The sequence below is a fragment of the Variovorax sp. Soil_C_12 genome (assembly GCF_057657375.1).
In genome coordinates this window covers 55,290-106,545 of the sequence record NZ_JBDGIO010000021.1, presented here as the reverse complement: position 1 = coordinate 106,545, position 51,256 = coordinate 55,290, and the positions used below count along the sequence as shown (strand labels likewise).

At 67.7% G+C, this 51,256-nt stretch carries 54 protein-coding genes (1 of these 54 running past the window's edge); 32 read left to right on the top strand and 22 right to left on the bottom strand.

The features are described 5' to 3' along the window. From bamA to AC3A6X_RS33560, 13 genes are all read left to right on the top strand, one after another. On the top strand, positions 1-1,217 hold a 1,217-nt coding region (bamA, locus tag AC3A6X_RS33620), incomplete at its 5' end, for an outer membrane protein assembly factor BamA (protein WP_487846235.1). Further along, entirely contained in the window at positions 1,217-1,744 is a 528-nt protein-coding gene (locus tag AC3A6X_RS33615) for an OmpH/Skp family outer membrane protein (RefSeq protein ID WP_487846234.1), read from the top strand. The genes bamA and AC3A6X_RS33615, both read left to right, overlap by 1 nt. Before the next feature lie 15 nt (positions 1,745-1,759). Beyond that, entirely contained in the window at positions 1,760-2,746 is a 987-nt protein-coding gene (gene lpxD, locus AC3A6X_RS33610) for a UDP-3-O-(3-hydroxymyristoyl)glucosamine N-acyltransferase (protein ID WP_487846233.1), read from the top strand. Continuing rightward, positions 2,743-3,186, top strand: coding sequence for a 3-hydroxyacyl-ACP dehydratase FabZ (gene fabZ / locus AC3A6X_RS33605; protein WP_487846232.1), 444 nt, complete (start codon positions 2,743-2,745; stop codon positions 3,184-3,186). Before lpxD ends, fabZ begins: the two co-directional genes overlap by 4 nt. A gap of 16 nt (positions 3,187-3,202) precedes the next feature. Next, entirely contained in the window at positions 3,203-3,991 is a 789-nt protein-coding gene (gene lpxA / locus AC3A6X_RS33600; protein ID WP_487846231.1) for an acyl-ACP--UDP-N-acetylglucosamine O-acyltransferase, read from the top strand. An 8-nt stretch (positions 3,992-3,999) separates the two neighbouring features. After that, the gene (lpxB, locus tag AC3A6X_RS33595; RefSeq protein ID WP_487846230.1) at positions 4,000-5,148 is read left to right on the top strand and encodes a lipid-A-disaccharide synthase; all 1,149 of its coding nucleotides are present in this window, start codon (positions 4,000-4,002) and stop codon (positions 5,146-5,148) included. Further along, complete coding sequence (rnhB, locus tag AC3A6X_RS33590; protein WP_487846229.1) at positions 5,120-5,839, top strand: ribonuclease HII; 720 nt, start codon at positions 5,120-5,122, stop codon at positions 5,837-5,839. The genes lpxB and rnhB overlap by 29 nt, the downstream gene beginning before the upstream one ends. Continuing rightward, complete coding sequence (locus AC3A6X_RS33585) at positions 5,836-6,615, top strand: TrmH family RNA methyltransferase (protein ID WP_487846228.1); 780 nt, start codon at positions 5,836-5,838, stop codon at positions 6,613-6,615. The genes rnhB and AC3A6X_RS33585 overlap by 4 nt, the downstream gene beginning before the upstream one ends. 136 nt (positions 6,616-6,751) lie before the next feature. Continuing rightward, a complete protein-coding gene (gene carA / locus AC3A6X_RS33580; RefSeq protein WP_487846227.1) occupies positions 6,752-7,951 on the top strand; it encodes a glutamine-hydrolyzing carbamoyl-phosphate synthase small subunit in 1,200 nt (399 codons plus the stop codon). Further along, entirely contained in the window at positions 7,944-11,171 is a 3,228-nt protein-coding gene (carB, locus tag AC3A6X_RS33575; RefSeq protein ID WP_487846226.1) for a carbamoyl-phosphate synthase large subunit, read from the top strand. Before carA ends, carB begins: the two co-directional genes overlap by 8 nt. A gap of 4 nt (positions 11,172-11,175) precedes the next feature. Next, on the top strand, positions 11,176-12,045 hold the full coding sequence (gene kdoO, locus AC3A6X_RS33570; RefSeq protein WP_487846225.1) for a Kdo hydroxylase KdoO: 870 nt from the start codon (positions 11,176-11,178) through the stop codon (positions 12,043-12,045). A gap of 66 nt (positions 12,046-12,111) precedes the next feature. Then, complete coding sequence (gene greA, locus AC3A6X_RS33565; RefSeq protein ID WP_309961685.1) at positions 12,112-12,594, top strand: transcription elongation factor GreA; 483 nt, start codon at positions 12,112-12,114, stop codon at positions 12,592-12,594. 13 nt (positions 12,595-12,607) lie between these two features. Next, positions 12,608-13,021 carry a DUF4149 domain-containing protein gene (locus tag AC3A6X_RS33560; protein ID WP_487846240.1) on the top strand — a complete coding sequence of 138 codons (414 nt, stop codon included), beginning with the start codon at positions 12,608-12,610 and terminating at the stop codon, positions 13,019-13,021. On the opposite strand, the gene AC3A6X_RS33555 is transcribed toward AC3A6X_RS33560, so the two are convergent. Next, positions 13,022-13,792, bottom strand: a complete 771-nt coding sequence (locus AC3A6X_RS33555) for a glycosyltransferase (RefSeq protein ID WP_487846224.1) — start codon at positions 13,790-13,792, stop codon at positions 13,022-13,024. Between the two features lie 3 nt (positions 13,793-13,795). Then, positions 13,796-14,275, bottom strand: coding sequence for a YhbY family RNA-binding protein (locus AC3A6X_RS33550; RefSeq protein ID WP_487846223.1), 480 nt, complete (start codon positions 14,273-14,275; stop codon positions 13,796-13,798). A gap of 20 nt (positions 14,276-14,295) precedes the next feature. On the opposite strand from AC3A6X_RS33550, the gene AC3A6X_RS33545 reads away from it, so the two are divergent. From AC3A6X_RS33545 to AC3A6X_RS33525, 5 genes are all read left to right on the top strand, one after another. Continuing rightward, positions 14,296-14,964 carry an RlmE family RNA methyltransferase gene (locus AC3A6X_RS33545; RefSeq protein ID WP_487846222.1) on the top strand — a complete coding sequence of 223 codons (669 nt, stop codon included), beginning with the start codon at positions 14,296-14,298 and terminating at the stop codon, positions 14,962-14,964. 164 nt (positions 14,965-15,128) lie between these two features. After that, entirely contained in the window at positions 15,129-17,045 is a 1,917-nt protein-coding gene (gene ftsH / locus AC3A6X_RS33540; RefSeq protein ID WP_309961694.1) for an ATP-dependent zinc metalloprotease FtsH, read from the top strand. Between the two features lie 330 nt (positions 17,046-17,375). Next, positions 17,376-18,236 carry a dihydropteroate synthase gene (gene folP, locus AC3A6X_RS33535; protein ID WP_487846221.1) on the top strand — a complete coding sequence of 287 codons (861 nt, stop codon included), beginning with the start codon at positions 17,376-17,378 and terminating at the stop codon, positions 18,234-18,236. After that, a complete protein-coding gene (gene glmM / locus AC3A6X_RS33530; RefSeq protein ID WP_487846220.1) occupies positions 18,233-19,576 on the top strand; it encodes a phosphoglucosamine mutase in 1,344 nt (447 codons plus the stop codon). Before folP ends, glmM begins: the two co-directional genes overlap by 4 nt. After that, positions 19,573-20,052, top strand: coding sequence for a GNAT family N-acetyltransferase (locus AC3A6X_RS33525; protein WP_487846219.1), 480 nt, complete (start codon positions 19,573-19,575; stop codon positions 20,050-20,052). The genes glmM and AC3A6X_RS33525 overlap by 4 nt, the downstream gene beginning before the upstream one ends. A 58-nt stretch (positions 20,053-20,110) precedes the next feature. On the opposite strand, the gene AC3A6X_RS33520 is transcribed toward AC3A6X_RS33525, so the two are convergent. Genes AC3A6X_RS33520 through AC3A6X_RS33500 form a run of 5 tightly spaced genes read right to left on the bottom strand, consistent with a single transcriptional unit; the run spans position 20,111 to position 25,609 of the window. Then, positions 20,111-21,382 (bottom strand): acyl-CoA dehydrogenase family protein, encoded by a 1,272-nt coding sequence (locus tag AC3A6X_RS33520; protein ID WP_487846218.1) that lies wholly within the window; start codon positions 21,380-21,382, stop codon positions 20,111-20,113. Positions 21,383-21,409: 27 nt separating this feature from the next. Next, complete coding sequence (locus tag AC3A6X_RS33515) at positions 21,410-22,498, bottom strand: phosphotransferase (protein WP_309961701.1); 1,089 nt, start codon at positions 22,496-22,498, stop codon at positions 21,410-21,412. Between the two features lie 17 nt (positions 22,499-22,515). Continuing rightward, complete coding sequence (locus AC3A6X_RS33510) at positions 22,516-23,238, bottom strand: Crp/Fnr family transcriptional regulator (protein WP_487846217.1); 723 nt, start codon at positions 23,236-23,238, stop codon at positions 22,516-22,518. 55 nt (positions 23,239-23,293) lie between these two features. Then, complete coding sequence (locus tag AC3A6X_RS33505) at positions 23,294-24,073, bottom strand: oxepin-CoA hydrolase, alternative type (protein WP_487846216.1); 780 nt, start codon at positions 24,071-24,073, stop codon at positions 23,294-23,296. A 15-nt stretch (positions 24,074-24,088) separates the two neighbouring features. Then, positions 24,089-25,609 (bottom strand): 3-hydroxyacyl-CoA dehydrogenase, encoded by a 1,521-nt coding sequence (locus tag AC3A6X_RS33500; protein WP_487846215.1) that lies wholly within the window; start codon positions 25,607-25,609, stop codon positions 24,089-24,091. Positions 25,610-25,811: 202 nt separating this feature from the next. Here AC3A6X_RS33500 and AC3A6X_RS33495 point away from each other — a divergent pair, with 202 nt between their 5' ends. Beyond that, positions 25,812-27,893, top strand: coding sequence for a hypothetical protein (locus AC3A6X_RS33495; RefSeq protein ID WP_487846214.1), 2,082 nt, complete (start codon positions 25,812-25,814; stop codon positions 27,891-27,893). Here the strand turns inward: AC3A6X_RS33495 and AC3A6X_RS33490 are convergent. The 4 genes from AC3A6X_RS33490 to lexA form a co-directional block, all read right to left on the bottom strand. Beyond that, positions 27,883-29,055: an MFS transporter gene (locus AC3A6X_RS33490; RefSeq protein ID WP_487846213.1), complete on the bottom strand. Its 1,173-nt coding sequence runs from the start codon at positions 29,053-29,055 to the stop codon at positions 27,883-27,885. The genes AC3A6X_RS33495 and AC3A6X_RS33490 overlap by 11 nt on opposite strands. Next, positions 29,052-30,059, bottom strand: a complete 1,008-nt coding sequence (locus AC3A6X_RS33485; RefSeq protein ID WP_106559527.1) for a D-2-hydroxyacid dehydrogenase family protein — start codon at positions 30,057-30,059, stop codon at positions 29,052-29,054. The genes AC3A6X_RS33490 and AC3A6X_RS33485 overlap by 4 nt, the downstream gene beginning before the upstream one ends. Before the next feature lie 154 nt (positions 30,060-30,213). Further along, positions 30,214-30,546: a hypothetical protein gene (locus AC3A6X_RS33480; protein WP_487846212.1), complete on the bottom strand. Its 333-nt coding sequence runs from the start codon at positions 30,544-30,546 to the stop codon at positions 30,214-30,216. Positions 30,547-30,694: 148 nt separating this feature from the next. Continuing rightward, on the bottom strand, positions 30,695-31,369 hold the full coding sequence (gene lexA, locus AC3A6X_RS33475; RefSeq protein ID WP_068679551.1) for a transcriptional repressor LexA: 675 nt from the start codon (positions 31,367-31,369) through the stop codon (positions 30,695-30,697). Positions 31,370-31,443: 74 nt separating this feature from the next. On the opposite strand from lexA, the gene AC3A6X_RS33470 reads away from it, so the two are divergent. Genes AC3A6X_RS33470 through AC3A6X_RS33460 form a run of 3 tightly spaced genes read left to right on the top strand, consistent with a single transcriptional unit; the run spans position 31,444 to position 33,347 of the window. Next, positions 31,444-32,436 (top strand): asparaginase, encoded by a 993-nt coding sequence (locus AC3A6X_RS33470; protein WP_487846211.1) that lies wholly within the window; start codon positions 31,444-31,446, stop codon positions 32,434-32,436. A 4-nt stretch (positions 32,437-32,440) separates the two neighbouring features. Further along, positions 32,441-32,857, top strand: a complete 417-nt coding sequence (locus AC3A6X_RS33465; RefSeq protein WP_487846210.1) for a hypothetical protein — start codon at positions 32,441-32,443, stop codon at positions 32,855-32,857. 16 nt (positions 32,858-32,873) lie between these two features. After that, positions 32,874-33,347, top strand: a complete 474-nt coding sequence (locus tag AC3A6X_RS33460; protein WP_487846209.1) for a DUF6152 family protein — start codon at positions 32,874-32,876, stop codon at positions 33,345-33,347. Between the two features lie 7 nt (positions 33,348-33,354). On the opposite strand, the gene adk is transcribed toward AC3A6X_RS33460, so the two are convergent. From adk to AC3A6X_RS33430, 6 genes are all read right to left on the bottom strand, one after another. Beyond that, entirely contained in the window at positions 33,355-34,011 is a 657-nt protein-coding gene (gene adk / locus AC3A6X_RS33455; protein WP_487846208.1) for an adenylate kinase, read from the bottom strand. A gap of 122 nt (positions 34,012-34,133) precedes the next feature. Next, positions 34,134-34,898 (bottom strand): 3-deoxy-manno-octulosonate cytidylyltransferase, encoded by a 765-nt coding sequence (gene kdsB, locus AC3A6X_RS33450; RefSeq protein WP_487846207.1) that lies wholly within the window; start codon positions 34,896-34,898, stop codon positions 34,134-34,136. Between the two features lie 2 nt (positions 34,899-34,900). Continuing rightward, the gene (locus tag AC3A6X_RS33445) at positions 34,901-35,083 is read right to left on the bottom strand and encodes a Trm112 family protein (protein WP_106559534.1); all 183 of its coding nucleotides are present in this window, start codon (positions 35,081-35,083) and stop codon (positions 34,901-34,903) included. Beyond that, positions 35,064-36,044 (bottom strand): tetraacyldisaccharide 4'-kinase, encoded by a 981-nt coding sequence (gene lpxK / locus AC3A6X_RS33440; RefSeq protein ID WP_487846206.1) that lies wholly within the window; start codon positions 36,042-36,044, stop codon positions 35,064-35,066. Before lpxK ends, AC3A6X_RS33445 begins: the two co-directional genes overlap by 20 nt. A gap of 2 nt (positions 36,045-36,046) precedes the next feature. Continuing rightward, entirely contained in the window at positions 36,047-36,472 is a 426-nt protein-coding gene (locus tag AC3A6X_RS33435) for an ExbD/TolR family protein (protein ID WP_487846239.1), read from the bottom strand. 94 nt (positions 36,473-36,566) lie between these two features. After that, on the bottom strand, positions 36,567-37,199 hold the full coding sequence (locus AC3A6X_RS33430; RefSeq protein WP_106559537.1) for a MotA/TolQ/ExbB proton channel family protein: 633 nt from the start codon (positions 37,197-37,199) through the stop codon (positions 36,567-36,569). A gap of 314 nt (positions 37,200-37,513) precedes the next feature. On the opposite strand from AC3A6X_RS33430, the gene xseA reads away from it, so the two are divergent. After that, positions 37,514-38,827, top strand: a complete 1,314-nt coding sequence (gene xseA / locus AC3A6X_RS33425; RefSeq protein ID WP_487846205.1) for an exodeoxyribonuclease VII large subunit — start codon at positions 37,514-37,516, stop codon at positions 38,825-38,827. A gap of 47 nt (positions 38,828-38,874) precedes the next feature. Continuing rightward, complete coding sequence (locus AC3A6X_RS33420; RefSeq protein ID WP_487846204.1) at positions 38,875-39,456, top strand: superoxide dismutase; 582 nt, start codon at positions 38,875-38,877, stop codon at positions 39,454-39,456. A 71-nt stretch (positions 39,457-39,527) separates the two neighbouring features. Here AC3A6X_RS33420 and AC3A6X_RS33415 read toward each other — a convergent pair whose 3' ends face one another. The 3 genes from AC3A6X_RS33415 to AC3A6X_RS33405 all read right to left on the bottom strand — a co-directional run bounded on the left by AC3A6X_RS33415 (position 39,528) and on the right by AC3A6X_RS33405 (position 40,712). Next, entirely contained in the window at positions 39,528-39,980 is a 453-nt protein-coding gene (locus tag AC3A6X_RS33415) for a DUF192 domain-containing protein (RefSeq protein WP_487846203.1), read from the bottom strand. Positions 39,981-40,055: 75 nt separating this feature from the next. Next, positions 40,056-40,241 (bottom strand): hypothetical protein, encoded by a 186-nt coding sequence (locus AC3A6X_RS33410; RefSeq protein WP_106559541.1) that lies wholly within the window; start codon positions 40,239-40,241, stop codon positions 40,056-40,058. 153 nt (positions 40,242-40,394) lie between these two features. After that, the gene (locus AC3A6X_RS33405) at positions 40,395-40,712 is read right to left on the bottom strand and encodes a cell envelope biogenesis protein TolA (protein WP_487846202.1); all 318 of its coding nucleotides are present in this window, start codon (positions 40,710-40,712) and stop codon (positions 40,395-40,397) included. 195 nt (positions 40,713-40,907) lie between these two features. On the opposite strand from AC3A6X_RS33405, the gene icd reads away from it, so the two are divergent. From icd to AC3A6X_RS33365, 8 genes are all read left to right on the top strand, one after another. After that, entirely contained in the window at positions 40,908-42,167 is a 1,260-nt protein-coding gene (gene icd / locus AC3A6X_RS33400; protein WP_106559543.1) for an NADP-dependent isocitrate dehydrogenase, read from the top strand. A gap of 235 nt (positions 42,168-42,402) precedes the next feature. Next, positions 42,403-42,762 carry an ATP-dependent Clp protease adapter ClpS gene (gene clpS / locus AC3A6X_RS33395; protein ID WP_106559544.1) on the top strand — a complete coding sequence of 120 codons (360 nt, stop codon included), beginning with the start codon at positions 42,403-42,405 and terminating at the stop codon, positions 42,760-42,762. A 54-nt stretch (positions 42,763-42,816) separates the two neighbouring features. After that, a complete protein-coding gene (gene clpA / locus AC3A6X_RS33390; RefSeq protein WP_106559545.1) occupies positions 42,817-45,135 on the top strand; it encodes an ATP-dependent Clp protease ATP-binding subunit ClpA in 2,319 nt (772 codons plus the stop codon). 85 nt (positions 45,136-45,220) lie between these two features. Beyond that, on the top strand, positions 45,221-46,678 hold the full coding sequence (gene cls / locus AC3A6X_RS33385; protein ID WP_487846201.1) for a cardiolipin synthase: 1,458 nt from the start codon (positions 45,221-45,223) through the stop codon (positions 46,676-46,678). 80 nt (positions 46,679-46,758) lie between these two features. Further along, positions 46,759-48,201, top strand: coding sequence for an exodeoxyribonuclease I (sbcB, locus tag AC3A6X_RS33380; protein ID WP_487846200.1), 1,443 nt, complete (start codon positions 46,759-46,761; stop codon positions 48,199-48,201). Between the two features lie 14 nt (positions 48,202-48,215). Further along, a complete protein-coding gene (locus AC3A6X_RS33375) occupies positions 48,216-48,512 on the top strand; it encodes a putative quinol monooxygenase (protein WP_309961752.1) in 297 nt (98 codons plus the stop codon). A gap of 14 nt (positions 48,513-48,526) precedes the next feature. Further along, the gene (locus AC3A6X_RS33370) at positions 48,527-49,045 is read left to right on the top strand and encodes an N-acetyltransferase family protein (protein WP_487846199.1); all 519 of its coding nucleotides are present in this window, start codon (positions 48,527-48,529) and stop codon (positions 49,043-49,045) included. Positions 49,046-49,330: 285 nt separating this feature from the next. Further along, the gene (locus tag AC3A6X_RS33365) at positions 49,331-49,633 is read left to right on the top strand and encodes an ATP-binding protein (protein ID WP_487846238.1); all 303 of its coding nucleotides are present in this window, start codon (positions 49,331-49,333) and stop codon (positions 49,631-49,633) included. Here AC3A6X_RS33365 and AC3A6X_RS33360 read toward each other — a convergent pair. Together AC3A6X_RS33360 and AC3A6X_RS33355 are read right to left on the bottom strand one after the other, a co-directional pair. After that, positions 49,524-50,804 (bottom strand): amidohydrolase family protein, encoded by a 1,281-nt coding sequence (locus AC3A6X_RS33360; RefSeq protein WP_487846198.1) that lies wholly within the window; start codon positions 50,802-50,804, stop codon positions 49,524-49,526. The two genes, AC3A6X_RS33365 and AC3A6X_RS33360, sit on opposite strands and share 110 nt — an antisense overlap. Positions 50,805-50,808: 4 nt before the next feature. After that, a protein-coding gene (locus AC3A6X_RS33355) for an ABC transporter permease (protein WP_487846197.1) crosses the window boundary here: on the bottom strand, positions 50,809-51,256 show its 3' portion. It continues 473 nt past the right edge of the window; only the last 448 of its 921 coding nucleotides appear in the window; its start codon lies beyond the right edge, outside the window; the stop codon is at positions 50,809-50,811.

Below are 51,256 nucleotides of genomic sequence, written 5' to 3'. Positions count from 1 at the left end.
GCTTCTTCACCGAAGTGAATGTGGAGACGCAGGAAGTGCCGGGCTCGCCGGACCAGGTGGACCTCGCGATCAACGTGGCAGAAAAGCCCACCGGTACGCTGCAGCTGGGTGCCGGCTTCTCGAGCGCCGAGAAGGTGTCCCTCACCTTCGGCATTGCGCAGGAGAACGTGTTCGGCTCGGGCAACTACCTGGGCCTGCAGGTCAACACCAGCAAGTACGCCCGCACGCTCTCGCTCACGACCACCGACCCGTACTTCACCAAGGACGGCATCTCCCGAACCTTCGCCGTGTTCCACACCACGACGCGCCCCTACTACAGCGTCGACGGCGACTACAAATTGGTCAACGAGGGTGGCTCGGTCCGCTTCGGCGTGCCCTTCAGCGAGGTCGACACCGTCTTCTTCGGCATCGGCCTGGAACGCTACCGCTTCGATCCGGGCGGCAACGTCGCGTACCTGACCCCGCAGTCGTATCGCACCTATTTCGGCTGTGCCACCAACGCGCAGGGCTTCGTCACCGAATGCACCAACGACAGCGTCTGGGGCGTGCCGCTGTCCGTGGGCTGGTCGCGCGACGATCGCGACAGCGCGCTCGTGCCGACCCGCGGCAAGCTGCAGCGCGCCAACCTCGAGGTCGGCGCCGGCGGCGACATGAAGTACTGGAAGTCCAGCTACTCGTACCAGCAGTTCTTCCCGATCAGCAAGCAGTACACCTTCGCGATCAACGGCGAAGTCGGTTACGCCAGGGCCTATGGCGGCAAGCCCTACCCGATCTTCAAGAACTTCTACGCCGGCGGCCTGGGTTCGGTGCGCGGCTTCGAGCAGAACTCGCTCGGCCCGCGCGACGTGCCGCTGTTCGGGCAGACCGAGGGCGCTGCGCTCGGGGGCACCAAGAAGGCGATCTTCAACATGGAGCTCAGCACGCCCTTCCCGGGCGCCGGCAACGACCGCACGCTGCGCCTCTATGGCTTCTTCGACGTCGGCAACGTGTTCGCCCAGTCCCGCGCCCCGACCCTGACGGACGCGCAGTGGAAGGCGCAGAAGAAGCTGCGCGCCTCGGTCGGCCTGGGTATCAGCTGGATCTCGCCGCTGGGCCCCCTGCGCCTGGCGTACGCCATTCCGGTGAAGCAGCAGAAGGAAGACCTGAGCGACCCCTTGAATCCGATCCCGAAGGATAGAATTCAACGCCTGCAATTCCAGATCGGAACCTCCTTCTAATGACTCCTTTGCTTCGTGCCGCCGGTGCGCTGCTCATCCCTGCTTTCGCGCTTGTGGGCACGCCCGCACAGGCGCAGGAAACCTTCCGCATCGGTTTCGTCAATCCCGATCGCGTGCTGCGCGAGGCGCAACCTGCCAAGGCCGCACAGGCAAAACTCGAGTCGGAATTCCTGAAGCGCGAGAAAGACCTGCAGGGACAGGGTGAAGCGCTCAAGGCCGCCTCCGAGAAGTTCGAGCGCGAGGCGCCGACCCTGTCCGAGAGCCAGCGCACCACGCGCCAGCGCTCCCTGGTCGACCAGGACCGCGACTTCCAGCGCCGCCGCCGCGAGTTCCAGGAAGACCTCAACGCCCGCAAGAACGAAGAACTGCAGCAGGTCTACGAGCGCGCCAACCGCGTGGTCAAGCAGGTGGCCGAGGCCGAGAAGTACGACGCGATCCTGCAGGAGGCGATCTACATCAATCCCAAGCACGACATCACCGAGAAGGTGATCAAGGCACTGAACGCGTCCGTTGCCGGCGGCAAGTGAGGCCAGTGAACTCGTGTGGCACTACGGCTAGGCGCGATCGTTGAAGCACTCGGGGGCGACCTGCAGGGCGATCCTGCGCTGTCGATAGAGCGCCTCGCGCCGCTCGCGACCGCGCAGGCCGATGCGCTCAGCTTCCTGAGCCACCCCAAGTACCAGAAAGAGCTCGCGGCCTCGAAGGCCGGCTGCGTCATCGTCTCGCCGGCAATGCGCGCTGCAGCGGCGGGGCGCGGCGCGTTCATCGTGACGCCCGATCCCTACCTGTACTTTGCCCGGCTGACCCAGCTCTGGAAGCAATCCCATGCGAAGCCGGAGGGCGCGCGCATCCATCCGAGCGCGGTGATCGACCCCGACGCGCAGATCGACCCGACGGCCCGCATCGGTGCGCTGTGCGTGATCGAGCGCGGCGCGCGCATCGGCGCGCAGACCGTGCTCAAGTCCAGGGTGACCGTGAGCGAGGATTGCATCATCGGCGCGCGCTGCCTGCTGCATCCCGGCGTGGTGATCGGGGCCGACGGCTTCGGACTCGCACCGCACCAGGGCGCCTGGGTCAAGATCGAGCAGCTCGGCGCGGTGCGCATCGGGGACGACGTGGAGATTGGCGCCAACACTTGCATCGATCGCGGCGCGCTCGAAGACACGGTGATCGAGGACGGTGTCAAGCTCGACAACCTGATCCAGATCGGACACAACGTGCGCGTGGGCAAGAACACCGCCATGGCCGGGTGCGTCGGCGTGGCGGGCAGCGCCGACATCGGCGCCAACTGCACCCTTGGCGGCGGCGCGATCGTGCTGGGCCACCTGAAGATGGCGGACGGGGTGCACATCTCGGCCGCGACGGTGGTCACGCGCTCCATTCTCAAGCCGGGCCAGTACACCGGCATGTTTCCCATCGACGACAATGCCGCCTGGGAGAGAAACGCCGCGACCCTCAAACAACTGCACGCCCTGCGGGAGCGCCTCAAGGCACTGGAAAAACCGGCGATGCAGGACAAGCCATCATGAAGCTCGACATCCATCAGATCCTCAAACTACTGCCCCACCGCTACCCCTTCCTTCTGGTGGACCGCGTGCTCGAGATGGAAAAGGGCAAGCGCATCAAGGCGCTCAAGAACGTGACCATGAACGAGCCGTTCTTCAACGGCCACTTCCCGCACCGCCCGGTGATGCCGGGCGTGCTGATGCTGGAGGCGATGGCGCAGGCCGCGGCGTTGCTGTCGTTCCATTCGCTGGACATCGTTCCGGACGACAACACCGTGTACTACTTCGCGGCCATCGACGGCGCGCGCTTCAAGCGGCCTGTGGAGCCGGGCGACCAGCTCACGCTGGAGGTCGAGATCGAGCGCATGAAAGCCGGCATCTCCAAGTTCAAGGGGCGGGCGCTGGTCGGCAGCGAGCTGGCCTGCGAGGCCAGCCTGATGTGCGCCATGCGCCAGATCAGCTGACGCTGCTCGAAAAGGCATGACCCAGGTTCATTCGACGGCCATCGTCGACCCCCAGGCCCAGCTCGACCCGACGGTCAGCGTCGGCCCGTATTCCGTGATCGGCCCGCATGTGCGGGTCGGCGCCGGCACCACCATCGGTTCGCATTGCGTGATCGAGGGGCGCACCACCATCGGCCGCGACAACCGGATCTTCCAGTTCGCCTCGCTGGGGGCGATCCCGCAGGACAAGAAGTACGCGGGCGAGCCCACCGAGCTGGTCATCGGCGACCGCAACACCGTCCGCGAGTTCTGCACCTTCAACATCGGCGTGCCGGGCGCAGGCGGCGTCACGCGCGTGGGCAGCGACAACTGGATCATGGCCTACACGCACATCGCGCACGATTGCCGGGTCGACAACCACACCACGCTGGCCAACAACACGACGCTGGCCGGCCACGTGCACCTGGCCGACTGGGTGACGGTGGGCGGCCTGACCGGCATCCACCAGTTCGTCTCGGTCGGCGCCCACGCCATGATCGGTTTCGCCAGCGCGGTGGCGCAGGACGTGCCGCCCTTCATGCTGGTCGACGGCAATCCGCTCGCGGTGCGCGGCTTCAACGTCGTCGGCCTGCGCAGGCGCGATTTCTCGGCGGCGCGCATCGCGGCCGTCAAGCAGATGCACCGGCTGCTCTACCGCCAGGGCAAGACCCTGGAGGAAGCCCGCGCCGCCATCGAGGCCCTGGCCGCGGAGGTGCCCGAAGCGGCGGCCGACGTTGACCTGATGAAAGCCTTCCTGGCCAGCGCCACGCGCGGCATCGCGCGCTGAGGAGCCGCATGGCACAGGAGACACAGCGGCGCTTTGCGCTGGTCGCAGGCGAGGCCTCGGGCGATCTGCTCGCCGGTCTGCTGCTGGACGGCCTGAAGACCCGCTGGCCGCAGATGCAGTCCGTCGGCATCGGCGGCCCGCAGATGCTGAGGCGTGGCTTCGAGACCTGGTGGCCGCAGGAGAAGCTGGCCGTGCGCGGCTATGTCGAGGTGCTGCGCCACTACGCCGAGATCGCCGGCATCCGGCGCCAGCTCAAAGCGCGGCTGCTGCGCGAAGGGGCCGGTCTCTTCATCGGCGTCGATGCGCCGGACTTCAACCTCGATCTCGAAGCAGGCTTGCGCGAACGCGGCATGAAGACGGCCCACTTCGTCTGCCCCTCGATCTGGGCCTGGCGGCCGGAGCGCGTGCAAAAGCTGCGTGCAGCCGTCGACCACGTGCTGTGCATCTTCCCCTTCGAGCCCGCTCTGCTGGCGAAGCAGGGCATCGCCGCCAGCTATGTCGGCCATCCGCTCGCCAATGTGATCCCGATGGCGCCGGACCGGGCCGCTGCGCGCGCCGCGCTCGGCCTGGATGCCGAGGCGCCGGTGGTGGCCCTGCTGCCGGGCAGCCGGCGATCCGAGCTGCGCTACCTGGCCGATCGCTTCTTCGCGGCGGCGGCGCTGATGCAGCAGGCCCGGCCCGAGCTGCGCTTCGTCCTGCCCGCGCTGCCGAGCCTGCGCGGCGAGGTCGAGCAGTTGCTCGCGGCGAGCGCGATGAAGGGCCGGGTGCAGCTGATCGACGGCCGCTCGCACGCCGCGCTCGCCGCCTGCGACGTCACGCTCATCGCCAGCGGCACCGCCACCCTCGAGGCTGCGCTCTTCAAGCGGCCGATGGTGATCGCCTACAACATGAACGCGATGTCCTGGGCCCTGATGCGGCGCAAGCAGTTGCAGCCCTGGGTCGGCCTGCCCAACATCCTGTGCGGCGAATTCGTCGTGCCGGAGCTGATCCAGGAGGCGGCCACGCCCCAGGGCCTGGCCGAAGCGACGCTGGCCTGGTTCGCCTCGCCGGACAAGGTTCACGCCTTGCAACAACGTTTTTGCGCGCTGCACGCCGAATTGCAGCGAGATACGCCGACACTGTGCGCCGATGCGATCCAGAAAGTTCTTGAAGGCTGAACAGGCCAAGCTCGCATGGGATGCGCCGGGCCTGGTGGCCGGCGTCGACGAGGCCGGGCGCGGCCCGCTGGCCGGGCCGGTGGTGGCCGCGGCCGTGATCCTGGACGACCAGCGACCGATCCGCGGCCTGGCCGATTCGAAAGTGCTCACGCCCCTGCAACGCGAGCGGCTCAACGACCAGATCCTGGCCAAGGCCCTGTGCTGCTCGGTGGCCCAGGCCAGCGTCGAGGAGATCGACGAGCACAACATCCTCGGCGCCACCATGCTGGCGATGAAGCGGGCGGTCGAGGGCCTGCGGCTGAAGCCGGCCAAGGTGCTGGTCGACGGCAACCGGCTGCCCCGGCTGGAGGTGCTGGCCGAGGCCGTTGTCGGCGGCGATGCCATCGTCAAATCGATCTCCGCCGCCTCGATCCTGGCGAAGGTGCATCGCGACCGGCTGTGCGAGCAGTTGCACGCCGAGTTCCCGCACTACGGCTTCGCCGCGCACAAGGGCTACAGCACGCCCGAGCATCTGGAGGCGCTGCTGCGCCATGGCGCCTGCGTGCACCACCGCCGCTCCTTCAGCCCGGTGGCCGCGGCGCTGGCGCGCGCGGCCGGCGAGGAGATCCCGCTCGCCGCCGTAGCGGGCGAGCTGATCGTCGAGACGATGCGGATCGAGACGGTGCAGGTCGAGCTGCGGCCCGCGCCATGACCGCGGCCGAGCCCAGCCACATCAGCTCGCGGGACAACCCGCTCCTCAAGGAACTGCGCAAGCTGGCGCACGACCCCGGCGCCTACCGCAAGGCGGGCCGCGTCTGGCTGGAAGGCGACCACCTGTGCCGGGCGGCGCGCGAGCGCGGCGTGCGCGCGGCCATCGCCGTCTTCACCGAATCCGCCTGGCCGATGGCACGCCACGAGTGGGCCGGCGCGTCGGACAAGACCGTGGTGGTTGCCGACGCACTGCTGGCGGGCGTGAGTGGCCTGGAGTCGCCCGCGGCGATGGGCTTCGTGCTCGACCTTCCCGCGCCGTCGCCGATCGCCGCCGATGCGGCCACGGTGGTGCTCGACCGGTTGCAGGACGCCGGCAACGTCGGCTCCATCCTGCGCAGCGCGGCGGCCTTCGGCTTCGCCCAGGTGATCGCGCTCAAGGGCACGGCGGCGCTGTGGTCGCCCAAGGTGCTGCGCGCCGGCATGGGTGCGCACTTCGGATTGCGGCTGGTCGAAGGCGCCGAGCCCGAGGCGCTCGAGGCGCTGGCCGTGCCTTGCGTCGCGACCAGCTCGCACCGCGGCGAATGGCTGCACCGGGCCCGGCTGCCCCATCCCTGCGCCTGGCTGATGGGTCACGAAGGGCAGGGCCTTTCGGCCGCCGTGGAAGGCCGCGCGAGCCTGCAGGTGCGCATCGCGCAGCCGGGCGGCGAGGAGTCGCTCAACGTCGCCGCCGCGGCCGCGATCTGCCTGCACGCAAGCGCCGCCGCGGCCGAGGGATAAGGCGGCCCGGGCTATAATCAAGGGCTTTCCCGCTCACACCTCGCCCATAGCGCACGCAAGCCAACTCCTCGACGAAAGTCGCGACCAAGAGCCACATCTTGGGTCCGCCGTGGGCGTCATCCATTCGGAGATCCCAGTGCTTTTGTCTCTCAAGGGAAATTTCCCGCCCGCCATCCTGGCGCTTGCAGACGGCACGGTCTTTCTCGGCAACTCGATCGGCGCCCAAGGCGCCACCACCGGCGAAGTGGTGTTCAACACCGCCATGACCGGTTACCAGGAAATCCTGACCGACCCCAGCTACTGCCAGCAGATCGTGACGCTCACGTATCCGCACATCGGCAACTACGGCGTCAACGAGGAAGACATCGAGGCCGACAAGATCCATGCCGCTGGCCTGATCATCAAGGACCTGCCGCTCCTGGCATCCAACTTCCGCAAGACCGCTACGCTGAGCGAATACCTGGTGGGCGGCAAGACGGTCGCCATCGCGAACATCGACACCCGCAAGCTCACACGCCACCTGCGCACGCATGGCGCGCAGAACGGCAGCATCCTGGGCCTGGCGCCGGGCGAGAACGTCACGCAGGCGCTGATTGACAAGGCCATCGCCGCCGCCAAGGCAGCACCCAGCATGTCCGGCCTCGACCTGGCCAGGGTGGTGTCGGTCAAGGAGACCTACGAGTGGACGCAGACCGAGTGGAGGCTCGTCCACGTCGATGGCAAGCCGGGCTACGGCGTGCAGATCACGCCCAAGTTCCACGTCGTGGCCTACGACTACGGCGTCAAGAAGAACATCCTGCGCATGATCGCGCAGCGCGGCGCGCGCATCACCGTCGTGCCGGCGCAGACGCCCGCGGCCGACGTGCTCAAGCTGCGCCCCGATGGCATCTTCCTGGCCAACGGCCCGGGCGACCCGGAGCCCTGCGACTACGCGATCGCCGCCACGCGCGAGCTGATCGAGACCGGCATCCCGGTCTTCGGCATCTGCCTGGGCCATCAGATCATGGCGCTGGCCTCCGGCGCGAAGACCTTCAAGATGAAGTTCGGCCACCACGGCGCCAACCATCCGGTGAAGGACCTGGACAACAACCGCGTGAGCATCACCAGCCAGAACCACGGCTTCGCGGTCGACGAGAAGACGCTGCCCGCCAATCTGCGGCCCACTCACGTCAGCCTGTTCGACGGCACGCTGCAAGGCCTGGCGCGCACCGACAAGCCGGCCTTCTGCTTCCAGGGCCACCCCGAGGCCTCGCCGGGCCCGCACGACATCGGCTATCTGTTCGACCGCTTCACGGCGCTCATGCAAAGTCACAAAGAAGGGCAGAAGAATGCCTAAGCGCAACGACCTCAAGAGCATCCTCATCATCGGCGCCGGCCCGATCATCATCGGCCAGGCCTGCGAGTTCGACTATTCCGGCGTGCAGGCCTGCAAGGCGCTGCGCGAGGAGGGCTACAAGGTCATCCTGATCAACAGCAATCCCGCGACGATCATGACCGACCCGGCCACGGCCGACGTGACCTACATCGAGCCCATCACCTGGCCCACGGTCGAGAAGATCATCGCCAAGGAGCGGCCCGACGCCATCCTGCCGACCATGGGTGGCCAGACCGCGCTGAACTGCGCGCTGGACCTCTGGCGCAACGGCGTGCTCGACAAGTACAAGGTCGAGCTGATCGGCGCCACGCCCGAGGCCATCGACAAGGCCGAGGACCGCCTGAAGTTCAAGGACGCGATGACCAAGATCGGCCTGGGCTCGGCGCGCTCGGGCATCGCCCACTCGTTGGACGAGGCCTGGGCGGTGCAGAAGACCGTGGGCTTCCCCGTCGTGATTCGCCCCAGCTTCACCCTCGGCGGCACCGGCGGCGGCATCGCCTACAACCCGGAAGAGTTCGAGACCATCTGCAAGCGCGGCCTGGAAGCCTCGCCGACCAACGAGCTGCTGATCGAGGAATCGTTGCTCGGCTGGAAGGAATACGAGATGGAAGTGGTTCGCGACAAGGCGGACAACTGCATCATCGTCTGTTCGATCGAGAACCTCGACCCGATGGGCGTGCACACCGGCGACTCGATCACCGTCGCCCCGGCGCAAACGCTTTCGGACAAGGAATACCAGATCCTGCGCAACGCCTCGCTGGCCGTGCTGCGCGAGATCGGCGTCGACACCGGCGGCTCCAACGTGCAGTTCTCGATCAACCCGAAGGACGGCCGCATGGTCGTGATCGAGATGAACCCGCGCGTCTCGCGCTCCTCGGCGCTGGCGTCCAAGGCCACAGGCTTCCCGATCGCCAAGGTGGCGGCCAAGCTGGCCGTCGGCTACACGCTCGACGAGCTGCGCAACGAGATCACCGGCGGCGCCACGCCGGCGAGCTTCGAGCCCAGCATCGACTACGTGGTCACCAAGATCCCGCGCTTCGCCTTCGAGAAATTCCCGCAGGCCGACTCGCGCCTGACCACGCAGATGAAGTCGGTGGGCGAGGTGATGGCCATGGGCCGCACCTTCCAGGAATCGTTCCAGAAGGCGCTGCGCGGTCTCGAGGTCGGCGTGGACGGCCTCAACGAGAAGACGCAGGACCGCGAAGTCCTCGAGAAGGAGCTGGGCGAGCCCGGCCCCGACCGCATCTGGTACGTGGGCGATGCCTTCGCCATGGGCCTGACGGTCGACGAAGTGCATGCGCTGACCAAGATCGACCCGTGGTTCCTGGTGCAGATCGAGGAGATCGTGAAGATCGAGCTCGAGCTGGAAACCAAGTCGCTCGACGACATCGACCGCGACACGCTGCTCGCGCTCAAGAAAAAGGGCTTCTCCGACCGCCGCCTGGCGCGCCAGCTGAAGACCACCGACACCGCGATCCGCGAGAAGCGCCGCGCGCTCGGCGTGCGACCGGTCTACAAGCGCGTCGACACCTGCGCGGCCGAGTTCGCGACCAACACCGCCTACATGTACTCGACCTACGAGGACGAGTGCGAGGCCGACCCGAGCAGCAAGAAGAAGATCATGGTGCTCGGCGGCGGCCCGAACCGCATCGGCCAGGGCATCGAGTTCGACTACTGCTGCGTGCACGCTGCGCTCGCGATGCGCGAGGACGGCTACGAGACCATCATGGTCAACTGCAACCCCGAGACGGTCTCGACCGACTACGACACCAGCGACCGCCTCTACTTCGAGCCGCTCACGCTGGAGGACGTGCTCGAGATCGTCGACAAGGAAAAGCCCACCGGCGTGATCGTGCAGTACGGCGGCCAGACGCCGCTGAAGCTCGCGCTCGACCTCGAGGCCAACGGCGTGCCGATCATCGGCACCAGCCCCGACATGATCGATGCGGCCGAGGATCGCGAGCGCTTCCAGAAGCTGCTCAACGACCTGAAGCTGCGTCAGCCGCCCAACGCCACCGCGCGCACCGAGGCCGAGGCGCTGGAGAAGGCCGCGCAACTGGGCTACCCGCTGGTGGTGCGCCCGAGCTACGTGCTGGGCGGGCGCGCGATGGAGATCGTGCACGAGCAGCGCGACCTCGAGCGCTACATGCGCGAGGCGGTGAAGGTCAGCAACGATTCGCCGGTGCTGCTGGACCGTTTTCTCAACGACGCCGTCGAATGCGACGTCGACTGCCTGCGCGACGCCGACGGCGCCACCCTGATTGGCGGCGTGATGGAGCACATCGAGCAGGCCGGCGTGCACTCGGGCGACTCCGCCTGCTCGCTGCCGCCCTACAGCCTCAAGGCCGAGACGGTGGCCGAGCTCAAGCGGCAGAGCGCGGCCATGGCGAAGGCGCTCAACGTGGTCGGCCTGATGAACGTGCAGTTCGCGATCCAGGAGAAGGACGGCCAGGACGTGATCTACGTGCTGGAGGTGAATCCGCGCGCCTCGCGCACCGTGCCCTACGTGAGCAAGGCCACCGGCATCCAGCTGGCCAAGGTGGCGGCGCGCTGCATGGCCGGCCAGTCGCTGGCCGCGCAGGGCGTGACGAAGGAAGTCACGCCGCCATACTTCAGCGTGAAGGAAGCGGTGTTCCCCTTCGTCAAGTTCCCGGGCGTGGACACCATCCTCGGCCCCGAGATGAAGTCCACCGGCGAGGTGATGGGCGTGGGCAAGACCTTCGGCGAGGCCTTCGTGAAGTCGCAGCTGGGCGCCGGCACCCACCTGCCCAAGTCGGGCCGCGTCTTCGTCTCGGTCAAGAACAACGACAAACCGCGCGCAGTCGAGGTCGCGCGCGGGCTGGCCGCGCTGGGCTTCGAGCTGATCGCGACCAAGGGCACGGCCGCCGCCATCAACGCGGCGGGCATCGCCTGCGCCGTGGTCAACAAGGTGACCGAAGGCCGCCCGCACATCGTGGACATGATCAAGAACAACGAGATCGCCCTCGTCATCAACACGGTGGAAGAGCGCCGCAACGCGATCACCGATTCGCGCCAGATCCGAACCTCGGCCCTGCTGGCGCGCGTGACCACCTTCACCACCATCTTCGGTGCCGAGGCGGCGGTGGAAGGCATGCGCTACATGAAGGACCTCGACGTGATCTCGGTCCAGGAGATGCACGCGCAGCTTGCGTCGGCGTGAGGCGATGGACACGCAACTCGTCGAACTCGACCTGGCCGACTGGGCCGGCGCCACGCCCAACGAGGCGTGGATCGCCGCGCTCGAGGCCGGCAAGGTGCTGTATTTCCCGCGGCTGGGCTTCGAGCTGCGGCCACAGGAGCGCGAGCTGTTGACGCCCTCGGTGCTGTCGCCGGACGTGCGCAACATCAGCCTGGACGCCAACGGTCGCATCAAGGGCGTGGCCGGCGACGAAGCCAGGCAGCAGGCTGTGAGCGCGATGGTGGGGCGTTTCCGCGCCCAGGCCACGCAGCTGATCCACGGCCTGCTGCCGCACTACACGCCGGCGCTGCGCCTGGCGCCGACCAGCTACCGGCCGGCGCAGGTGGAAACGCGCGTGCAGTCCTGGCGGGCCGACGATCGCCGGCTGCACATCGACTCCTTCCCCTCGCGACCCAACTACGGCGAACGCATCCTGCGCGTCTTCACCAACGTCAACCCCGAGGGCGCGCCGCGCGTCTGGCGGGTGGGCGAGCCTTTCGAGACCGTGGCGAAGCGCTTCCTGCCCCGCGCCAAGCCCTATTCGCGCTGGCAGGCGCGGCTGCTGCAGACCCTGCACGTGACCAAGTCTTTCCGCAGCGAATACGACCACCTGATGCTGCAGCTCCACGACGGCATGAAGTCGGACCTCGACTACCAGAAGAACGCGCAGCAGCAAACCGTGCCCTTTCCGGCTGGATCGGTATGGGTGTGCTTCTCGGACCAGACCTCGCATGCCGTCATGTCCGGCCAGTACATGCTGGAGCAGACGCTGCACCTGCCCGCCGCAAGGCAATACAATCCCGATTCGAGCCCGCTCGCCATCCTGAGCCGGCTGACCAGACGCACGCTCGTCTGATCATTTTTCTTCCATGAACCGCCGAACGGCAGCGTTCGGCGGTTTCGCTTTCTGGAGAGACAAAACATGGCTGCTACCACCATTCCGATTACCAAGCGCGGTGCCGAGAAGCTGCGCGACGAACTGCAGCGGCTGAAGACCGTCGACCGGCCCGCGATCATCACCGCGATCGCCGATGCGCGGGCCCAGGGCGACCTCAGCGAGAACGCCGACTACGACGCCGCCAAGGAGCGCCAGGGCTGGATCGAAGGCCGCATCAAGCAGATCGAGGGCATGCTGTCGAACGCGCAGGTCATCGATCCGTCCGAGCTCGACGCGGAAGGCAAGGTCGTCTTCGGCTCGACGGTGGAGCTCGAGGACGAGCACACCGGCGAGGCGCTCAAGTACCAGATCGTGGGCGAGGACGAGGCCGACCTGAAGCTGGGCCTGATCAACGTCTCCAGCCCGATCGCGCGCGCGCTGATCGGCAAGGAAGAGGGCGACACCGCCGAGGTGCAGGCCCCGGGTGGCGTGAAGCGCTACGAGATCGTGGGCGTCAGCTACCTCTGAAGCCGCCCGAGTGCTGAAGGACCGCATCGCGCTGCTGGTGGCCGCCCTCTGGTGGGGCAGCCTGACGACCATCGGCTTCCTGGTCGTGCCGATGCTCTTCGCTCACCTCGGCAACCCCGCCATGGCCGGCAACTTCGCCGGCCGGCTGTTCTCGGCCCAGAGTTGGGTGGCCCTGGCCTGCGGGCTGGTGCTGCTGACCTATTTCAGGTCGAAGGTCCTGGACCGCGTGGACGCGCCGACCCGCATGTCGATCGCCTGGATCCTCGCGGCCCTCCTGCTGGCCCTGCTGCAGGAATACGCCGTCGCGCCGCGCATCCTGGCGCGCGAGAACCTTCGGCTCTGGCACTCGCTAGGCAGTGCCATGTACCTGGGCCAATGGCTGTGCACCGGTGTGCTGCTGTGGCGCATGGGGCGCCGCGAAGGCTGATCAGGCGTTCCAGAACTGCGTGATCCAGCGCGCCGGCCGGATGAAGCGAAAGCGCCGGTTGCGTCGGCCGGCCAGCGCATCGGGCGGATTGCATTCCCCGTGGAAGACCATGATGCGCGCCCCCGCCGGCACGAAGGGCTCGCGCCAGTAGTTGGTCGGCCAGGCCGGGATGCCGTGGTACTTGAAGCTCGGGCACCACTCGGCCGGCCAGTAGGCCAGCTTGCCCTTGCGGTGCATGAAGTCCGACAGGTAGGTCTGCTCGTTGCGGTACGTGGCCTGCACCGCGTCCATGTTCTCGCGGAAATGCGCCAGTACGTCCGGATGGGCGCCGATCTCGAAGCGATAGACCGAGGAGTTGCCCGTGATGCGCCGGCGCCGCCAGGGCCGGGCGTAGTCGTGGATGATGAGGAATTCGCCCGGATGCTCGAAGAAGGCGTCGAGGCTGCCGACGATGACCACGTCGAGGTCGATGAACAACGCCCGGCCGTGCAGGCCGTAAAGGTTCTCCTCGAAGGTGGTCAGCTTCTTCCAGGCCCGGTCCACCTGGCCCGGCGCCAGTTCGAGGGCCAGCGGCGGGATCGGAAAGCACTGCACCTCGCTGCGGATGCCCTTCGCGTCGTCGGTCAGGCAGACGAAATTGAAGTCGCCCGACAAGTGCCGGCGCGCCATTGCATAGAGGCGGTTGACGTACTCAGGGCCGTACTTCGTGCCCCATTTCATGCAGAGGATGTGGCGCTGCGGTAGGGCGGCCGCCTGTTCTTGGTTCGGCATCCTTCAATCCGCCTGGCGGCGCTTCTTGACCGACAGGCTCTTCTTCGCCTTGGCGCGCTTGATGTTGCCGCCCGGGGTGAGTCGCTGGTTGCCGAGCACGCGCAGGGTCTTGATCTCCGGCCGCTGGCCACCGCGCTTGCTGTACTTGATGACCTTGACGTCGCGCGGGCCGGGCATGCGGTCCTCGTCGATGGCGCGCTCCTTCTCGGGGATGGGGCGCCACAGCACCAGCAGCTTGCCGATGTGCTGGATCGGCGCGGCGCTCAGCTCCTCCGCCAGGGACTGGAGCATGGCCTCGCGCGCAGGGCGGTCGTCGGAGAAGACGCGGATCTTGATCAGGCCGTGGGCCTTGAGGGCGGCGTCGGCCTCCTTCTTGACGGCCGGTGTCAGCCCGTCGCTGCCGACCATGACGATCGGGTCCAGATGGTGCGCTTCTGCGCGATGTACTTTGCGCTGGGCAGGGGTCAGTTGAATGGCGGGCATCCCCGTATTATCGAGTGTCGATGAATCCCAAACCCAAGAGCAGCAAGGTCAATCGTGCATGGCTGCACGACCATGTGAACGACCCCTACGTCAAACTGGCCACCAAGGAGGGCTACCGGGCGCGCGCAGCCTACAAGCTCAAGGAGATCGACGAGGCGCTGGGCCTGATCCGTCCGGGCCAGCTGGTGGTCGACCTGGGCTCGACGCCCGGCGCCTGGAGCCAGTACGTGCGCCGCAAACTGTCGCCGGGCGGCGCCGCGGCCGGGCAGCTGGAGGGCAGCATCATCGCGCTCGACATCCTGCCGATGGAGCCGATCGAAGGCGTGACCTTCCTGCAGGGCGATTTCCGCGAGGACGAGGTGCTGGCGCGGCTGGAAGAGGCCATGGCAGGCCGGCTGGCCGACGTGGTCGTATCCGACATGGCCCCCAACCTGTCGGGCATCGCCTCGGCCGACGCAGCGCGCATCAGCCACCTGATCGAGCTTGCGATCGAGTTCGCCCGGCACCACATGAAGCCGGAAGGCGCGCTGGTCGCCAAGCTTTTCCATGGCAGTGGCTATGCCGAACTGACTCAGCTGTTCAAGACGAATTTTCGAGTCGTGAAACCGATCAAGCCCAAGGCTTCGCGCGACAAATCCGCGGAGACCTTCATGGTCGGCATCGGCCTCAAGCCGCTCGATACGAATTGATACTCCGCCCCGGCCCGCCATTAAGGCCCAAAACCGTGCACGTCCTATGGCTGCTATAGGGAAATTCCGGCATTTCGCAGGTTGAAAAGCCTAAAATGGTCGCCAATTGCGTGCCCTAGCGCGTTTTTTGTTTTGTCCCCACGCGCTTTCGACTGGAGCTTCGTTTGAACAATCAGTGGTTTTCCAAGGTCGCCGTCTGGCTGGTCATCGCGATGGTGTTGTTCACTGTGTTCAAGCAGTTCGACACCCGCGGCGTCGCCGGCGCCGGCAGTGTGGGTTACTCCGACTTCCTCGAGGAAGTCCGCAGCAACCGCATCAAGAGCGCCACCATCCAGGAAGGACAGGGCGGCAGCGAGATCGTCGCGATCACCAACGACGACCGCAAGATCCGCACGACCGCCACCTACCTCGACCGCGGCCTGGTCGGCGACCTGATCGCCAACAACGTCAAGTTCGACGTCAAGCCCCGCGAAGAAGGCTCGCTCCTCATGACGCTGCTGGTGAGCTGGGGCCCGATGCTGCTGCTGATCGGTGTCTGGGTCTACTTCATGCGGCAGATGCAGGGCGGCGGCAAAGGCGGCGCCTTCAGCTTCGGCAAGAGCAAGGCCCGCATGCTCGACGAGAACAACAACCAGGTCACCTTCGCCGACGTCGCGGGCTGCGACGAGGCCAAGGAGGAAGTCAAGGAGGTCGTCGACTTCCTGAAGGACCCGGCCAAGTTCCAGAAGCTCGGCGGCCGCATTCCGCGCGGCCTGCTGCTGGTGGGCCCCCCGGGCACCGGCAAGACCTTGCTCGCCAAGGGCATCGCCGGCGAAGCCAAGGTCCCCTTCTTCTCGATCTCCGGCTCCGACTTCGTCGAGATGTTCGTCGGCGTGGGCGCGGCCCGCGTGCGCGACATGTTCGAGAATGCCAAGAAGAACGCCCCCTGCATCATCTTCATCGACGAAATCGATGCGGTCGGCCGCCAGCGCGGTGCCGGCCTGGGCGGCGGCAACGACGAGCGCGAGCAGACCTTGAACCAGATGCTGGTCGAGATGGACGGCTTCGAGACCAACCTCGGGGTGATCGTGGTCGCGGCCACCAACCGCCCCGACATCCTCGACGCCGCGCTGCTGCGTCCGGGCCGCTTCGACCGCCAGGTCTACGTGACGCTGCCCGACATCCGCGGCCGCGAGCAGATCCTCAACGTCCACATGCGCAAGGTGCCGCTCGGCCAGGACGTGAACCCGAGCATCATCGCGCGCGGCACGCCGGGCATGTCGGGCGCCGACCTGGCCAACCTGTGCAACGAGGCCGCGCTGATGGCCGCGCGCCGCAACGCGCGCGTGGTCGAGATGCAGGACTTCGAGAAGGCCAAGGACAAGATCTTCATGGGCCCCGAGCGCAAGAGCATGGTGATGCCCGAGGAAGAGCGCCGCAACACGGCCTACCACGAGTCCGGCCATGCGCTGATCGGCAAGCTGCTGCCCAAGTGCGACCCGGTGCACAAGGTCACCATCATCCCGCGCGGCCGCGCGCTGGGCGTGACCATGAGCCTGCCGGCGCAGGACCGCTATAGCTACGACCGCGAGTACATGCTGAACCAGATCAGCATGCTGTTCGGCGGCCGCATCGCCGAAGAGGTGTTCATGCACCAGATGACCACCGGCGCCAGCAACGACTTCGAGCGCGCCACCCAGATCGCGCGCGACATGGTGATGCGCTACGGCATGACCGAGTCGCTGGGCCCGATGGTCTATGCCGAGAACGAGGGCGAGGTCTTCCTCGGCCGCTCGGTCACCAAGACCACCAACATGAGCGAGTCGACCATGCAAAAGGTGGACGCCGAGGTGCGCCGCATCATCGACGAGCAGTACGCCCTGGCGCGCCGCCTGATCGAGGAGAACAGCGACAAGATGCACGCGATGGCCAAGGCCCTGCTCGAATGGGAAACCATCGACACCGAGCAGATCGACGACATCATGGCCGGCCGCGAGCCGCGTCCGCCCAAGGACTGGACGCCGCGCACCCCGCCTTCGGGCAGCGGCGGCAGCGGCGGCACGCCGGCGGTGAATCCCGATCCGGCGCCCACTGCGGCCTGAGCAAGGTGCTCGGGCGATCGACGGGGCCTTTGGCCCCGTTTTCTATTTCCGGAAGGCCAGGGCCTGTCATCCAATGAATCACCCCCGCGTGAGGCCCCAGAGAGGGCCCAATCTAGGCGCCAAGCGCAGCTGGGTTGGACACCCAGCGAGCATTGGCAATGACGAGTGGGCCCTCTCTGGGGCCTCGCCCGAAGGGCCGTGGCGCCAAGGGGTGCACGGCGACGTTGCGGTCCTTGCCCAGGCGAGCCAGCCTGGGCTGCGGCCCGCGTCTAGCCCTGCACCCCTTGGCGCCACGGCGCGCGGGTGATTCATTGGATGACAGGCCCTGACATGACGAGGACCTGGCGCACGACGCGCTTCGAGATCGATCTCGCGCAGCCGCGCGTGATGGGCATCGTCAACGTCACGCCCGATTCCTTTTCCGATGGCGGCGCGCATGCCTCGACCGAAGCCGCGCTGCGCCATTGCGCCCAGCTGGTGGAAGAGGGGGCCGACATCCTCGACATCGGCGGCGAGTCCACCCGGCCCGGCAGCCCGGCCGTGCCGCTGGACCAGGAGCTGGCGCGCGTGGTGCCGGTGGTGCGCGAGGCGGTCAAACTGCAGGTGCCGGTCTCGGTCGACACCTACAAGCCCGAGGTCATGCGCGCGGTGCTCGAGCTCGGGGCCGACATCGTCAATGACATCTGGGCACTGCGCCGGCCGGGCGCGCGCGAGGCGGTGGCGGCGCATCCGGCTTGCGGCATCTGCCTGATGCACATGCACCGCGATCCGCAGACCATGCAGGCGGCGCCCATGGAAGGCGATGTTGTTCCCGCCGTGCGAGCCTTCCTCGAACAACAGGCGCAGGCGCTGCTGGCGCTGAAGGTCGCGCCCGAGCGCATCGCGCTCGACCCGGGCATCGGCTTCGGCAAGACAGTGGCGCAAAATTTCGCCCTGCTGGCTCGCCAGCAGGAACTGCTCGCCGCCGGCTGGCCGTTGCTGGTCGGCTGGTCGCGCAAGTCCTCGCTCGGCGCGGTCACCGGCATCGAGGCGGCGGCCGGGCGCCTGGTGCCCAGCGTTGCGGCCGCTGTGCTGGCGGTCGAGCGCGGCGCGGCGATCGTGCGCGTGCATGATGTGCGCGAAACCGTCGCGGCGCTGGCCGTCTGGCGGGCCATGCGCTCCGAACAACGGGGACAGGAGAAGCAACCATGACAAGACAGTATTTCGGCACCGACGGCATTCGCGGCACGGTCGGCCAGGCACCGATCACGCCCGACTTCGTGCTGCGTCTGGCGCATGCGGTCGGCCGCGTGCTCAAGAAGAGCGAGGCGCGCCCCTCCGTGCTGATCGGCAAGGACACCCGCATTTCGGGCTACATGCTCGAATCCGCGCTCGAATCGGGCTTCAATTCCGCCGGCGTAGACGTGGTGCTGCTGGGGCCGCTCCCGACGCCCGGCGTGGCCTACCTCACGCGCGCCCAGCGCGCCAGTCTCGGCGTGGTGATCAGCGCCAGCCATAACGCCTACCCGGACAACGGCATCAAGTTCTTCAGCGCCCACGGCACCAAGCTCAGCGACGAATGGGAGCTGGCGGTCGAGGCGGCGCTCGAGGAAGCGCCGGTGTGGGCCGATTCGGCGCAGCTCGGCAAGGCGCGCCGCCTCAACGACGCGCCGGGCCGCTACATCGAGTTCTGCAAGAGCACCTTTGCCAACGACCTCACGCTGCGCGGCCTGAAGCTGGTGGTCGACGGCGCGCACGGCGCGGCCTACCAGGTGGCGCCGAACGTCTTCCATGAGCTCGGTGCGGACGTGATCAGCATCGGCTGCGCGCCCGACGGACTCAACATCAACAAGGACGTGGGCGCCACGCACCCCCAGGCGCTGATCGACGCGGTGCGGGCCCACGGCGCGCACTACGGCATCGCGCTCGATGGTGATGCCGACCGGCTGCAGCTGGTCGATGCGAGCGGCCGCCTGTTCAACGGCGACGAGCTGCTCTACCTGATGGCGATGGAGCGCATCGCGCGTGGCGAGAAGCTGGCCGGCGTGGTCGGCACGCTGATGACCAACAAGGCGGTCGAGATGGCGTTGCGCGCCCAAGGCATCGAGCTGGTGCGCGCGCGCGTGGGCGACCGCTATGTGCTGGAAGAGCTCGAGAAGCGCCATTGGCTGCTCGGCGGCGAAGGTTCGGGCCATCTGCTGGCGCTCGACCGCCACACCACCGGCGACGGCATCGTGAGCGCGCTGCAGGTGCTGCAGGCCTGCCAGCGCAGCGGCAAGAAGGTGGGCGAGCTGCTGGCCGATCTCACGCTGTTCCCGCAGACGCTCATCAATGTGCGCCTGAGCGGCGACCAGGACTGGAAGGCCAACAAGGCGCTCGCCGCCGAGATCAAGCACAGCGAAGCGGAGCTGGGTGACGCGGGCCGCGTGCTGATCCGCCCCAGTGGCACCGAGCCGCTGCTGCGCGTGATGGTGGAGGCGCGCGACGCAGCGCAGGCCGAGGCCTGCGCGCGGCGCCTGGTGGCGGCGGTGGAAGCGGGCTCGGCAGCATGATCGAGGTCCTGCTCGCGGACTACCGCAATCCGGTGCACGCGCGTGCACTGGTCGATCTGCTGGACAGCTACGCGCGCGACCCGGCCGGCGGCGGCACGGCGCTGGCGCCGGAGGTGCTGGCCGGGTTGCCCGGGGCGCTGGCCGCGCGGCGGCAGGCTTTCAGCGTGCTGGCCTACGACGGCGCGCAGGCCGTCGGCCTCGTCAACTGCATCGAAGGCTTCTCGACCTTCGCCTGCAAGCCGCTGGTGAACGTGCATGACGTGGTCGTGCTGCCAAGCCATCGCGGGCAGCGCATCGCGCAGCACATGTTCGCGTGCGTGGAGCAGGAGGCCCGCGCACGGGGCGCGTGCAAGCTCACGCTGGAGGTCTTGTCGGCCAACCACAGTGCGCTGCGCGCCTATGTGCGCGAAGGCTTCGCCAACTTCCAGCTCGACCCGGCCTTCGGCCAGGCGATGTTCCTGCAAAAGAAGCTCTAGGCAAGAAAAAACCGCCGGCGCACGAGGCGCACGGCGGTCTGGCACATCCGAAGCGCGATCAGAAGCGGGTCACCGGCATCTCGCTGTCGCCCTTGTCGGCGGCGTACTTGCCCAACTCCCACTTGGCGATCGCGTTGCGGTGCACCTCGTCCGGGCCGTCGGCGAAACGCAGCGTGCGCGCGCCGGCATAGGCGTAGGCCAGCGGGAAGTCGTCGCTCATGCCGCCGCCGCCATGCACCTGCATGGCCCAGTCGATCACCTGGCAGGCCATGTTGGGCGCCACCACCTTGATCATCGCGATCTCGGTCTTGGCAACCTTGTTGCCCGCCACGTCCATCAGCCAGGCCGCCTTGAGGGTGAGCAGGCGCGCCATGTCGATCTTGCAGCGCGCCTCGGCGATGCGCTCCTGCGTCACCGTCTGCGAAGCCACGGACTTGCCGAAGGCCACGCGCGAGGAGGCGCGCTTGCACATCAGCTCGAGCGCGCGCTCGGCCAGGCCGATCAGGCGCATGCAGTGGTGGATGCGTCCCGGGCCCAGGCGGCCCTGGGCGATCTCGAAGCCGCGGCCTTCGCCCAGCAGGATGTTGTTCACCGGCACGCGCACGTTCTCGAAGTACATCTCGACGTGGCCATGCGGCGCGTCGTCGTAGCCCATCACGTTGAGCGGGCGCACGATGCGGATGCCCTTGGCATCTGCCGGCACCACCACCATGCTCTGCTGCGAATGGCGCGGCGCCTCGGAATCGGTCTTGCCCATGGTGATGTAGACCTTGCAGCGCGGATCGGCCGCGCCGGAGATCCACCACTTGTGGCCGTTGATCACGTACTCGTCGCCCTGGCGCTCAATGCGGGTGGCGATGTTGGTGGCGTCGCTCGAGGCCACTTCGGGCTCGGTCATCGCGAAGGCCGAGCGGATCTCGCCATCCAGCAGGGGCTTCAGCCAGCGCGCCTTGATCTCGTCGGAGCCGTAGCGCGCGATGGTCTCCATGTTGCCGGTGTCCGGCGCCGAGCAATTGAAGGCCTCGCTGGCCCATGGCACACGGCCCATGATCTCGGCCAGCGGCGCGTATTCCTGGTTGGTGAGGCCTGCGCCCTTGTAGCCGGAGACTTCGGCGCTGTCGACCGGCAGGAACAGGTTCCACAGGCCCTGCGCCTTGGCCTTCTGCTTGAGCTTCTCGACCGTCTGGAGCGCGGTCCAGCGCTTGCCTGCCGCGGTGTTGGCGGCCAGTTCGGCCGTGTACTCGGCCTCTGCGGGATAGATGTGGTCTTCCATGAAGGCGGTGACGCGCTTCTGGAGGTCTTTGGTCTTGGCCGAGTATTCGAAATCCATGGAGTCTCCTTTGGGGTAAGGGGCGCTTCAGGCGCGCTGCGCGAACTGCCAGGCCATCTCGGCCATCGGCCGCGCACCGCGGCCCGAGGCGACGGCCTGCTCGCTCGATGCGGTGCCGGCCTCGACCCGCTTGGCGATGCCTTGCAGGATCGCCGCCATGCGGAACAGGTTGTAGGCCTGGTAGAAGTTCCAGTCGGGCGCCAGCGCCTCGGGCGTGGTGAGGCCGGTGCGCTCGCAGTACTTGCGGATGTACTCGCTCTCGGTCGGGATGCCCAGACTCTTCAGGTCCAGTCCGCCGATGCCGCGGAAGGCGCCCGGCGCGATGTGCCAGGACATGCAGTGGTAACTGAAGTCGGCCAGCGGATGGCCCAGCGTGGAGAGCTCCCAGTCGAGCACGGCGATGGCGCGCGGCTCGGTGGCGTGGAACATCAGGTTGTCCAGGCGGTAGTCGCCATGCACGATGGACGTCATCTTCTCGTCGCGCGCGCTTTGGGGCATGTGGGCCGGCAGCCATTCCATCAGCCGGTCCATCTCGGGAATGGGCTGGGTGATCGAGGCCACGTACTGCTTGCTCCAGCGCCCGATCTGGCGCTCGAAGTAGTTGCCGGGCTTGCCGTAATCGGCCAGGCCGCGCTCGGCGAACTTCACGGTGTGCAGCGCGGCGATGACGCGGTTCATCTCGTCGTAGATCGCCGAGCGCTCCGCGTTGCTCATGGCGGGCAGGGACTGGTCCCACAGCACCCGGCCTTGCATGAACTCCATGACGTAGAAGGCGCGGCCGATGACGCTCTCGTCCTCGCACAGGCAATGCATGCGCGGCACCGGCACATCGGTACCGGCCAGCCCGCTCATGACCTTGAACTCGCGCTCGACCGCGTGCGCCGAGGGCAGCAGCTTGGCGACCGGACCCGGCTTGGCGCGCATCACGTAGCTCTGCGTGGGCGTGACCAGTTTGTAGGTCGGATTGGACTGGCCGCCCTTGAACATCTCGACCGTGAGCGGGCCCTTGAAGCCTTCCAGGTTCTTCTCGAGCCAGGCGGTCAGCGCGTCGACGTCGAAGAGGTGCTGCTTGGAAACGGCGCGGGTGCCGACGAAGTTGTCGAAGTCCTGGGTCATGTCTCTGAGGTCTGCTGTTATTGGCCGTCGGCTTCCGAGATGCGCATCAGCGCGGCGCGATCCAGCACCACCAGGCCGCCCGGCTCGATGCGGATCACTTCCTCGCGCTCCATGGCCTTGAGTTCCTGGTTCACGCGCTGGCGCGAGGCCCCCAGCAGCTGCGCCAGTTCTTCCTGCGCCAGGTGCAGGCCGATGCGCATCTGGCTGCCGTCCGCGAGGTTGGGCACTCCGTAGCTGCGCACCAGATGGATCAGCTGCTTGGCGAGCCGGGCCCGCAGGGGAAGGGTGTTGAGATCTTCGACCAGGCCGAACAGTTGCCGGATGCGCCGCGCCTGCAGCCGCATCAGCGCCTCGTAGAGCTCGACGTGGCTGGCGAGGATCTTCTGGAAATCGGCGCGCGCCACGCAGACGATCGTGGTGTCGCCATGCGCATAGGCATCGTGCGTGCGCCGGTCCCCGTCGAACATCGCGACGTCGCCGAACCAGATGCCCGGTTCCACGTAGGTCAGCGTCACCTGCTTGCCCGACACCGCGGTCGAGCTCACGCGCACCGCGCCCTTGGCGCAGGCGATCCACTGCTCGGGCGGATCGCCGCGCGCGCAGATCAGGTCGCCGTCCTTGTAGCGCTTGACGAAGGTGCATCGAAGAATGTCGTGACGCAGGGATGGGGAAAGAGAAGAGAACCAGCGACCACCATTGATCGCCTCTCGTTCTTCGATGGTAAGAATGGGCTCGTCCATGAACTGTCCTGTGTGTGACTGAATTGCCCGGGCTTGTCGCCCGAGCGACGCGCTGCTATTCGTAGCGCGGCGTCTCCTTGGCGAGAAAGGCGGCAATGCCGATGCCGGCGTTGGGGTGGTGCAGGTTGCGCACGAAATGGTCGCGCTCCTGCGACAGCTGCGAGGCGAGCGTGGCGCCGTGCGCCTCGCTAAGCAGTTCCTTGATGCTGGCCAGCGAGTTGGGCGCACGCGCGTTGAGGCGATTGGCGAGCGCGAGCGCGGCCGAGAGCGCCTGGCCGCTCTCGCTCAACTCGTTGACCATGCCGAGCGCATGCAGGCGAGCCGCGTCGATGCGGCCGCCCAGCATCAGCCACTCGCTGGCGATCTGGCGCGGCAGGGACCGTGCAAGGTGCCAGCTCAGCCCGCCGTCCGGCGAGAGCGCGACACTGCTGTAGGAGGCCGCGAACACCGCATCGCGCGCCGCGACGATGAAGTCGCAGGCCGCTGCGAGCGAGAAGCCGGCACCGGCCGCCGCGCCTTCGACGGCGGCGATCACCGGCTTGGGGAAGGTGCGGATCGAGTCGATCCAGTTGTGCAGTGCCTCGATGCTCTCGGCCTGCACCGCTGGCTCGCGCTCGCGGTTGGCCGACAGACGCTGCAGCGAGCCGCCGGCGCAGAACCATGCGCCTTCGCCTACGAACACCACGCTGCGCACCTCATCGCTGTTCTCGGCGCCGTTGAGCGCCTCGATGCCCGCGGCGTACATCTCGGGGCCCAGCGCATTGCGCTGCGAAGGGTTCGAGAGCGTGAGCACCATGGTGCCGTCCTCGGTCGTGCTCTTCAGTTCTGCTGTCATTCGAATGCCTGTCTCTTACGCTTCGGGATGGGTGAGGCTCAGGCCCAGCGCGCCACGGCGGCGCAGCCAGGGGCTCGGGCGGTAGCGCGGATCGCCGTACACGGTCTGCAGGTTGAACAGCACTTCCAGCACATTGGTGGGGCCGTAGAGGTCGCCCATCGCGAGCGGGCCCTGCGGATAGCCCAGGCCCAGCTTCACGGCCAGGTCGAGGTCGGCGGGCGAGCAGACCTGCTGCTGGCACATGTCGGTCGCGATGTTCACGATGGTGCCGATCACGCGCTGCGTGACGAAGCCGCCGCTGTCGCGGATCACGCTCACCGCCTTGCCGTCGCGCGCGAACAGGGCGTGGGCGGCGTCGCGCACGTCATTGCGCGTCGCGGGATTGGTGGCGAGCACGCGGCGTTTGGTAGCGGCGTCGTCCACCATCAGGTCGATGCCGACCGTGCGCGTGGCATCGAGCCGCTCGACTGCGGCCACGGTGGTGACGTCGAAGCCCAGCGGCGCGACCAGGATCAGCGCTGCGGAGGAGGGCGTCGCTCCGCTTTCGAGCTGGGCGCCCAGCGTGTGCACCAGCTTCAGCAGATCTGGCCGCCGTGCCGCGCGCGGCGAGACCCAGACCGCCGGGTTGCCCTCGAACGCCGGTGTGGGCGGCTCCGGCGCCTGCTGCGCGACGCCGTCGATGTAGCGGTAGAAGCCTTCGCCGGTCTTGCGCCCGAGCGCGCCGGCCGCAAGACGCTGCGCCGTGATCACGCTGGGGCGGTAGCGCGGCTCCTCGTAGAACTGGCGGTAGATCGACTCCATCACCGGATGGGAGACATCGAGCCCCGTCAGGTCCAGCAGCTCGAAGGGGCCGAGGCGGAAGCCCGCCTGGTCCTTGAGGATGCGGTCGATGGTGGCGAAGTCCGCCACGCCCTCGCCGGCGATGCGCAGCGCCTCGGTGCCATAGCCCCGCCCCGCATGGTTGACGATGAAGCCGGGGGTGTCCTTGGCCTGCACGGCGGCGTGGCCCATCTGCTTGGCGTAGGCAGCGAGTTGGCGGCACACCTCGGCATCGGTCTTGAAGCCGGCCACGACCTCGACCACCTTCATCAGGGGCACCGGGTTGAAGAAGTGGAAGCCTGCCATGCGCTGAGGCTGCGCCATGGTGGCGGCGATGGCCGTGACCGAGAGCGAGGAGGTGTTGGTCGCCAGCGTGGCCGAGGGCGCGACCACCGCTTCGAGCTCTTGAAACAGCTTGCGCTTGATCTCCAGGTCCTCGACCACGGCCTCGATCACGAGGTCGCAGCCGGCGAGCGCTTGCGTCGAGTCGACCGCGTGGATGCGTGCGGACAAGGCATCGTGCTGCGCTTCGTCGATCTTGCCTTTCTCTCGCAATTTCTGCCACTGGGCCACGATGGCGTCACGGCCGCGAGCAGCGGCACCCTCGAAGCTGTCGAGCAGCAGCACCTGGCTGCCGGCCTGGGCGGCAATCTGGGCAATGCCGCGGCCCATCGCGCCAGCCCCGATGATTCCTACATTGGAAAACTGCACAGTCATTTGATAATTGTCTCTCGCTAAATCTGGTGTCGCCGATGAGCGTGCCAGAATGTGTCTACTTTCGATTACTTCTTAAGCTCTACCCATTTTGCAACCACCACGTTTGGCTGCGGCCCTGTTTCTACTCGGGTTCGCACTTGAATCGTCTGCCTTGACGATCGGGCGGCCTCAGGGCGCTGTCTGGATCGGCAAGCCTCTGGACTTGGTGGTTCCGCTTTCGCTGGACGAGGCCGAGACCAGCGGCGCACTGTGCCTGGAAGCCGAGGTGGTGCAGGGCGACTTGCGCATCCCCGACCGGAGCGTGTCGATATCGCTCGAGCCTGGGTCCAGCCCCGCTAGCTCGCGCATGCGCATCCGCTCCAGCACCACCATCGACGAGCCGGTCGTCAACGTGAACGTGCGCGCCGGTTGCGAAACGCGCTCCACGCGCAGCTATGTGTTGCTCGCCGATGTTCCGACGGAAGCTTCCTTGCCGAGCGTGGCCATGCCGCGCGCGGCCGCCGAGCCGCCGCGCGCGTCCTCGCGCGTGGCTGGGGCGGGCTCCTCTTCCGGCTTCGAGGGCGGGGCATCCGCGCGGCGCAACGGTGCTGCCGCGTCCGGTGCAGGCACGCAAGACGCCGAGGCGCCGCCGCCGCGTCGAAGCGCGCCGGCGCCACGGCCTGCGGCGGTGCGGCCGCCGGCTGCGGCTGCGCGTGCTGCTGCGCCGCGCGCACCTGCTGCCCCTGCAGCGGCGCCGGCGCCGGCCCCGGCCCCGGCCCCGGCCCCGGCACGCGCGGCCACGCCGAGCGGATCGCGCCTGCAACTCGAGGCGATGGAGCCGGTCCCGGTCGCGCAGCCGGGCCTCAAGGCCACGCCACAGCTGACGCTGCCCGCTGCCGAGGACCCGGCCCGCCGCAGCGCCGCCGCCGCAGAATGGCGAGCCCTCAGCGCCGAGCCCGAGGCGGCGCAGCGCGAAGCTCAGCGCATGCAGGCGCTGCAGGCCACGTTGAACGCGCTGCGCGAGCAGACGGCGCAGAACCAGCGCGCCCTGCTCGAACTGCGCACCGAGCTCGTGCAGGCGCGTGAGGAACGCTACCGCAACCCGCTGGTCTACGCCCTGGTCGGCCTGCTGCTGCTCGCATTGATCGCCATCCTGCTTCTTTGGCGCCTCGCTGCGCGCCGGGCTGAGGCGGCCTGGTGGCGCGAGCCGGCGCCCAAGGGCGACGAGGGTCCCACGCGGCCGGACAAATTGGGCGAGTTGCTCGGCGATGACGATGAAGAGATCGAGCCTCCCGCCCGACGGCGCAGCGCGAACGCCACCAGCTTCGGTGCGGCCACCTTCGCGGGCCTGGAGCCCGAGGAGGACAGCGGCTTCGGCGAGCCCCATCCGCCGCATCCCGCGCGCGCGCCCGATGGTCATCCCTTGCGGCCGGTCAACACCGAAGAGCTGTTCGACGTCCAGCAGCAGTCCGACTTCTTCCTCTCGCTGGGCCAGCACGACCAGGCGATCGCGGTGTTGCGCGAGCACATCGCCACCAATCCCGGCACCAGCGCGCTGGCTTACCTGGACCTGCTGCGCATCTACCACGGGCTCGACCGCAAGGAAGACTACGCGCGCCTGGCCGACGAATTCGAGCGGGCCTTCAATGCCTACGTGCCCGAGTTCGAGCAGTTCGATCAGACGGGCAAGGGCCTGGAGCACTACCGCAGCACACTCGCGCGCATCGAATCGCAATGGCCGGCGCCCGGCACCCTGGCGCTGATCGAGGAACTGATCTTCCGCAAGCCCGGGGTGAATGAAGATGAAGACGAGGCCTTCGACCTCGCTGCCTACCAGGAACTGCTGCTGCTCTATTCGGTTGCCAAGGAGGTGATCGATCCTGACAGCGCGCCCCCCGCGCCTGTCACGCCGCATTCCTTCGTCGACACCTTCGGCCACGAGCAACTGGCCACGACGCCCGCGCCGCTCGAAGCCGAGCGTCCGCCCGAGCCGGTCGAGGACGGGCCGATGCTGCCGGCCTCGATCTACGGCGCGATCGACGACTCGCTGGAGCACGAGACCGTGCTGGTTCCAGACAGCCCCACGCCGGCGCCGGATGTCCCAGGCCGCGAGTCGGCGCGCGTCCAGCCCGGCGCCAGCCTGGACCTGGCCGACTTCGACAGGACGGCCTTCGAGACCATGCGCGCGCCGATCGACACGCCCAAGCCACCGCCGGCGCCTTCGACCGATCCGAACGTGATCGATTTCGAGCTCTTCGATCCGGACACCGAAGCCGAGATTGCGCCCAAGCCGATCAAGCGCTGAAGGCGGCGCTGCGGGCCTGGGACCGGTCGACGGCCAGGCTCAGCAGCAGCGCGCACACCAGCATCGCGAAGCCGACCCAGCTCATCCAGGCGATCGCGTCATGGGCCAGCAGCCAGCCGCCGGCCGCGGCGCCCACGGCCTGCCCCACGTAGATGCCGGAGCTGTTGAGCGCGACCGAACCCGGCGCGAGCGCCGGCGCCATCGACACCAGGCGCGCCTGCTGCGCCGAGTTGGTGGCGAAGCAGCCCAGGCCCCATGGCACCAGGATCAGCGCCAGCCCGGCGAGCGTGACGCCCAGCGGCCACAGCAACAGGCTCAGTGCGATCAAGGAGGTGGTGATGAGCACCATGCGCGGCGCGCCGACGCGGTCGATGCTCCGGCTCACGAGCATGTTGCCCAGCAGGCCGCAGACGCCAAACCAGCCCCACACGAGGCCGAGAGAGGTGGCATCGGCGCCGACGGTCTCGCGCAACACGGGGGCGAAGTAGCTGAACAGCACGAACTGGCCCGAGCCCTGCAGCGCGGTGACGGCCACCACGCCCATCAGCAGCGGACTCCTGAGCACCTGCGCCCAGGCAGCGCGCGTCAGGGCCGGCGGGCGGATGCCGGTCGGCAACTCGCGCCAGATCCAGACCGCGCTCAGCACCGACAGCACGGCGATCGCGACGAAGGCCGTGCGCCAGCCGAAATGGCCCCCGATCAAGGTGCCCAGCGGCAGGCCGAGCACGGAGGCCATGGACCAGCCGAGAAAGACGAAGGTCACGGCGCGGCCGCGCTGCTCCAGCGGCACCAGCAGGCCGACGCAGGCCGCGGCCTGGGGCGTGAAGATGGCGGGCGAGATGACCGTGAGCATGCGCACCGCCAGCAGTCCGCCGAAACTCGGCATCAGCGTCGCGGCCAGGTGGCCGGCCGCATACCAGAGCATGGTGCAGGCCAGCAGCACCCGCCGGTCCCAGCCCGCGACCACGGCGGCCAGCAGCGGTGCGCCGAAGCACACCACAGCCGCCGCGGCAGTGATCAGCTGGCCGGCCGTGGCCGCGCTGACCTGCAGCGAAGTGCTGAGCTCGTTGAGCGTGCCGGGCACCACCATGACCCCGGTGCCGATCACGAAGTTGCCTGCCAGCAGCGCCCAGAGGGACGGCGGCAGGCCGGGGCGTTTCAACGTCGCACCTGCAGCGCGCCCGGATTGACGATGTTGGTCGGGTTGCCCTTGATGAAGCTGACGACGTTGTCGAAGGCCTGGCCAAAGTACATCTCGTAGCTGTCCTGCTCGACGTAGCCGATGTGCGGCGTGCAGATGCAGTTCTCCAGCCGCAGCAGGGCGTGGCCCTGCAGGGGCGGCTCGCTCTCGAAGACGTCGATGGCCGCCAGGCCGGGCCGGCCGCGGTTAAGCGCCGCGAGCAGGGCGTCCTGCTCCATGAGTTCGGCGCGCGAGGTGTTGACGAAGAGCGCGGTGGGCTTCATCCGCGAGAGGTCCTCGAGCGTGACCAGGCCGCGGGTCTCCTCGGTGAGCCGCAGGTGGATCGACAGCACGTCGGCCGCGGCGAAGAAGGCTTCGCGGTTGGGCGCCACCTGGAAGCCGTCGGAGCGTGCGCGCGCGCAGCTTTCCTCGCGGCCCCAGATCACGACCTGCATGCCGAAGGCCTGCCCGTAGCGCGCCACCAGTTGGCCGATGCGGCCATAGCCCCAGATGCAGAGCGTCTTGCCCTTGAGCACGGAACCCAGCCCGAAGTTGGCCGGCATGGACGCGGACTTGAGTCCCGACTGCTGCCAGGCGCCATGCTTGAGGTTGCTGATGTACTGCGGCAGCCGGCGCATCGCCGCCATGATCAGCGCCCAGGTGAGTTCGGCCGGCGCAAGCGGCGAACCCGAGCCCTCGGCGACCGCCACGCCGTGCTCCGTGCAGGCATTGACGTCGATGTGCTGGCCGGCGCGCCCGGTCTGCGAGATGAGCTTGAGCTTGGGAAGCTTTTCGATCAGCTGGCGCGAGATCTGGGTGCGTTCGCGGATCAGCACGATCACGTCGGCATCCTTGAGCCGCACCGAGAGTTGCCCGATGCCCTTGACGGTGTTGGTGTAGACCTTGGCGGCATACGCGTCGAGCTTGGAGGCGCAGCGCAGCTTGCGCACTGCGTCCTGATAGTCGTCGAGGATCACGATGTTCATGGCGTGCCATTGTGCCTCGCACCATCTGCAGGGCTGCGTGCCGTGCGCCAGAAGCGCAGGGCGCTTCTGGGATATGCCCGCTCAACGCCCGCAGAATGCCCGCGGATGTACCCGTGCCCGGGCGCTCGGCGCGCCCGGCGGCGGGTCGCTGTCGTCAATGCAGGCGGCCGGACGACGGCGTTGCGCCGGCGGCTTCCAATGCGGCCAGCCGGTCGAGCTCGGCGCAGACATCGGCCATGCGGCCGGAGATCACGACCCGGCCCGTGCCCGGGCCGTTGGGTTGCGCATCGACCATGCGCACCACGCGCAAAGGACGGGCCGGCGCCGACAAGTGGGACGTTGGTGCGGCAGGACGCGCGGCGCAACTGGGCCGGATGCCGACGTAGCGCAGGCCGGCGGCGCTGCGGCGGCGCGACGGCATCCAGCGGCTGGCCAGCGATTGAAGGGGCGTGAACAGGTCGACGAGGCTGAGCAGAGCGATTCCCATGTGAACTCCATGAAGGTCAGAGATTGAACACAGGCAGGATTGCTGTCATCGGCCGCGACAGGGTGATGGCCCTCGGCCATACGCCCGCCACCTGTCGCAGCCGGTGGGGCGGCAGGGGTCGATTTCGCCCATGCCGCCTTGTGCGGAGCTACATCAGCATCGTGTTGCGGATCAGGCCGACAGCGAGGCCTTCGATCTCGAAAGGCTCGCCGGGCTGCACGATGATGGTGGGGTAGTCGGGGTTCTCGGCATGCAGCTCGATGACCTGCTTGTTGCGCTTGAGGCGCTTGACCGTGACCTCGTCGCCCAGCCGGGCCACGACGATCTGGCCGTTGCGGGCCTCCTTGGTGGCTTGCACGGCCAGCAGGTCGCCGTCCATGATGCCGGCGTCGCGCATGGACATGCCGCGCACCTTGAGCAGGTAGTCGGGTTGGCGCTGGAACAGCGTGTTCTCCACGTAGTAGGTCTGGTCCACGTGCTCCTGCGCCAGGATGGGCGAGCCCGCTGCCACGCGGCCGATCAGCGGCAGCGCGAGCTGTGCCATGCCGGGCAGCGACAACGAGAACTGGTTGTTGCGCGATTCGTTCAGCGAGCGCAGCGCGTCGCCCTTGAGGCGGATGCCGCGCGAAGTGCCGCTCACGAGTTCGATGACGCCCTTGCGTGCCAGAGCCTGGAGGTGTTCCTCGGCCGCGTTGGCGGACTTGAAGCCCAGTTCGGCGGCGATCTCGGCGCGCGTGGGCGGCGCACCGGTGCGCGCGATGGCGCTTTGGATCAGATCCAGAATCTGTTGCTGGCGGGCGGTAAGCTTGGCGGCGAACTGCATTGACGACTCCTTGCAGCACTGGCTGCATATCCAGTACCTGTATTTTTAACCAGTTTCCGGAGCTTTGGCAAGCCATGGCCGACAACAACAGCGAAATCAGGCGTCGCGTGATCGTGCTGGGCACGGGCGGCACGATCGCGGGCCGCGCCGCCAGCGCGGGCGACAACGTGGGCTACACCGCCGGCGAGGTGGGCGTGACCGAGCTGCTGGAGGGCATCGCCGCGCCCCCAGGCATCGTGCTGCAGACCGAGCAGGTGGCGCAGGTCGACAGCAAGGACATGAGCTTTTCGATCTGGCGCCGGCTGGCCGAACGCTGCGCCCATTGGCTGGCCGAGCCCGATGTCGCGGGCTTGGTCATCACCCACGGGACCGACACGCTGGAGGAGACCGCCTTCTTCCTTCAATCGGTGCTGGCGCCGTCCAAGCCGGTCGTGCTGACCTGCGCCATGCGGCCGGCCACGGCGCTGACGCCCGATGGCCCGCAGAACGTTCGCGATGCCGTTGCTGTTGCGGCCAGTGCCGGTGCGCGGGGCGTCGTAGCGGTCTGCGCGGGCACGGTACACAGCGCCTTCGATGTGCAGAAGGTGCACACCTACCGGGTCGATGCCTTCGATTCCGGCGATGCGGGACCGGTGGCCTATGTGGAGGAGGGCGCCTTGCGCGAGCTCAGGTACTGGCCCGCCTCCCCGTCCGAGCCGGCTCGCCGTTGCTTCGAGCTGATGCAGCAGGCCGAGCGCTGGCCTCGCGTGGAGATCGTGCTGAGCCACGCGGAGGCGCGCGGCAGCATCGTCGATGTCTTGATCCAGGAGCGACAGCCAGGCGCTGCCGAGCCGGTCCAGGGCCTGGTGCTCGCGGCCACCGGCAACGGCACGCTGCACGAAGCGCTGGAAGCCGCCGCGCTGCGCGCGCAGGCGGCGGGCATTGCGGTTTTGCGTGCCACCCGCTGTCTGCAGGGCCGCATTCTTCCCACGCCCGGCGCTGTGCTGCGCGATGCCGGCGCGCTGACGCCGGTGAAGGCGCGCATCGCCCTGGCGCTGGAATTGATGGCGACGGAGCCCGGCGGCTGAAGGCATGTTCGAGGCCCTGCGCTCGCACGCCTGGGTCTACCCGGCGCTGGAGGTGGTGCACATCGTCGGCATCGCGCTGCTGCTCGGCAACCTGGTGGCGCTCGAGATGCGGGTGTTCGGGCGCGCTGCCGTCTTGCCGATGCAGGCCATGGCCAAGCTGTCGCTTTCGCTCGCCATCGGCGGCTTCGGGCTCGCGGCGGCCAGCGGTTCGCTGATGTTCGCCACCCAGCCGGCGGAACTGCTGGCCAACCGTGCCTTCCTGGTCAAGATGGGCCTGCTGCTGGCCGCCGGCTTCAACGCCGGGTGGTTCCATGCGCGCGGGTCGCTGCGCAAACTCGATGGGCTGGCGCGGGTACAGATGCTGTTGTCTACTGCGATCTGGCTGGCCGTCGTGTTCTGCGGCCGATGGATCGCGTATTGAAGAAGGAGCTTGTCCGATGAAACGTCGCCACATCGTCATCGCCGCCGCATCCTTGCCACTGGCCACCCCGCTCGCCTTTGCGCACCATGGCTGGAGCAGCTTTGATCAGGACCGTCCGATCTACCTCGAGGGGACGGTGGCGAGCGCCCGCTGGCAGAACCCGCATGTGGAACTGTTGATCGATATCCCGCCGGGGCTGAAGGTGCCGGCCGACCTGGCAAAGCGGACGCTGCCGGCACAGAGCGCACCGGTCGATGGGCCGGGCCTGCTCGCACGGGCCGCGGTGCCTCGCCGAATCGATCGCCAGTGGGAGCTCGAGCTTGCGCCACTGACGCGCATGGAAGCCTGGAAGGTCGCGGAGATCAAGCCCGGCACCGCCGTCTCGGCGGTGGGCTTCACCTTCAAGGAGGAAAAGGGCGAGGCCGTGATGCGCGTCGAGTACCTGTTCGTCGACGGCAAGGTCTACGGGCTGCGCTCCAGCCCGGCCTGAGGATCGATCAGCTCGTCAGGGCAGCCAACGCGCGCTGGGTGATTTCTTCGACCGTGCCGACGCCGCTGATCGCGCGGTACTTTGGCGCGGCCTCGGGCTCGGCCTTGGCCCAGGCCGCGTAGTAGTCGACCAGCGGCCGGGTCTGCTGGCTGTAGACGTCGAGCCGGTGGCGCACGGTCTCTTCCTTGTCGTCGTCGCGCTGGATCAGGTCTTCGCCCGTCACGTCGTCCTTGCCCTCGGCCTTCGGCGGGTTGAACTTGACATGGTAGATGCGCCCGGACGCCGGGTGCGAGCGGCGGCCGCTCATGCGCTCGATGATGTCGGCGAAGGGCACATCGATCTCGAGCACGTAGTCGAGCTTGACGTTGGCCGCGCGCATGGCGTCGGCCTGCGGAATGGTGCGTGGGAAGCCGTCGAAGAGGAAGCCATTGGCGCAGTCCGGCAGCGCGAGGCGTTCCTTGACCAGGTTGATGATCAGGTCGTCGCTCACCAGCGCGCCGGAGGCCATCACCGCCTTGGCCTGCAGGCCCAGCGGCGTGCCGGCCTTGACGGCGGCGCGCAGCATGTCGCCGGTCGAGATTTGAGGAATGCCGTATTTCTGGCAGATGAAGGCAGCCTGCGTGCCCTTGCCCGCCCCGGGGGCGCCCAACAAAATCAGTCTCATGGTGTCCTCGGACGGTTCTTCGAACTTCTGTCGCGCCCCGCATGCCGGCAAAGGCGTTGCATGGGCGGAGTTGCTTCGAGGATAGCACGCGCTCTCGGGCAAACCCGCACGATTGCGGGCGATCAGGCGGTACCGAACAGGGTGCGGACCCGCGCAAGATCTTCGGGCGTATCGATGCCCGGGCCGGGGGCATGCGCACTCACGTGCACGGCGATGCGGTGTCCGTGCCACTGCGCGCGCAACTGCTCCAGCGCCTCGGTGGCCTCGACCGGTGCCGGCGCCAGGCTCGGGAACTGCCGCACGAAGGCCGCGCGATACCCATAGATGCCGATGTGGCGCAGCGGCGCCGGGGCGCTCGGCAAGGCCGTCGGCCCGTTCTTTGCGAAGCCGTCGCGCCACCACGGGATCGGTGCCCGGCTGAAGTAAAGCGCATTGCCCCGGGCGTCGAGCACGGTCTTGACGACGTTGGGGTTGAGGAAGTCCTCGAGCGAGTCGATCGCATGCGCCGCCGTGCTCATCGCGGCATCGGGGTGGGAGGCGAGCGTCTCGGCCACTGCATCGATGAGCGCCGGATCGATCAGCGGCTCGTCGCCCTGGACATTGACGACGATCTCGTCGTCCGCCAGGCCGAGCTGCACGCAGGCCTCGGCGAGCCGGTCGCTGCCGCTCGGGTGGTCGGTGCGCGTCAGCAGGACCTCGACGCCGTGCGCCTCGCAGGCGCTGACGATGCGGGCGTCGTCGGCGGCCACCACGACGCGCTCGGCGCCGGACTGCCGCGCACGCTGCGCAACGCGCACCACCATCGGCACGCCGGCGATGTCCGCCAGGGGCTTGTCGGGCAGCCGCGTGGAGGCGAGCCGCGCCGGGATCAGGACGGAGAAGCGCAAGCTCAGAGCCCCAGTTCTTCGTCGGACAGCGTGCGGGCCTCGGTCTCGAGCAGCACCGGGATGCCGTCGCGCACCGGGTAGGCGAGGCGGGCGCTGCGCGAGCACAGCTCCTGCTTCTCGGGGTGCCAGGTGAGCGGTCCCTTGGTCACGGGGCAGACGAGCAGTTCAAGCAGCTTGGTGTCCATCGAGCGATGATAGCTTTGCGTCGAGTGCGCGGAAGAAGGCCGGCTCGGGTTCGAACAGCAGCGGCAGCGCCAGCGCATCGGGCGCGCGGCGCCACAGCTTGAGCGCGTCCTTCTCGGTGCACAGCAGCGTGTATCCCGTGTCCGGCGGCGGCTGCCATTCGGTGAAATCGTGGTGGTCGGGCAACCCGATGCACTGCTGCGGCTGCAGCCCGCGCTCGCGCAGCATCTGGAAGAAGGCCTCGGGCTTCGCGATGGCGGCGACCGCCACCAGCGGCCGCTCGGCGAGCGATGCGAGCGGGACCGGCGTGCCGTCCAGCCGCAAGGCCTGCTCGGCCAGCGAGCGCCGCGCGGTGAAGCCGGCGAAGGCGGGCCGCATGCCGGTGTGGAGCACCAGGTCGCAGCGGCGCGGCCAGCGCTCGCGCAGCGGACCAGCGGGCAGCAGCCAGCCGTTGCCCGTGCCGCGGTCATCGAAGACGCAGATCTCGACGTCGCGCGCCAGCGCCAGGTGCTGCAGGCCGTCGTCGCTCACGATGCACTGCGTGTCCGGATGGCGCGCCAGCAGCGCGCGCGCGGCCTCGATGCGGCGGCGCGCGACGAAGACGGGTGTCCCGGTCGAGCGGCGGATCAGGGCCGGCTCGTCGCCGACCTCGCGCGGGTCGCTGTCCTCATGCACTTCGCGGCAGTCGTCGGTCGCCCGGCCGTAGCCCCGCGACACCACGCCCACCCTCAGCCCGCGGGCCTGGAGATGGCGCACGACCGCCATCACGACCGGGGTCTTGCCCGAGCCGCCGGCGATCACGTTGCCGACCACGATCACCCGAACGCCGACGCGCTCGGTGGCCAGGATGCCGAGGCCGTAGAGCGCGCTGCGGACAGCCGCCAGCGCGCCGTAGAGAAGGGAGAGGGGCCACAGCAGCCCCGCGAGCACGCCGCGTTGCAGCCAGGCCCGCTGCAGGTCCAAGACTAGCGTCCCGCCCGGGCTGCCGACTGGGTGGCGAAGGTGATTTGCATGAGGCCGGCGCGGCGCGCGGCTTCCATCACCGTGATGACCGACTGATGGGCGGTGTTGGCATCGGCGCTGATGATGACCACGCTGTCCTTGCCGCCGTTGGCCGCGGCACCCAGGGCCTCGGCCACCGCTTCCACGCTGCGCTCGGGCAGCACGGTCTTGTTGATGGAGTAGCGCCCGTCGGCGGAGACGCCGACGATCACCTCTTTGGGATAGTCGCGCTGGGCCTCCACGTCGGCCACCGGCAGGCGCAGCTGCATCTCGGTGAACTTGCTGTAGGTGGTCGACAGCATCAGGAAGATGAGCACGACCAGCAGCACGTCGATGAAGGGGATCAGGTTGATCTCGGGCTCTTCCTTCGAGCCGTGGGTGAAATGCATCCGCCTCATACCCAGCCTCCGCCGGGCCGCCCGAAGGAGGCTGGAGCCCCCTCGGGGGGCAGCGCAGCACACGAAGTGGCAAGCGTGGGGGAGTTCATGACCGTAGCGTGTTCAGGTGGCGGGCGAAGCGTTCGCCGGCGAGCTCGAGATTGAGCAGGTATTCGTCGACCCGCGTGCGGAAGTAGCGCCAGAAGATCAGGGCCGGAATCGCGACCATCAAGCCGAAGGCCGTGTTGTAGAGCGCGATGGAAATGCCGTGCGCCATCTGCGCGGGATTGCCGGAGCCGACCGCGCCGGTGCTGGGCGACTGCGAGCCGAAGATCTCGATCATGCCGATCACCGTGCCCAGCAGGCCGAGCAACGGCGCCGCCGATGCGATGGTCGCCAACGCCGGCAGGTAGCGTTCGAGGCGGTGGGCGACGATGCGTCCGGCTGCTTCCATCGAGGCGCGCAGGTCGTCTTCGGTCGACTGGGGGTTGGTATTCAGGTGGCGGAAGCCGGCCGCCAGCACCTCGCCCAGCCCCGAGTTCTTTTCCAGCTTGGTCACCACGTCGGGCCCCGGAATGGCGTTGCGCGAAACCGTGATGGCCTCGTCGAGCAGCTTGGGAGGCAGGATCTTGGAGGTCTTCAGGCTGGTGAATCGTTCGATGACCAGTGCGAGCCCCACCACTGAACAGGCGAGCAGCGGCCAGATCGGCCAGCCCGCAGCAACTATGATCGAAAACAAGAAGAAATCCTCCGGCCCGTGGACTGCAAATGCGCGGCGATTATCCACCGTCGGCGGCAGATGTTCCGATTTGTTACGCCTGTCGGCCGCGGCCCACAACTTCTGTGGATAACTTTGTGGCTAACCCACCGCGCAACCTGCCACCAGCCTCATTTCACCGGCCTCGCGCTGGATCGACCGAATTTTGAGCAGCACTTTCTCCATTCAAATCAACGGCTTGTACGTGAACTCGTGCATGCCGGGCCAATGCTCCGCAGGCACTGGGGCCATCTCCCTGCTTGTGGACGACTGTCAGCTTGTGATGCTTTCGCCCTATGAGCGAATTTGACGCGCCGCAGGCACCCGGTCCGCGAGTGTGGGCCGTAGGCGCCCTGTGCCGCGCCGTCGCGGATGCGCTCGAGGCGCGCTTCAATCCGGTCGCGGTGCGCGGCGAGATCAGCGGCTTCTCGCGCGCAGCCAGCGGCCACTGCTACTTCGCGCTGAAGGACGAAAGCGGCCAGCTGCGCTGCGCCATGTTCAGGCGCGCCGCGGGCCTGCTCGATTTCTCGCCGCGCGATGGCGACCAGGTCGAGGTCCGCGGTCGTCTGGCGGTGTACGAGCCGCGCGGCGATCTTCAGCTGGTGGTCGAGAGCCTGCGCCGGGCCGGGCAGGGCGCGCTGTTCGAGCAGTTCCTGCAGCGCAAGGCGCGCCTCGAGGCCGAAGGCCTGTTCGACTCCGGCCGCAAGCGGGCGCTGCCCGCCATGCCGAGGGCGATCGGCATCGTGACCTCGCTGGGCGCTGCCGCGCTGCATGACGTGGTCACAGCCCTGCGGCGGCGCGTGCCGAACATTCCCGTCGTGCTGGCACCGGCAGCTGTGCAGGGCGCCGGCGCGCCGGGGGAACTGGTGCGCTCGCTGCATTCGCTCTACGCGCTGCGGCCGCAGGTGGACGTGATCCTGCTGGTGCGCGGCGGCGGCTCGATCGAGGATCTCTGGGCCTTCAACGACGAGGCGTTGGCGCGCACGATCGTGCAGAGCCCGGTGCCGGTCGTCAGCGGCGTCGGCCATGAAACCGACTTCACCATCGCCGACTTCTGCGCCGATCTCCGTGCGCCGACGCCCACCGCCGCGGCCGAACTCGTTGCCGCGCCGCGCGAGCTGTGGCTGGCCGCGCTGACCTTGCTCGATGAGCGGCTGCGTCGAGCGCTTTCGGGGCGCCTGGATGCCATGGACCAGCGCGTCGACGATGCGGCTGCCCGGCTCGCCCGCCCCTCCACGCTGGTGCTGCGCCAGCAACTGCGGCTGGCGCAGCATGCGCAGCGCCTGCGCCATGCGGCGCTGTCGCGGACCCAGCGGCTCACCCAGACGCAGCAAGCCTTGCAGGCCGAGCTGCCGCTCAAGTTCGCCCGCGCACTGGCGCAGCGCAGGGAGCGGCTCGAGCGGGCGGCGCTGCGATTGCAGCTGCTCGATCCGGCGCTGGTGCTCGAGCGTGGCTACGCATGGCTCACCGGCGCGGACGGCAAGGCGATCACCCGTGCGCAGCATCTGGCGCCCGGCGACGCCGTCCAGGCGCGGCTCGCCGACGGCACGGCCGACATGACGGTCGTCGCAACGGACACGTCGAGACCACGTCCGACGCGAGTGCCTTGATTCCTTTCTAGAATGCCTTGTCCCACAACCAACCTGCGAGAAAAGACATGGAACACGTCCTTCCACCCCTGCCATATCCGCTGGACGCGCTGGCGCCCGAGTACTCCAAGGAAACGCTGGAGTACCACTACGGCAAGCATCACAACGCCTATGTGGTGAACCTGAACAACCTGCAGAAGGGCACCGAGTTCGAGAACATGGAACTCGAGGAGATCGTCAAGAAGTCCAGCGGCGGCATCTACAACAACGCCGCGCAGATCTGGAACCACACCTTCTTCTGGAACTGCATGAAGCCCGCCGGCGGCGGCGAGCCCACCGGGGCGCTGGCCAAGGCGATCGACGCCAAGTGGGGCAACTACGCAGCCTTCAAGGAAGCCTTCGTGAAGTCGGCGGTGGGCAACTTCGGTTCGGGCTGGACCTGGCTGGTGAAGAAGGCCGACGGCACGGTGGACATCGTCAACATGGGCGCCGCGGGCACGCCGCTGACCACGGGCGACAAGCCGCTGCTGACGGTGGACGTCTGGGAGCACGCGTACTACATCGACTACCGCAACCTGCGCCCCAAGTACGTGGAGACCTTCCTGGCCAAGCTCGTGAACTGGGACTTCGCCGCGAAGAACTTCGGCTGAGCTGATCCGCTGCCGGAATGAAAAAAAGCCGAGCCGCGGGTCGGCTTTTTCTTGGGTCGCGCCGACGCGCCTCAGCGCCTGTTCACGAACAGCTCGCCGCTCAGCTTCGCGCCCTTCTTGATGTTCTTGCGGGCGAACCAGCCCTGGTTCATCTCGAGCACGAAGCGCACCGGTTCCTCGGAGCAATGGGAGTCGTCGGTCTGCGGCTTCATGTCGGCCAGGTTGACGATGCGTCCGTCGTCGGCGACGAAGGCGGCGGTCAGCGGCAGCAGGGTGTTGCGCATCCAGAAGCACTGGGTGGCGGGCTGCTCGAACACGAAGATCATGCCCTCGGCCTGAGGCATCTCCTTGCGGAACATGAGGCCGATCTGCCGCTGCTCCGCGGTCTGGGCGACCTGGGCATCGATCTGGTACATGCCCGCGGACAGCTTGACGCGCTGGAGATCGGTTTGGGCTTGCTGGGCGAGCGCTGATGCCATCAACGAGGCGAACAGTGCGAGCAGGACGATAGGACGCTTGAACATGGGATGGCTCTGATGCAAGGGGCGGCGCAAACAAAAATGCCCGCGCAGGCGGGCATGGGTAATGGGTAGGGGAGCTTACACCTTCTTCGCGGCGTGCGGCTTGTGGGCGACGTGGCGGACCTTTTTCTTCGCCGCCTTCTGGGTGGTCTTCACCGCATGGACGGAGGCGCTGGGGACGGCCACGGGCGCGGAAGCGTCCTGGGCGGCAAAAGCGCCGACAGCAAAGAAACCGGCGACCAGCGCGGCGAGCAGCTTATTCATGAAAAATCCTTTGAAATCGTAAATATGGATTGCATCCCTCGTCGAGGGCGCCCGCGTTCAACGACTTCGGAGAGGGTCAGTTGACAGGGCTGCGGTGCGCGGGCAAAAAAAAAGCGCTCCAAAGAGCGCTTTCTTGATTCAGAGCCGGAAGGCTTACTGAGGCGTACCGCCTTGGACGGGAACCGGCTTCTTGCCGCCGCCCTTGGCGGGACGGCGTGCGTCGCGCGTTTGCTTGCGTGCTTCGCCCGAATCCAGCGCCTTGCTGGCGGTCGTGCCGCCGCTGCCTTCGGAAACCTTGGACTGATCTCCACCCGGAGCCCTCACTTGGCCAGCAGGCTTGGCAGCCTTCCTGGCTTCGGCTCGCTCAGCGGCCTTGCCCTGACCCTGGGGGTTGACTTCGGCGGGTTGGGTCTGCGCGAATGCGGCGGTGGCGAACAAGCCGGCCATCATGACTGCGAGAACTTTGCTCATTACAGGATCCTCTGTGGAAATGGTTTGAAAACGCCTCCCGGCCAGCAGAAGGTCCGTCAACAACGAGGGCTATATGGCCACGGTTGACAGAGCCCTCCACCTCCTCAGGTTGCGTCTAAAATTCTACGGCTATTCAGCCGGCCGGAAACATAGTGTTGTTCCCGCCTCAATTCATTCCCCGGAGTTCCCGCTCTCATGTCCAGCTATCAGCACATCAAGGTCCCGGCCGACGGCCAGAAGATTACGGTGAATGCCGACAATTCGCTCAATGTGCCTGACCAGCCCATCATTCCCTTCATCGAGGGTGACGGCACCGGCCTCGACATCACGCCCGTGATGATCAAGGTGGTCGACGCGGCGGTGGCCAAGACCTACGGCGGCAAGAAGAAGATCCAGTGGATGGAGGTCTACGCCGGCGAGAAGTCGACCAAGGTCTATGGCCCCGACGTCTGGCTCCCCGAGGAAACCCTGCACGCGGTGCGCGACTACGTGGTGTCGATCAAGGGCCCGCTGACCACCCCGGTCGGCGGCGGCATCCGCTCGCTGAACGTTGCACTGCGCCAGGAACTCGACCTGTACGTCTGCCTGCGCCCCATCCAGTATTTCGAGGGTGTCCCCAGCCCGGTCAAGGAGCCGCACAAGACCAACATGGTGATCTTCCGCGAGAACTCGGAGGACATCTACGCCGGCATCGAGTTCGAAGCCGAGAGCGAAAAAGCCAAGAAGCTCATCAAGATCCTGCAGGACGACTTCGGCGTCAAGAAGATCCGCTTCCCCAACACCTCGGGCCTGGGCATCAAGCCCGTCTCGCGCGAGGGCACCGAGCGCCTGGTGCGCAAGGCGATCCAGTACGCGATCGACAACGACAAGCCCAGCGTGACGATCGTGCACAAGGGCAACATCATGAAATTCACCGAGGGCGGCTTCCGCGACTGGGCCTATGGCCTGGCGGCCAAGGAGTTCGGCGCCGAGCTGATCGACGGCGGCCCCTGGATGAAGTTCAAGAACCCCAAATCCGGCAAGGAAATCACCGTCAAGGATTCGATCGCCGACGCCTTCCTGCAACAGATCCTGTTGCGTCCGGCCGAGTACAGCGTGATCGCCACCCTGAACCTGAACGGCGACTACGTGTCCGACGCGCTGGCCGCCCAGGTCGGCGGCATCGGCATTGCGCCGGGCGCCAACCTGAGCGACACGGTCGCCATGTTCGAAGCCACCCATGGCACCGCGCCGAAGTACGCCGGCAAGGACTACGTGAACCCCGGCTCCGAGATCCTTTCGGCGGAGATGATGCTGCGCCACATGGGCTGGACCGAGGCTGCCGACCTGATCATCCGCTCGATGGAGAAGTCCATTGCCAGCAAGAAGGTGACCTACGACTTCGCCCGCCTGATGGAGGGCGCGACCCAGGTGAGCTGCTCGGGCTTCGGCCAAGTCATGATTGACAACATGTAAAAAAAGCGGTCCGCGAAGCGTCGACGATGCCTTCCGCGCCAAGCCCCGGTTCCGCAAGGCGCCGGGGCTTTTTTCCTTGCGCCGCAGCGCGCCGGAGTCGCCGGGGGGAAGGCACGCCGCTTGCATGCGCTTCCCGGGGCAATCCCGCCGCCTGCGTCTTGAATGTCACAAAGCTGCCACCAGTTGTGCCATCACGGGCGCTGCAAGCGCCGGTCGGCTCGATAAAATGATTTTCATGGCTACCAAAATCCCCTCGACTCCCCCAACGCCGCCGGCCGTGAAGCCGGGGCGGGACGACGGCGATGCGGTCGTGATCGAGCGGCGTCCGCAGAAGACCGCGCCGCCGCAGATGTATCAGGTAGTGATGCTCAACGACGACTACACGCCGATGGAGTTCGTGATCGTCGTGATCCAGGAGTTCTTCAACAAGGACCGGGAAACCGCCACCCAGATCATGCTCAAGATCCATCTCGACGGCCGCGGCATCTGCGGCGTCTATTCCCGCGACATGGCAGCCACCAAGGTCAATCAGGTGATGGAAGCGGCTCACCAGGCCGGGCATCCGTTGCAGTGCGTCAGTGAACCGGTTGAATAAATCGCGCTCCAACCCATCTGAGAATTCATTTACAGCAAAGCCAAAGGAAATAACATGATTGCCCAGGAACTGGAAGTCAGCTTGCACATGGCTTTTGTGGAAGCCAGGCAGCAACGCCATGAGTTCATCACGGTGGAGCATTTGCTGCTCGCTTTGCTGGACAACCCGAGCGCCGCCGAAGTTCTGCGCGCCTGCTCGGCCAACGTGGACGACCTTCGCGCGTCGCTTACCAATTTCATCAAGGACAACACCCCGCAGGTGGCAGGCACCGACGATGTGGACACCCAGCCCACGCTCGGGTTCCAGCGGGTGATCCAGCGCGCGATCATGCATGTGCAGTCCACCGGCAACGGCAAGAAGGAAGTCACCGGCGCCAACGTGCTGGTCGCGATCTTCGGCGAGAAGGACTCGCACGCCGTTTACTACCTGCACCAGCAGGGCGTGACGCGCCTGGACGTGGTGAACTTCATCGCGCACGGCATCAAGAAGAGCGACCCGCCGGAGGCCACCAAGAGCAGCGGCGAATCGTCCTCCGAGGGCGAGGAGGGCGGCGGCGAGAAGAACGAGAAGTCGTCCCCGCTCGAGCAGTTCACGCAAAACCTCAACCAGATGGCCAAGGACGGCAAGATCGATCCGCTGATCGGCCGCGAGTACGAAGTCGAGCGCGTGATCCAGATCCTGTGCCGCCGCCGCAAGAACAACCCGCTGCTGGTGGGTGAGGCCGGCGTCGGGAAGACCGCCATCGCCGAGGGCCTGGCCTGGCGCATCACGCAGGGCGACGTGCCGGAGATCCTGGGCGAGTCCCACGTGTACTCGCTCGACATGGGCGCGCTGCTGGCCGGGACCAAGTACCGCGGCGACTTCGAGCAGCGCCTCAAGGGCGTGCTCAAGTCCCTGAAGGACAAGCCCAACGCGATCCTCTTCATCGACGAGATCCACACGCTGATCGGCGCCGGCGCCGCCTCGGGCGGCACGCTGGATGCGTCGAACCTGCTGAAGCCCGCGCTGTCCAGCGGCGCGCTCAAGTGCATCGGTGCCACCACCTTCACCGAGTACCGCGGCATCTTCGAGAAGGACGCAGCCCTGTCGCGCCGCTTCCAGAAGGTCGACGTGGTGGAGCCGACCGTGCAGGAAACGGTCGACATCCTGAAGGGCCTGAAGTCCCGCTTCGAGGAACACCACGGCGTGAAGTACGGCGTGGCCGCGCTGCAGGCCGCGGCGGAGCTGAGCGCCAAGTACATCAACGACCGCCACCTGCCCGACAAGGCCATCGACGTGATCGACGAGGCCGGCGCTTCGCAGCGCATCCTGCCGGCGAACAAGCGCAAGAAGACCATCGGCAAGACCGAGGTCGAGGAAATCGTCGCCAAGATCGCGCGCATTCCCCCGGCCAACGTCTCGAACGACGACCGCGGCAAGCTGCAGAACATCGAACGCGACCTCAAGAGCGTGGTGTTCGGCCAGGACAAGGCGCTCGAGGTGCTCGCCTCCTCCGTCAAGATGGCGCGTTCCGGCCTCGGCCGCGACGACAAGCCGATCGGCTCCTTCCTGTTCAGCGGCCCCACCGGCGTCGGCAAGACCGAGGCGGCGAAGCAGCTGGCCTACATCATGGGCATCGAGCTGATCCGCTTCGACATGTCCGAATACATGGAGCGCCATGCCGTGAGCCGCCTGATCGGCGCGCCTCCGGGCTACGTCGGCTTCGACCAGGGCGGTCTGCTCACCGAGGCGATCACGAAGAAGCCGCACGCGGTGCTGCTGCTCGACGAGATCGAGAAGGCGCACCCGGACATCTTCAACGTGCTGCTGCAGGTGATGGACCACGGCACGCTGACGGACAACAACGGGCGCAAGGCCGACTTCCGCAACGTGATCATCGTGATGACCACCAACGCGGGCGCCGAGACCATGAACAAGGCGACCATCGGCTTCACCAACCCGCGCCAGGCGGGCGACGAGATGGGCGACATCAAGCGCCTGTTCACGCCGGAGTTCCGCAACCGCCTGGACGCGATCGTGAGCTTCAAGTCGCTGGACGAGCAGATCATCCTGCGCGTGGTCGACAAGTTCCTGCTGCAGCTCGAAACCCAGCTGGCCGAGAAGAAGGTCGACGTCACCTTCACCGACACGCTGCGCAAGCATCTGGCGAAGAAGGGCTTCGACCCGCTGATGGGCGCGCGCCCGATGCAGCGCCTGATCCAGGACACGATCCGCCGCGCCCTGGCCGACGAGCTGCTGTTCGGACGCCTGCAGGAAGGCGGGCGTCTCACGGTGGACCTCGACGACAAGGAAGAGGTGCAGCTGGACATCCAGCCCCTGCCAAAGAAGGAAGGCCGCGCCAAGCCCGAAGCCGAAGAGGCCGCTACGGGCTGATCCGCGATCCTGGGCGACGCCAGTCCCAAGGCCGGTAGCATTCGCGCTACCGGCCTTTTTTCTTGCACGAACCTCTCTTCGCCCTTTGATCCTCCCCGAGCTCAGCCAGGAATGGAAGACCGGCCTCTCCTTCGCGTGGAGCGGCTACATCGCGGTGCTTTCCGTCTGGATCGTGATGCAGAAGCGCGCGCCGGTCTCGACGATGAGCTGGATCCTCTCGCTGGCGCTGCTGCCGTTCGCGGGATTCCTCATCTACTACTTCCTCGGGCCGCAACGGTTGAAGAAGCAGCGCCTCAAGCGGCTGCGCAGCCGCGCCATCGCCCAGGCGCCGGCCGACTTGGCCAGCCTGCGCGCGGCAGCCGAGCGCGCGCCGCCGGCGCTGCGCCAGATGGCTGCGCTCGGCACGGCGGCCTGCGGGCTGCCGGTGTCGAGCGCGACGGCCACCGAGCTGCTGTCCGGCGGGGCCCGCACCTTCGACGCCATCTTCGAGGCGATCCGCGAGGCGCGCGACCACATCCATCTCGAGTACTACATCTTCGAGCCCGACAGGACCGGCACGGCGCTGCGCGACCTGCTGATCGAACGCGCGCGCGAGGGCGTCACCGTGCGCCTGCTGCTCGACGCACTGGGCTCCAAGCGCATCGGGCGCCGCTTCATGGCGCCCATGCTCGAGGCGGGCATCGAAGTCGCACTGTTTCACGACACCCGCATCGGCCGGCGCCTGCGGCCCGTGATCAACTACCGCACCCACCGCAAGATCGTGGTGTGCGACGGGCGCGTCGGCTTCACCGGCGGCGTCAACATCACCGACGCGGAAGACCGCCGCATCCGGCCCGACGCCTACCACGACGTCCACCTGCGCATCGAGGGCAGCGCGGTGCGCTGGCTGCAGACCACCTTCCTCGAGGACTGGACCTACGCGACCGGCGAGGACCCGCGCCGCATCAACAAGACGCTCGATGCCTTGCTGCCGCGGCTGCCCGGCAACGAAGGCGCGGGCGATATCCCGGTGCAGATCGTCACCAGCGGGCCCGACAGCGCCCTCGAAGCCATCCACCGCATCCACGTCGCTGCCATCCACTCGGCTTCGCATCGCGCCTGGCTCACCACGCCGTACTTCGTGCCCGGCGAGCCGGCGCTGATGGCACTGACCAGCGCGGCACTGCGCGGCGTGGACGTGCGCCTGCTGGTGCCGCGGCGCAGCGATTCGCTGGTCGTGAGCGCCGCCGCGCGCTCCTACTACGACGAGCTGATCGCCGCCGGCGTCAAGATCTGGGAGTACAAGGCGCGCATGCTGCACTCCAAGACGCTGGTGGTGGACGACCATTGCGCGATGATCGGCACCGCCAACTTCGACAATCGCAGCTTCCGGCTCAATTTCGAGGTGTGCGCCGTGATCTACGGCCCGGCGCTCGCCAAGCCGCTCGCGGCGCAGTTCGAGACCGATCTGCACAGCGCCTCGCCGGTCCGTGGGCAGCGGCGCCAGGGGTTCGCGCGGCGCCTGGGCGACGCGACGGCGCGGCTGTTTTCACCGCTTCTCTGAAACGGGATCGGGATCGGTTTGCCGGACGCGAAGCCTTCGCGAAGGGCGCAAAAGTAATAAAGAGGGAGAAATCACTTTTGATGACGAAGCAGACTTTTCTTTGGCACGACTACGAGACCTTCGGCGTCGTGCCGCGGCGCGACCGGCCCGCGCAGTTCGCGGGCGTTCGCACCGACGCCGAGCTCAACGAGATCGGCGAGCCCCTGATGATCTACTGCAAGCCCGCGCCCGACTACCTGCCGAGCCCGGAGTCCTGCCTGATCACCGGCATCACGCCCCAGCTGTGCCTCGAACGCGGCCTGCCCGAGCATGAGTTCGCCGCGCAGATCGAGGCCGCGTTCTCGCAGCCCGGCACCATCGGCGTCGGCTACAACACCATCCGCTTCGACGACGAGGTGACGCGCTTCCTGTTCTGGCGCAACCTCATCGACCCCTACGCGCGCGAGTGGCAGAACGACTGCGGCCGCTGGGACCTGCTCGATGTCGTGCGCCTGTGCTATGCGCTGCGCCCCGAGGGCATCGAGTGGCCGAAGAAGGAAGACGGCTCGCAGAGCTTCAAGCTGGAAGACCTGGCGCGCGCCAACGGGCTGCTGCACGAGGCGGCCCACGATGCGCTCTCGGACGTGCGCGCCACCATCGCGCTGGCGCGCCTCATCCGCACCCGCCAGCCCAAGCTCTTCGACTTTGCGCTGGGGCTGCACAAGAAGGACCGCGTGGCCGGCGAGCTGGGCTTGCCGGCCACGCGCGAGACGGCGCGGCCCTTCCTGCACGTCTCGGGCATGTTCCCGGCCGAGCGCGGATGCCTCGCCGTGATGTGGCCGCTGGCCAGCCATCCGAGCAACAAGAACGAGCTGCTCGCCTGGGACCTCGCGCACGACCCCAGCGAGCTGCGCGACCTCGACGTCGCGACGCTGCGGCTGCGCCTCTTCACCCGCAGCGCCGATCTGCCGGAAGGCGTGCTGCGCCTGCCGCTGAAGGGCGTGCACCTCAACAAGTCGCCGATGGTGGTCGGCAACCTCAAGACCCTGGCGCCGGCCATGGCGACGCGCTGGGGCATCGACCTCGATGCGGCGATGCGCCACGCGGCGCTGGCGGCGGCGCTGCCGGACATGAGCGCCATCTGGCCGCAGGTCTACGAGCGGCCGCGCGCGGAGACGCTCGATGTCGACGAGGACCTCTATGGCGGCTTCGTCGGCAACGGCGATCGCCGGCGGCTCACGCAACTGCGCGGCCTGTCGCCGGCCGAGCTGGCGCGTTCGCGCACCGGCTTCGACGACCCCCGGCTGGAGGAGCTGGTGTTCCGCTACCGCGCGCGCAACTTTCCCGATACGCTCGATGCCGAGCAGGTGGAGCGCTGGGAGGCCCACCGCACGGCGCGCCTGCTCGAAGGCGAGGGCGGGGCGCGCAATGTCGGCCAGCTCTTCGCCGAGATCGACGTGCTGGCCGAAACGGCCGACGAGCGCGGCGAGGAAATCCTCGGGGCGCTTTACGAATACGCCGAGGCCATCGCGCCCTCGGTTTGAGACAAGGACACGCCATGATTCTCGTGACCGGCGACATCGTCGCCCAACCCGGCACCCTGGACGAAGTCCTGGCCCTCAGCCTCGAGCATGTCCGGCGCTCGCGCGCCGAGCCCGGCTGCATCTCCCATGCGGTGCATCGCGACGAAGAGAACCCGCTGCGCCTGGTCTTCGTCGAGCAATGGGCCGATCGCGAGTCCTTGCTCGCCCATTTCGCGGTGCCGGCTTCGCGCAGCTTCGCCAAGGCGGTGGGCGGCCTGGCCGCGCAGCCGCCGACGCTGCAGATCTACGACGCCCGGCCCCTGCCGCTCTGAGAGGCTGTGAACGGATGCAGATTCGCCGCCTCGTTCCCGATGACGCGCAGGCCTACCGGGCCCTGATGCTGGAGGCCTACGAGCGTCATCCCGATGCCTTCACCTCCACCGCCACGGAGCGTGCGACGCCGCCGCTGTCCTGGTGGGAGACGCGGCTCGATGCCTCGCCCCAGGCCGCTCAGGTCGTGCTGGGCGCCTTCGACGGCGATCGGCTCGCCGGCGCCGCCGGCCTCCTGTTCGAGACGCGCGAGAAGTCGCGCCACAAGGCAAGCCTGTTCGGCATGTATGTCGCGCCGTCGTCGCGGCACGCCGGATTCGGCCGGCAGCTGGTGCTGGCTGCCCTTGCGCAGGCGGCGGCGCGCGACGGCGTCAAGTTGGTCCAGCTGACCGTGACGCAAGGGAATGCCGCGGCGCAGGCGCTCTATGCGCAGTGCGGCTTCGCGTCCTTCGGTGTCGAGCCCTTTGCCGTCGCGGTCGGCGGCGTCTTCCTCGGCAAGATCCACATGTGGCGCTTGCTGGATCCGCCGGCTTGAAGCGCCGAAGCTGACAGCAATGTCATCCGGCCGTCAGGCTGGGGTCTGGGCCCGCTGCCTAGAGTGGGCGGCATGCGAAGGCGCGGCAGCGCCGGCCTTCAAGGAGGACGGCGGCTGGAAGCCCGCCGCGCCCGCGGCGCGCCTCGCGGTCCAGGCGGAGCTGGCCAACGACTACATCCAGCTGCGCGTCGCCGATGCGCAGCATCGAGTTCCTCGACCTGCTGCTCGACGAAGCGGGCATGACGGTGCAGGTCGAAGGCGATGCCGTCGCGGTGAGCTTCTCGAATCCACAGCGCCCCGATCGCATCCGATCATCTGCCGCGGCTGTTCGATCGCTTCTACCGCGTCGACGCCTCGCGGCGCAACAGCGGCGAGAACCACGGCCTCGGCCTGGCCATCGTCAGGGCCGTGGCCCTGATGCACGGCGGCACCGTGCGGCGTGACCACAGTGGGCTTCAGCGTGGCGCTGGACGGCTGATCAGGGCCTGGGAATCATCCAGCCGGTTGTGGGCGCGCGGCCGGGGAGATGCAGGGCGGCCGTGGCCGGCGGCGTCTGCGCCAGCAAAAGGCCCCTGCGATACACCTTGAGCCGCGACGCGCGCAGCCGGATCGCCTCGATGGGATCGCGCGCCTGCAGCAGCACGAAACTCGCATCGCAGCCCGCCTCCAGGCCATAGCCTTCGAGCCCGAAGACCTTCGCGGCATTCGCCGTCACCGCGTCGAAGCACTGCCGGATGCCCTGCTGGCTGGTCATCTGCGCCACATGCAGGCCCATGTGCGCGACCTCCAGCATGTCGCCCGAGCCCATGCCGTACCACGGGTCCATCACGCAGTCGTGGCCGAAGGCCACGTTCACGCCCTGGGCCATCAGCTCGGGCACGCGCGTCATGCCGCGGCGCCTGGGGTAGCTGTCGTGGCGGCCCTGCAGCGTGATGTTGATCAGCGGATTGGCCACCACGCCGACGCCGGCTTCGGCGATGAGCGGCAGCAGCTTGCTCACGTAGTAGTTGTCCATCGAATGCATGGAGGTGCAGTGCGAGCCGGTGACGCGTCCCTGCAGCCCGAGCCGCTGCGCCTCGAAGGCCAGGGTCTCGATGTGGCGCGAGAGCGGGTCGTCCGATTCGTCGCAGTGCATGTCCACCGGCAGGCCGCGTTCCGCGGCCAGCTCGCACAGCAGCTTCACGCTGGCGGCGCCGTCGGCCATGGTGCGCTCGAAGTGCGGAATGCCGCCGACCACGTCCACGCCCTTGTCGAGCGCGCGCTTCAGGTTGTCGACGCCGCCCGGCGTGCGCAAGACGCCGTCCTGCGGGAAGGCGACCAACTGCAGGGTGAGATAGGGCGCGACCCGCTTTTTGACCTCGAGCAGCGCATCGACGGCGAGCAGGCTCGGGTCGCTGGTGTCGACATGGCTGCGGATCGCCAGCAGCCCCTTGGCCACAGCCCAGTCGCAGTAGGCCATCGCGCGCTCGATCAGCGCCTCGGCGGTGAGCAGCGGCTTGAGCTCGCCCCACAGCGCGATGCCTTCGAGCAGCGTGCCGCTCTGGTTGACGCGCGGCAGGCCGTAGCTCAGCGTGGCGTCCATGTGGAAATGCGGATCGACGAAATGCGGCGCGACCAGCAGGCCTTGCGCATCGAGCTTCTCGTGCGCCGGTGCATCGAGGCCTGCCGTCACTTCGGCGATGCGGCCGTCCTGCACGGCGATGGACATGTCGGTGCGGCCATCGGGGAGGGCGGCGTTGTGAACCAGTAGATCGAGCATGGCTTCAGCGTTCTCCCTTGCGATAGGGCTTCATGAGGGCCTGCGGATAGCCGGCCTTGCGCGCCACCAGCACCAGCGCCACGATCGACAGCACATAGGGCAGCATCAGGTACAGCTGGTAGGGCAGCAGCGCGTCGCCCGATTGTTGCAGCCGCAGCTGCAGCGCGTCGAAGAAGGCGAACAGCAAGGCACCCAGCAGGGCCTTGCCCGGCCGCCAGGAGGCGAACACCACCAGTGCCACGCAGATCCAGCCGCGCCCGTTGACCATGTTGAAGAAGAAGGCGTTGAAGGCCGAGAGCGTGAGGAAGGAGCCTGCCACGCCCATCAGCGCCGAGCCGGCCACGATGGCACCGGTGCGTGTGGCCGCGACCGACACGCCCTGGCCCTCGGCCGCCTGCGGGTTCTCGCCCACCATGCGCACCGCCAGGCCCAGCGGCGTGCGGTAGAGCAGG

Coding starts and splice junctions, on each gene's coding strand:
- lpxB (WP_487846230.1), top strand. CDS start 4,000: ATGGCACAGGAGACACAGCGGCGCTTTGCGCTGGTCGCAGGCGAGGCC.
- AC3A6X_RS33410 (WP_106559541.1), bottom strand. CDS start 40,241: ATGAATAAGCTGCTCGCCGCGCTGGTCGCCGGTTTCTTTGCTGTCGGC.
- lpxA (WP_487846231.1), top strand. CDS start 3,203: ATGACCCAGGTTCATTCGACGGCCATCGTCGACCCCCAGGCCCAGCTC.
- clpS (WP_106559544.1), top strand. CDS start 42,403: ATGGCTACCAAAATCCCCTCGACTCCCCCAACGCCGCCGGCCGTGAAG.
- AC3A6X_RS33525 (WP_487846219.1), top strand. CDS start 19,573: ATGATCGAGGTCCTGCTCGCGGACTACCGCAATCCGGTGCACGCGCGT.
- AC3A6X_RS33615 (WP_487846234.1), top strand. CDS start 1,217: ATGACTCCTTTGCTTCGTGCCGCCGGTGCGCTGCTCATCCCTGCTTTC.
- AC3A6X_RS33420 (WP_487846204.1), top strand. CDS start 38,875: ATGGAACACGTCCTTCCACCCCTGCCATATCCGCTGGACGCGCTGGCG.
- greA (WP_309961685.1), top strand. CDS start 12,112: ATGGCTGCTACCACCATTCCGATTACCAAGCGCGGTGCCGAGAAGCTG.
- rnhB (WP_487846229.1), top strand. CDS start 5,120: ATGCGATCCAGAAAGTTCTTGAAGGCTGAACAGGCCAAGCTCGCATGG.
- AC3A6X_RS33515 (WP_309961701.1), bottom strand. CDS start 22,498: ATGACCCAGGACTTCGACAACTTCGTCGGCACCCGCGCCGTTTCCAAG.
- AC3A6X_RS33465 (WP_487846210.1), top strand. CDS start 32,441: ATGTTCGAGGCCCTGCGCTCGCACGCCTGGGTCTACCCGGCGCTGGAG.
- AC3A6X_RS33435 (WP_487846239.1), bottom strand. CDS start 36,472: ATGCATTTCACCCACGGCTCGAAGGAAGAGCCCGAGATCAACCTGATC.
- xseA (WP_487846205.1), top strand. CDS start 37,514: ATGAGCGAATTTGACGCGCCGCAGGCACCCGGTCCGCGAGTGTGGGCC.
- clpA (WP_106559545.1), top strand. CDS start 42,817: ATGATTGCCCAGGAACTGGAAGTCAGCTTGCACATGGCTTTTGTGGAA.
- kdoO (WP_487846225.1), top strand. CDS start 11,176: ATGGACACGCAACTCGTCGAACTCGACCTGGCCGACTGGGCCGGCGCC.
- fabZ (WP_487846232.1), top strand. CDS start 2,743: ATGAAGCTCGACATCCATCAGATCCTCAAACTACTGCCCCACCGCTAC.
- AC3A6X_RS33460 (WP_487846209.1), top strand. CDS start 32,874: ATGAAACGTCGCCACATCGTCATCGCCGCCGCATCCTTGCCACTGGCC.
- AC3A6X_RS33505 (WP_487846216.1), bottom strand. CDS start 24,073: ATGACAGCAGAACTGAAGAGCACGACCGAGGACGGCACCATGGTGCTC.
- AC3A6X_RS33480 (WP_487846212.1), bottom strand. CDS start 30,546: ATGGGAATCGCTCTGCTCAGCCTCGTCGACCTGTTCACGCCCCTTCAA.
- AC3A6X_RS33370 (WP_487846199.1), top strand. CDS start 48,527: ATGCAGATTCGCCGCCTCGTTCCCGATGACGCGCAGGCCTACCGGGCC.
- AC3A6X_RS33510 (WP_487846217.1), bottom strand. CDS start 23,238: ATGGACGAGCCCATTCTTACCATCGAAGAACGAGAGGCGATCAATGGT.
- sbcB (WP_487846200.1), top strand. CDS start 46,759: ATGACGAAGCAGACTTTTCTTTGGCACGACTACGAGACCTTCGGCGTC.
- adk (WP_487846208.1), bottom strand. CDS start 34,011: ATGAGACTGATTTTGTTGGGCGCCCCCGGGGCGGGCAAGGGCACGCAG.
- AC3A6X_RS33520 (WP_487846218.1), bottom strand. CDS start 21,382: ATGGATTTCGAATACTCGGCCAAGACCAAAGACCTCCAGAAGCGCGTC.
- glmM (WP_487846220.1), top strand. CDS start 18,233: ATGACAAGACAGTATTTCGGCACCGACGGCATTCGCGGCACGGTCGGC.
- icd (WP_106559543.1), top strand. CDS start 40,908: ATGTCCAGCTATCAGCACATCAAGGTCCCGGCCGACGGCCAGAAGATT.
- AC3A6X_RS33445 (WP_106559534.1), bottom strand. CDS start 35,083: ATGGACACCAAGCTGCTTGAACTGCTCGTCTGCCCCGTGACCAAGGGA.
- AC3A6X_RS33545 (WP_487846222.1), top strand. CDS start 14,296: ATGAATCCCAAACCCAAGAGCAGCAAGGTCAATCGTGCATGGCTGCAC.
- folP (WP_487846221.1), top strand. CDS start 17,376: ATGACGAGGACCTGGCGCACGACGCGCTTCGAGATCGATCTCGCGCAG.
- AC3A6X_RS33485 (WP_106559527.1), bottom strand. CDS start 30,059: ATGAACATCGTGATCCTCGACGACTATCAGGACGCAGTGCGCAAGCTG.
- AC3A6X_RS33500 (WP_487846215.1), bottom strand. CDS start 25,609: ATGACTGTGCAGTTTTCCAATGTAGGAATCATCGGGGCTGGCGCGATG.
- AC3A6X_RS33550 (WP_487846223.1), bottom strand. CDS start 14,275: ATGCCCGCCATTCAACTGACCCCTGCCCAGCGCAAAGTACATCGCGCA.
- AC3A6X_RS33585 (WP_487846228.1), top strand. CDS start 5,836: ATGACCGCGGCCGAGCCCAGCCACATCAGCTCGCGGGACAACCCGCTC.
- lexA (WP_068679551.1), bottom strand. CDS start 31,369: ATGCAGTTCGCCGCCAAGCTTACCGCCCGCCAGCAACAGATTCTGGAT.
- AC3A6X_RS33415 (WP_487846203.1), bottom strand. CDS start 39,980: ATGTTCAAGCGTCCTATCGTCCTGCTCGCACTGTTCGCCTCGTTGATG.
- AC3A6X_RS33360 (WP_487846198.1), bottom strand. CDS start 50,804: ATGCTCGATCTACTGGTTCACAACGCCGCCCTCCCCGATGGCCGCACC.
- AC3A6X_RS33375 (WP_309961752.1), top strand. CDS start 48,216: ATGATTCTCGTGACCGGCGACATCGTCGCCCAACCCGGCACCCTGGAC.
- AC3A6X_RS33470 (WP_487846211.1), top strand. CDS start 31,444: ATGGCCGACAACAACAGCGAAATCAGGCGTCGCGTGATCGTGCTGGGC.
- AC3A6X_RS33555 (WP_487846224.1), bottom strand. CDS start 13,792: ATGCCGAACCAAGAACAGGCGGCCGCCCTACCGCAGCGCCACATCCTC.
- AC3A6X_RS33405 (WP_487846202.1), bottom strand. CDS start 40,712: ATGAGCAAAGTTCTCGCAGTCATGATGGCCGGCTTGTTCGCCACCGCC.
- carB (WP_487846226.1), top strand. CDS start 7,944: ATGCCTAAGCGCAACGACCTCAAGAGCATCCTCATCATCGGCGCCGGC.